General features: G+C 59.0%; 44 protein-coding genes and 6 pseudogenes (1 of these 50 only partly in view). 32 read left to right on the top strand and 18 right to left on the bottom strand.

Annotated elements, in window-relative coordinates; translation table 11 throughout:
- Window positions 1-220, bottom strand: a pseudogene (locus AACY50_RS10165) (IS3 family transposase); the annotation flags it as partial.
- Here AACY50_RS10165 and AACY50_RS10160 point away from each other — a divergent pair.
- Complete coding sequence (locus tag AACY50_RS10160) at window positions 115-708, top strand: MBL fold metallo-hydrolase (protein WP_339482053.1); 594 nt, start codon at window positions 115-117, stop codon at window positions 706-708. The pseudogene AACY50_RS10165 and the gene AACY50_RS10160 sit on opposite strands and share 106 nt — an antisense overlap.
- A gap of 90 nt (window positions 709-798) precedes the next feature.
- Here AACY50_RS10160 and AACY50_RS10155 read toward each other — a convergent pair whose 3' ends face one another.
- The 5 genes from AACY50_RS10155 to AACY50_RS10135 are packed head-to-tail and all read right to left on the bottom strand — an operon-like array spanning window position 799 to window position 5,925.
- Complete coding sequence (locus AACY50_RS10155) at window positions 799-1,572, bottom strand: L-iditol 2-dehydrogenase (protein WP_013692788.1); 774 nt, start codon at window positions 1,570-1,572, stop codon at window positions 799-801.
- Between the two features lie 57 nt (window positions 1,573-1,629).
- On the bottom strand, window positions 1,630-2,727 hold the full coding sequence (locus AACY50_RS10150; protein WP_339538522.1) for an ABC transporter ATP-binding protein: 1,098 nt from the start codon (window positions 2,725-2,727) through the stop codon (window positions 1,630-1,632).
- A gap of 57 nt (window positions 2,728-2,784) precedes the next feature.
- Window positions 2,785-3,618 (bottom strand): carbohydrate ABC transporter permease, encoded by an 834-nt coding sequence (locus AACY50_RS10145; protein WP_339482021.1) that lies wholly within the window; start codon window positions 3,616-3,618, stop codon window positions 2,785-2,787.
- 10 nt (window positions 3,619-3,628) lie between these two features.
- Window positions 3,629-4,555, bottom strand: a complete 927-nt coding sequence (locus AACY50_RS10140; RefSeq protein WP_339482020.1) for a carbohydrate ABC transporter permease — start codon at window positions 4,553-4,555, stop codon at window positions 3,629-3,631.
- A 59-nt stretch (window positions 4,556-4,614) separates the two neighbouring features.
- The gene (locus AACY50_RS10135) at window positions 4,615-5,925 is read right to left on the bottom strand and encodes an ABC transporter substrate-binding protein (protein WP_339538521.1); all 1,311 of its coding nucleotides are present in this window, start codon (window positions 5,923-5,925) and stop codon (window positions 4,615-4,617) included.
- Between the two features lie 291 nt (window positions 5,926-6,216).
- Here AACY50_RS10135 and AACY50_RS10130 point away from each other — a divergent pair, with 291 nt between their 5' ends.
- From AACY50_RS10130 to AACY50_RS10120, 3 genes and pseudogenes are all read left to right on the top strand, one after another.
- Complete coding sequence (locus tag AACY50_RS10130) at window positions 6,217-7,167, top strand: AraC family transcriptional regulator (protein ID WP_339482018.1); 951 nt, start codon at window positions 6,217-6,219, stop codon at window positions 7,165-7,167.
- Window positions 7,168-7,228: 61 nt separating this feature from the next.
- Window positions 7,229-8,143: a carbohydrate kinase family protein gene (locus tag AACY50_RS10125; protein WP_339538520.1), complete on the top strand. Its 915-nt coding sequence runs from the start codon at window positions 7,229-7,231 to the stop codon at window positions 8,141-8,143.
- A gap of 198 nt (window positions 8,144-8,341) precedes the next feature.
- Window positions 8,342-8,530, top strand: a pseudogene (locus AACY50_RS10120) (IS5/IS1182 family transposase); the annotation flags it as partial.
- A gap of 285 nt (window positions 8,531-8,815) precedes the next feature.
- Here AACY50_RS10120 and AACY50_RS10115 read toward each other — a convergent pair.
- From AACY50_RS10115 to AACY50_RS10090, 5 genes and pseudogenes are all read right to left on the bottom strand, one after another.
- Window positions 8,816-9,193 (bottom strand): annotated as a pseudogene (locus tag AACY50_RS10115) (methyl-accepting chemotaxis protein); the annotation flags it as partial.
- Window positions 9,194-10,147: 954 nt separating this feature from the next.
- Window positions 10,148-10,522 (bottom strand): fe2+ zn2+ uptake regulation protein, encoded by a 375-nt coding sequence (locus AACY50_RS10105; RefSeq protein WP_339507729.1) that lies wholly within the window; start codon window positions 10,520-10,522, stop codon window positions 10,148-10,150.
- Window positions 10,523-10,592: 70 nt separating this feature from the next.
- The gene (locus tag AACY50_RS10100; RefSeq protein ID WP_339538519.1) at window positions 10,593-12,809 is read right to left on the bottom strand and encodes a TonB-dependent receptor; all 2,217 of its coding nucleotides are present in this window, start codon (window positions 12,807-12,809) and stop codon (window positions 10,593-10,595) included.
- Window positions 12,810-12,918: 109 nt separating this feature from the next.
- Complete coding sequence (locus AACY50_RS10095; protein WP_220558655.1) at window positions 12,919-13,320, bottom strand: ParB N-terminal domain-containing protein; 402 nt, start codon at window positions 13,318-13,320, stop codon at window positions 12,919-12,921.
- Window positions 13,321-13,345: 25 nt separating this feature from the next.
- Window positions 13,346-14,236, bottom strand: coding sequence for an HpcH/HpaI aldolase/citrate lyase family protein (locus AACY50_RS10090; RefSeq protein WP_339507731.1), 891 nt, complete (start codon window positions 14,234-14,236; stop codon window positions 13,346-13,348).
- A gap of 613 nt (window positions 14,237-14,849) precedes the next feature.
- Between AACY50_RS10090 and AACY50_RS10085 the strand changes: the two genes are divergently transcribed.
- The 14 genes and pseudogenes from AACY50_RS10085 (at window position 14,850) to AACY50_RS10020 (ending at window position 30,616) form a co-directional block, all read left to right on the top strand.
- Entirely contained in the window at window positions 14,850-16,244 is a 1,395-nt protein-coding gene (locus AACY50_RS10085; protein ID WP_339538518.1) for a Y4yA family PLP-dependent enzyme, read from the top strand.
- Window positions 16,245-16,258: 14 nt separating this feature from the next.
- On the top strand, window positions 16,259-17,302 hold the full coding sequence (locus tag AACY50_RS10080; protein ID WP_339507733.1) for a PLP-dependent cysteine synthase family protein: 1,044 nt from the start codon (window positions 16,259-16,261) through the stop codon (window positions 17,300-17,302).
- Between the two features lie 28 nt (window positions 17,303-17,330).
- Window positions 17,331-18,491 (top strand): NAD/NADP-dependent octopine/nopaline dehydrogenase family protein, encoded by a 1,161-nt coding sequence (locus AACY50_RS10075; RefSeq protein ID WP_339538517.1) that lies wholly within the window; start codon window positions 17,331-17,333, stop codon window positions 18,489-18,491.
- A gap of 36 nt (window positions 18,492-18,527) precedes the next feature.
- On the top strand, window positions 18,528-20,378 hold the full coding sequence (locus AACY50_RS10070; protein ID WP_339538516.1) for an IucA/IucC family protein: 1,851 nt from the start codon (window positions 18,528-18,530) through the stop codon (window positions 20,376-20,378).
- Window positions 20,379-20,391: 13 nt separating this feature from the next.
- On the top strand, window positions 20,392-21,633 hold the full coding sequence (locus tag AACY50_RS10065) for an MFS transporter (RefSeq protein WP_339538515.1): 1,242 nt from the start codon (window positions 20,392-20,394) through the stop codon (window positions 21,631-21,633).
- Between the two features lie 15 nt (window positions 21,634-21,648).
- Complete coding sequence (locus AACY50_RS10060; RefSeq protein WP_339538514.1) at window positions 21,649-22,833, top strand: aminotransferase class V-fold PLP-dependent enzyme; 1,185 nt, start codon at window positions 21,649-21,651, stop codon at window positions 22,831-22,833.
- 84 nt (window positions 22,834-22,917) lie between these two features.
- Complete coding sequence (locus AACY50_RS10055; protein WP_339507738.1) at window positions 22,918-23,433, top strand: sigma-70 family RNA polymerase sigma factor; 516 nt, start codon at window positions 22,918-22,920, stop codon at window positions 23,431-23,433.
- Entirely contained in the window at window positions 23,434-24,411 is a 978-nt protein-coding gene (locus AACY50_RS10050; RefSeq protein WP_339507739.1) for a FecR domain-containing protein, read from the top strand. It abuts the gene before it with no gap.
- Window positions 24,412-24,507: 96 nt separating this feature from the next.
- Window positions 24,508-26,922, top strand: coding sequence for a TonB-dependent receptor (locus AACY50_RS10045; protein WP_339538513.1), 2,415 nt, complete (start codon window positions 24,508-24,510; stop codon window positions 26,920-26,922).
- 62 nt (window positions 26,923-26,984) lie between these two features.
- The gene (locus tag AACY50_RS10040) at window positions 26,985-28,166 is read left to right on the top strand and encodes an ABC transporter substrate-binding protein (RefSeq protein WP_339538512.1); all 1,182 of its coding nucleotides are present in this window, start codon (window positions 26,985-26,987) and stop codon (window positions 28,164-28,166) included.
- Window positions 28,163-29,224: a FecCD family ABC transporter permease gene (locus tag AACY50_RS10035; RefSeq protein WP_047597180.1), complete on the top strand. Its 1,062-nt coding sequence runs from the start codon at window positions 28,163-28,165 to the stop codon at window positions 29,222-29,224. Before AACY50_RS10040 ends, AACY50_RS10035 begins: the two co-directional genes overlap by 4 nt.
- Window positions 29,218-29,973, top strand: a complete 756-nt coding sequence (locus AACY50_RS10030; protein WP_339507742.1) for an ABC transporter ATP-binding protein — start codon at window positions 29,218-29,220, stop codon at window positions 29,971-29,973. The genes AACY50_RS10035 and AACY50_RS10030 overlap by 7 nt, the downstream gene beginning before the upstream one ends.
- Window positions 29,974-30,020: 47 nt before the next feature.
- Window positions 30,021-30,257, top strand: coding sequence for a ribbon-helix-helix domain-containing protein (locus tag AACY50_RS10025; protein ID WP_339507743.1), 237 nt, complete (start codon window positions 30,021-30,023; stop codon window positions 30,255-30,257).
- Window positions 30,258-30,259: 2 nt separating this feature from the next.
- A pseudogene (locus tag AACY50_RS10020) lies at window positions 30,260-30,616 on the top strand (type II toxin-antitoxin system RelE/ParE family toxin).
- Window positions 30,617-31,117: 501 nt separating this feature from the next.
- Here AACY50_RS10020 and AACY50_RS28735 read toward each other — a convergent pair.
- Together AACY50_RS28735 and AACY50_RS28730 are read right to left on the bottom strand one after the other, a co-directional pair.
- A pseudogene (locus AACY50_RS28735) lies at window positions 31,118-31,633 on the bottom strand (methyl-accepting chemotaxis protein); the annotation flags it as partial.
- Window positions 31,634-31,978: 345 nt separating this feature from the next.
- A pseudogene (locus AACY50_RS28730) lies at window positions 31,979-32,905 on the bottom strand (HAMP domain-containing protein); the annotation flags it as partial.
- A 539-nt stretch (window positions 32,906-33,444) separates the two neighbouring features.
- Between AACY50_RS28730 and AACY50_RS10010 the strand changes: the two are divergent.
- Window positions 33,445-34,578, top strand: a complete 1,134-nt coding sequence (locus tag AACY50_RS10010; RefSeq protein WP_445261479.1) for a lactonase family protein — start codon at window positions 33,445-33,447, stop codon at window positions 34,576-34,578.
- Window positions 34,579-34,742: 164 nt separating this feature from the next.
- Here AACY50_RS10010 and AACY50_RS10005 read toward each other — a convergent pair whose 3' ends face one another.
- The 3 genes from AACY50_RS10005 to AACY50_RS09995 all read right to left on the bottom strand — a co-directional run bounded on the left by AACY50_RS10005 (window position 34,743) and on the right by AACY50_RS09995 (window position 36,683).
- The gene (locus tag AACY50_RS10005) at window positions 34,743-35,921 is read right to left on the bottom strand and encodes a sugar transporter (RefSeq protein WP_339507746.1); all 1,179 of its coding nucleotides are present in this window, start codon (window positions 35,919-35,921) and stop codon (window positions 34,743-34,745) included.
- Between the two features lie 143 nt (window positions 35,922-36,064).
- Window positions 36,065-36,349 carry a hypothetical protein gene (locus AACY50_RS10000; RefSeq protein ID WP_339464239.1) on the bottom strand — a complete coding sequence of 95 codons (285 nt, stop codon included), beginning with the start codon at window positions 36,347-36,349 and terminating at the stop codon, window positions 36,065-36,067.
- Between the two features lie 67 nt (window positions 36,350-36,416).
- Window positions 36,417-36,683: a hypothetical protein gene (locus AACY50_RS09995; protein WP_339538509.1), complete on the bottom strand. Its 267-nt coding sequence runs from the start codon at window positions 36,681-36,683 to the stop codon at window positions 36,417-36,419.
- A gap of 242 nt (window positions 36,684-36,925) precedes the next feature.
- Here AACY50_RS09995 and AACY50_RS09990 point away from each other — a divergent pair, with 242 nt between their 5' ends.
- Window positions 36,926-37,852, top strand: coding sequence for an HTH-type transcriptional regulator ArgP (locus tag AACY50_RS09990; protein ID WP_339464242.1), 927 nt, complete (start codon window positions 36,926-36,928; stop codon window positions 37,850-37,852).
- An 81-nt stretch (window positions 37,853-37,933) separates the two neighbouring features.
- Here AACY50_RS09990 and AACY50_RS09985 read toward each other — a convergent pair whose 3' ends face one another.
- Both AACY50_RS09985 and AACY50_RS09980 read right to left on the bottom strand, forming a co-directional pair.
- Complete coding sequence (locus AACY50_RS09985; RefSeq protein ID WP_221729844.1) at window positions 37,934-38,524, bottom strand: GNAT family N-acetyltransferase; 591 nt, start codon at window positions 38,522-38,524, stop codon at window positions 37,934-37,936.
- Window positions 38,521-39,078 carry an RNA polymerase sigma factor gene (locus AACY50_RS09980; RefSeq protein ID WP_339464244.1) on the bottom strand — a complete coding sequence of 186 codons (558 nt, stop codon included), beginning with the start codon at window positions 39,076-39,078 and terminating at the stop codon, window positions 38,521-38,523. Before AACY50_RS09980 ends, AACY50_RS09985 begins: the two co-directional genes overlap by 4 nt.
- A gap of 265 nt (window positions 39,079-39,343) precedes the next feature.
- Between AACY50_RS09980 and sctW the strand changes: the two genes are divergently transcribed.
- The 12 genes from sctW to AACY50_RS09920 form a co-directional block, all read left to right on the top strand.
- A complete protein-coding gene (gene sctW, locus AACY50_RS09975; protein ID WP_339464245.1) occupies window positions 39,344-40,453 on the top strand; it encodes a type III secretion system gatekeeper subunit SctW in 1,110 nt (369 codons plus the stop codon).
- Window positions 40,450-42,543 (top strand): type III secretion system export apparatus subunit SctV, encoded by a 2,094-nt coding sequence (sctV, locus tag AACY50_RS09970; RefSeq protein WP_339538507.1) that lies wholly within the window; start codon window positions 40,450-40,452, stop codon window positions 42,541-42,543. The genes sctW and sctV overlap by 4 nt, the downstream gene beginning before the upstream one ends.
- Before the next feature lie 12 nt (window positions 42,544-42,555).
- A complete protein-coding gene (locus AACY50_RS09965; RefSeq protein ID WP_339464247.1) occupies window positions 42,556-43,503 on the top strand; it encodes an FHA domain-containing protein in 948 nt (315 codons plus the stop codon).
- On the top strand, window positions 43,500-44,858 hold the full coding sequence (locus tag AACY50_RS09960) for a FliI/YscN family ATPase (protein ID WP_445261478.1): 1,359 nt from the start codon (window positions 43,500-43,502) through the stop codon (window positions 44,856-44,858). Before AACY50_RS09965 ends, AACY50_RS09960 begins: the two co-directional genes overlap by 4 nt.
- Window positions 44,845-45,309 carry a type III secretion protein gene (locus AACY50_RS09955; RefSeq protein WP_339494505.1) on the top strand — a complete coding sequence of 155 codons (465 nt, stop codon included), beginning with the start codon at window positions 44,845-44,847 and terminating at the stop codon, window positions 45,307-45,309. Before AACY50_RS09960 ends, AACY50_RS09955 begins: the two co-directional genes overlap by 14 nt.
- Window positions 45,306-45,854: a type III secretion system HrpP C-terminal domain-containing protein gene (locus AACY50_RS09950; protein ID WP_339538506.1), complete on the top strand. Its 549-nt coding sequence runs from the start codon at window positions 45,306-45,308 to the stop codon at window positions 45,852-45,854. Before AACY50_RS09955 ends, AACY50_RS09950 begins: the two co-directional genes overlap by 4 nt.
- Window position 45,855: 1 nt before the next feature.
- Window positions 45,856-46,896: a FliM/FliN family flagellar motor switch protein gene (locus tag AACY50_RS09945; RefSeq protein WP_339494507.1), complete on the top strand. Its 1,041-nt coding sequence runs from the start codon at window positions 45,856-45,858 to the stop codon at window positions 46,894-46,896.
- The gene (sctR, locus tag AACY50_RS09940) at window positions 46,893-47,546 is read left to right on the top strand and encodes a type III secretion system export apparatus subunit SctR (RefSeq protein WP_339464251.1); all 654 of its coding nucleotides are present in this window, start codon (window positions 46,893-46,895) and stop codon (window positions 47,544-47,546) included. Before AACY50_RS09945 ends, sctR begins: the two co-directional genes overlap by 4 nt.
- A gap of 7 nt (window positions 47,547-47,553) precedes the next feature.
- Window positions 47,554-47,814, top strand: a complete 261-nt coding sequence (gene sctS, locus AACY50_RS09935) for a type III secretion system export apparatus subunit SctS (RefSeq protein ID WP_221729835.1) — start codon at window positions 47,554-47,556, stop codon at window positions 47,812-47,814.
- 1 nt (window position 47,815) lies between these two features.
- The gene (sctT, locus tag AACY50_RS09930) at window positions 47,816-48,628 is read left to right on the top strand and encodes a type III secretion system export apparatus subunit SctT (protein WP_339464252.1); all 813 of its coding nucleotides are present in this window, start codon (window positions 47,816-47,818) and stop codon (window positions 48,626-48,628) included.
- Window positions 48,625-49,716: a type III secretion system export apparatus subunit SctU gene (gene sctU / locus AACY50_RS09925; RefSeq protein WP_339464253.1), complete on the top strand. Its 1,092-nt coding sequence runs from the start codon at window positions 48,625-48,627 to the stop codon at window positions 49,714-49,716. The genes sctT and sctU overlap by 4 nt, the downstream gene beginning before the upstream one ends.
- A 114-nt stretch (window positions 49,717-49,830) precedes the next feature.
- On the top strand, window positions 49,831-53,122 hold the 5' portion of the coding sequence (locus AACY50_RS09920) for an AvrE-family type 3 secretion system effector (RefSeq protein WP_339494510.1). It continues 1,673 nt past the right edge of the window; only the first 3,292 of its 4,965 coding nucleotides appear in the window; it begins with the start codon at window positions 49,831-49,833; its stop codon lies beyond the right edge, outside the window.

Below are 53,122 nucleotides of genomic sequence, written 5' to 3'. Positions count from 1 at the left end.
CCATGCCGTTGCTCTGCGGGCTGCGTACCGGGGTGGTCACCGGCTGTAAGCCGATCTGTAGAGCAAACAAGCGTGTCTGTCCGGCGGTGTACGCCGATCCGTTGTCGCTTAGCCATTGCACCGGCGTGGCGGGCAGTTGATCACCAAAACGCTTCTCCACGCTTTCCAGCATCAAGTCGCGAATATCATCGCCGCTGTACCCGGTCGGGCTGGCTACCCACCAGCCTCTACACGGCCGATGACATACCCGAGATCGACGCTTTGTTGATCAGCCACGATCATTACGATCACTTGGACTATCCAACCGTTCTGGCGCTTCAGTCCAAAGTCAGAAAGGTTATCGTGGGGTTGGGTGTAGGCGCGCATTTTGAGCGTTGGGGTTACGACATGGGAGCCGTACGCGAAGCCGACTGGAACGAAGTCATCGCGCTGACACCGAACGTCAGAGTCCACGTCACCACAGCTCGACACTACTCTGGACGCACCTTTACCCGCGATCAGTCGCTGTGGGTCGGCTTTGCACTTGTGTCTCCTGAGCAGCGGTTGTTTTTCAGTGGCGACTCGGGTTATGGCCCGCACTTTACCGAGATCGGCCAGCGACTGGGTCCGTTCGACTATGTCGCCATTGATGCCGGTCGGTACGATCCGCGCTGGGCGAACGTCCACATGAATCCGGAACAGGCCGCGCAGGCAGCCAGGCTCTCATGAATCGGGCAGTGTGATCGCGAGGAAGCTGAATCGAACCGCCGGGTGATCGGATATATGCCGCTCTCCTGTCACCCGAACACCCTTCTGTACTCAGCTCATCCAGTTCCCGCCATCAACGTTGTACGTTTGTGCGACGATGTAATCGCTCTCCGAGCCCGCCAGGAAAATAGCCATTCCTACCAGATCCTCTGCCGTCCCCATTCTCCCATATGGAACTTCAAGGCCGACGAGCCGCTTCTTCTCACCTAGAGGTCGGTTCTCGTGTTTGGCGAAGAGCGCGTCGACACCGTCCCAGTGTTCGCCATCGACAACCCCCGGGGCGATCGCATTGACATTGATTTTGTGCTTGATGAGGTTGAGGCCAGCAGACTGCGTAAGGCTGATGACCGCCGCCTTGGTGGCGCAGTAGACGCCTACCAGCGCCTCACCGCGGCGACCCGCCTGGCTGGCCATGTTGATGATCTTCCCGCCATGCCCCTGACTGATCATCTGCTTCGCCGCTGCCTGAAGCGTGAACAGCGTCCCGCTGACGTTGATTGCAAAAAGCTTGTCGTAGCTTTCCCGAGTGATCTCAGTGATCGGTGCAAGATCGAACAACGCCGCGTTGTTCACAAGGATGTCCAGCTTTCCTGCGTGGGCAACGACCTCGGCGATTGCTGCATCAATGGACGCCTGGCGGGTAACGTCCATCTCCACCGCGTAAGCTTGCGGCCCAAGCTCGGAAGCCGTCGCTTGAGCTCTTTCCAAATTGATGTCGGCGATAGCGACCGTAGCGCCTTCACCGATATAGGCCTGGGCAAACGAGCGGCCAATACCGCGTGCGGAACCCGTGATCAAAGCGCTTTTACCTTCGAGACGTTTCATTGAATCTACCTTTGTGGTTCGTGGCGCGCTTCATCGAAAGAGCGCGCCTGATGGAAGTCAGGCCGCGCGTGATGCCGCAGGGCTTACCGAAAGACCGCTCTCATCAAATAGATGGCAATGAGCGACATCGAGGGTGAGATAACGCCGGGCGGCGTACGGCACTTCGCAATCCCCCTGGACACGTACCGTCAGGCTTTCTCCTGAATCGACATTCACGTGGCAGAAGGTATCGCTGCCCAGGCGCTCGGTGACATCCATCGTGACCGGCACTTGGCCTTCAGCGCCCAGGGTCAAATGCTCCGGCCGTATCCCGATCGTCACGGATTGCCCGACCGACAACGCACTGCTGTCGCGTGGAATGAGCAAAGTGGTTCCAGAGGCGAATCTAACCTCAACCCCCGACGCACGCACGGCATACACAGTCGCCTGCAAGAACCCCATTTTTGGTGTCCCAAGGAAGCCGGCAACGAACAGGTTGGCAGGGTGATGGTAGAGCTCGAGCGGCGAACCAATCTGCTCGATCCGCCCTGCGTTAAGCACAACGACCTTGGTGGCGAGCGTCATGGCTTCGACCTGGTCATGGGTCACGTAGATCATGGTCGCCTGCAGCTCCTTATGCAGTCGGGACAGCTCCAAGCGCGTCTGTACACGCAGCGCAGCATCAAGGTTCGACAGTGGCTCATCGAAAAGGAAAATCTTCGGGTTTCGGACAATCGCACGACCAATCGCGACCCGTTGGCGCTGACCACCTGACAACTGCTTAGGCTTGCGGTCGAGCAGAGAACCAAGCTCGAGAATCCTTGCGGCCTCGGCGACCTTCCTTTCCACATCCGGCTTCTTCTCACCGGCCAGATCCAAGGCAAATGACAAATTCTTGCGTACCGTCATGTGCGGATACAGAGCATAGGTTTGGAATACCATGGCCAGGTCTCGCTTGGCGGGAGTCACCTCAGTGATGTCTCGGCCATCGAGCTCGATCGTGCCGCTCGTGACGTCTTCCAAACCTGCAATCAGGCGCAACAGGGTCGACTTGCCACACCCCGACGGCCCTACAAACACCACAAATTCCTTGTCCTTAACCTCGAGATCGATGCCCTTGATGATGGACAGTCCCTCGAAACCTTTCTTGAGATTTTCTATTTTCAAAGTGGCCATGCGTAAAGTCCTGTAAGAAATTGGAGCCTTCGCGAAATCATTGAATGCTCGACGTCGTCATTTGACGGCGCCAAAGGACAGCCCACGAACCAATTGCTTCTGACTGATCCAGCCGAAGATCAAGATAGGTGCGCAGGCCAATGTGGAAACTGCGGAAAGCTTCGCCCAAAACAGACCCTCAGGGCTCGAGTAGGAAGCAATCAGCGCGGTCAGAGGTGCGGCGCTGGAGCTCGTCAGGTTGAGCGACCAGAAGGCCTCGTTCCAGCACAGGATCATCGACAGCAGCATGGTCGACGCCAGTCCACCCTTGCTGATGGGCAGCAGCACGCGCAGCATCTCCTGTCCCAGGGTCGCCCCGTCCAGCCTGGCCGCCTCCAGAATCTCCCGGGGAATGTCTTTGAAGTACGTGTAAATCATCCACACCACGATGGGCAGGTTGATCAGGGTGTAGATCACGATCATCGCGATCCGGGTGTCCAGCAACCCCGCCCCCTTCGCCAGAAGGTAGATAGGCATGAGCACCCCAACTGGAGGAAGCATCTTGGTCGATAGCATCCAAAGCAGCGTCTGCTTGGTGCGCTTGGTCTCATAGAACGCCATCGAGTAGGCCGCCGGCACCGCGATCAGCATGCACAACGCTGTAGCGGAGAAGGAAATCAGCACCGAGTTCCACGCAAAGTGGAAGTAGTCACTGCGCTCCTGGATGTGCAAGTAATTCTCCAGCGTAGGCATGAAGATGAACTGTGGCGGCGTAGCGAAGGCATCGATCTCGGTCTTGAAACTGGTAAGCACCATCCAAAAGATCGGAAAGAACAACAGCAAAGCGGTGACCCAGGCCAAGGTGCCGAGCAGTACGCTTTGTAGAGACCGGGATTGTTTAAGCGTCATCATGGCGTTGTCCTCAGGCTTTGTCGGTCAGGTTCTTGCCAATCATGCGCACCAGCACAATCGCCGCGATGTTAGCGATCACCACCGCAATCAGACCACCGGCCGAGGCCATGCCCACATCGAACTGCACCAGTGCCTGGTTGTAGATCAGATAGGCGAGGTTGGTCGAAGCGAACCCAGGTCCGCCATTTGTCGTGGTGAAGATTTCTGCAAATACCGACAGCAGGAAAATCGTCTCGATCATCACCACCACCGCGATGGGCCTGGCCAAATGTGGCAGGGTCAAATGCCAGAAGATGGCCAGGGCACCCGCCCCATCCAATCGAGCGGCCTCTTTCTGCTCTTGATCGAGCGACTGCATGGCTGTCATCAGCAACAAGATCGCAAAAGGCAGCCACTGCCAGGAAACGATGACGATGATCGAGAAGAGTGGGTAATGAGCTAGCCAATCGATGGGCTGTGCCCCGAAGAACTTCCATACCGCCGCGAGGATCCCGGAGACAGGGTGGAAGATCAGATTCTTGAAGATCAGCGAACCCACTGTAGGCATGATAAAAAAAGGCGAAATGAGCAGCACCCTGACGATGCCGCGTCCAAAGAACTCGCTTGCCTCAAGCAAGGCTGCAATCAAGACACCAAAAATCACGCTGATCAGCAGCACGCTGCCCACCAGTATCAACGTGTTAAGCGCTCCGGGAAGAAAACCCGAATCTGTCACGAAATAGGCAAAGTTCTCCAGGCCAACGAACTCGTTTTCCCCTGGATTGAGCAGGTTGTAACGGATCACCGAAAAATAAACGGTCATGGCCAGCGGCACGATCATCCAGAGCAACAAAAGTGCAACCGATGGCGACACCAGAAACCATCCTGGATTGATCAAACGGCGGGCGCGTGATGGCGCCGAGGCCGCAAGCTGGGCTCGAATAGTGGACGTGTTCATGATTATTTACCTGTGCGGCTGTGACCGCCGGCGCTAAGCCGGCGGAGGTAAGGGGCTATTTATTTTTTGGGATAGCCCGCACGCTTCATCTCGCGCTCGGTTGTGGACTGGGCAGAAGCCAGCGCTTGCTCAACCGACATTTGTCCTGTCAATGCTGCGGAGAAAAGCTTGCCTACAGATGTACCGATCGACTGAAACTCGGGGATCACCACGTATTGAATGCCCACGTACGGAACGGGCTTGGCTGAAGGCTGCGACGGGTCAGCGTGCTTCATCATTTGCAACGTTACCTGAGCAAACGGCGCGGCCTTGAGGTAGGCGTCACTGTAGGTCGAGATGCGTGTTCCGGGTGGCACGTTCGTGATGCCATCCTTATCGGTAACTAGCTGGATGTACTCTTTGGAGGTGGCCCAGGTGACGAAGGATTTGGCGGCCTCTTTGTGCTTGGAGGTGGCAGGAATTGCCAATGACCAGGCATATAACCACGAGGACCCCTTGTCGGTAACCTCGATAGGCGCAGGCGCGAAACCTACGCTGTCTACCACCCGGCTCTGCTCCTTATCGGTGGTGAAAGATCCAGCCACGCTTGCATCAACCCAAATCGCACATTTTCCACTGTTGAAAAGGGCCAGTGTTTCGTTGAACCCGTTACTGGATATTCCCGGAGGACCGTATTTCTTCAGGGTATCAACATAAAACGTCGCTGCTGCCTTCCACTCAGGACCATTGAGTTCAGGCTGCCATTTCTCATCGAACCAGCGCGCCCCGAAGGCGTTGGCCATCGTGGTAAGCAAGGCCATGTTTTCGCCCCAGCCAGCTTTGCCACGCAAGCACATGCCATATTGATCTTTCGAAGGATCATTGAGCTTGGCAGCGAACTCGCCCAGTTGCGACCAGGTCGGCTGTGCCGGCATCGTCAATCCTGCTGCCTTGAACAGATCGGTGCGGTAGTACGTGATGGTGCTTTCGCCGTAGAACGGCAGTGCGTAGAGCGTATCGTTAACGGAAAGGCCCTGGCGTACGGCAGGAAAGATATCGTCGACGTCGTAGCCGGCCGGGAGGTCCTTCATCGGCTCTAGCCAGTTCTTGGCACCCCACATCGGGGTCTCGTAGGTGCCAATGGTCAACACGTCGAACTGACCACCTTGAGTGGCAATGTCAGTGGTCAGGCGCTGACGCAGAACGTTCTCTTCGAGCACGACCCAGTTCAGTTTGATGTCGGGATGCTGCTGCTCGAAGACCTTGGATAGCCGTTGCATTCGGATCATGTCACCGTTGTTGACCGTCGCGATGGTCAGCGTCTCAGCGGCATGGCTGGCAAGGGCGAATGACAGACCAGTAGAAAGAATTAGCGCATTCGTAATCTTCATGGGGCTCTCCACTCCAAGCCAGATGACCGGAGCTATTATTGTTGTTGTTCACCACTGGTGGGCAAATCAAGATCGCATCGCAGTGGTGGGCGAGTTGATTAAATCACCTACCCGACCCGCTCTCAAACGAATCCAGGACGCCGAATTGATACTTTTTTGATCGCTGCACCCTCCCCTAAACGAAATCAAAAAAGTATCACTTAGCTGCAATAGATGAACTACCAGTCCTGAGCGAGATCGGCGTATGGTTAGCGCATTCGATCCATAGAACAACTATAAAAGGGGCACGAGATGCCTGATAACCGCGCTGCTTTGTTCGAGCACCGACCAGCCGACCTTGAGGTCATCCTTCCTGAACCCGATCAGAGCTTTCGATGGTACGAGCACGACTATCCATACTCCCTCGCCCGCTGGAACCACCATCCTGAATATGAAATCCACCTGATTCGGCAAGGAAGTGGCAAGCTCTTGGCCGGGGATTACATCGGCCCCTTCACCGCAGGACATGTCGCACTGATTGGCCCAGGTCTTCCCCATGATTGGATGGGAGATATCGCGCCGGGAGAACAGCTCGTAGGCCGCGACGTGGTTCTGCAGTTTGATGGCGCCGCCCTACTCGACCTCCGAGGCTCATTGCCTGAGCTATCGGAGCTGAAAACGCTGTTTGAGCTGGCACAACGTGGGATCGAGTTTACTGGGGGGACGGCCGTGGAGGCCGCTTTGCTGCTTGAGGGAATCGGCAAGGCGACGGGGCTTCAGCGCCTGATCATATTCCTGCAACTGATACACACCCTCGCAAGGGCGCCAAAGCTCGAAATTCGGGTATTGGCCAGCGCCTGCTACTCACCGTCCTTGAACGAACGCAGCTCGGAGCGAATTAATCAGGCATTCGACTACCTGATCAATGAGCTCACATCTGACGTCCGGCTATCTGTCATCGCCGAGCGAGTAGGGATGAGCGAGGCCGGTTTTTCACGCTTCTTCAAACGAATCACTGGCCACGGATTCATGGACCTGATGCGCAAGCTGCGCATCCAGCGTGCATGTCGGCTACTCGTCCAGACACAGCTCTCGGTCGCCGAAATCTGCTTCGAGGTTGGCTACGAAAACGTCTCCAATTTCAATCGCCACTTCCGTCATGAAATGCATCAGACCCCGAGCGACTACCGGCGTACTACCGCCATGAAGCTCTTCAACCGAGACGGTCTTCACCCATCGCTACCGATCGCGCAGGTGCGGTGAGACAGCGTCTAACGATGTGACGCACGATCGTGTCCCCAGCCCGATACAAGAGAGGATGAATATGCAATTGCCGAGCGTTGTTGTGTTTGGTGAAGCACTGACCGACGTGGTTCAACATTCACCCGGACGGTGGCAAGGCTATCCAGGTGGCGCGCCCTGGAACGTGGCCCGCGCAATGAGTCGCCTGGGCGTGCCCACTGCCTTCGCCGGCTCGATCAGTACCGACTCACTGGGTGATGAGCTCGCACAGCAATCGAAGATTGCCGGTCTGGACATGAGATTCCTCCAGAGAGTTGACGCTGACCCTCTGGTAGCAATCGTGCCCTCCAGCCACCCTCCCCGGTATTTCTTTGCGGGCGAGGCCGATCTACTTTTTGATGTGGACCAACTCCCGGCAGGTTGGTTGGATGCGGCTCGACTCTGTCACTTCAGCTGTATCAGCCTTGCCCGTCAGCCATTGGGGGACAGGCTTGTTGAGGTGGCCAGGAGGGTGAAGGAAGAAGACAAGCTGATTAGCTATGACCCGAACTGGCGCAACCTGATGGACACCCGCTACCGCGAGCTGACTTTCCCGGCCATGGTGGAGCTTGCAGACATCATCAAGCTCTCGGATGAGGATCTTCGCCAGATATACCCTGGATTGAACGAAGAACAGGCGCTTCAAACGTTGCGGACGATGAATGCTAGTGCGCAGATTCTTTTCACCCGTGGAGCGAAAGGTATGGCGTTGTATGCTGCCGACGTGAAGTTTGAACAGCCCGCGATCGCCGTTGAGGTCGCTGATACGGTAGGTGCCGGCGATTCGAGTATGGCCGGATGGCTGGCCTCGACGTTGTTAGGCATCCTAGAGCCCCATGCACGATTGGAGTTTTCCGCTGCTTGTGCGTCAGTGTCTTGCTCGCATGTCGGGGCTTACGCGCCTAGTCGTGAAGAGGTTGAGGATTTGCTATCAAACCGCATGCAACATCAGCGCTGAAATTCGCATTACGTACCGCCATTTTGTCAGGAAGGCGGGACTCAAGAAGCACTGAATTGTTGGCGCTGATGCGATTTAGACCCAGGTTACTGATTTTATCTGACCCATGTGCAGCCTCTGAAATCCCACGCAAGGTCATCGCTTGCTGAGTATTCGAATGGGTCAATGACTTCCGGCGGCGTGGGTCAAAATCGCATCAGCGCCAACATCGAGAGCACCAAGACGATGATCGATCGGGTTGAAGCGCAGTTCGACATCAAGCCGTAACGCCTCATCGGCGATACCGAGTACGGTACAGCGCCGATGTTGGCCTGGATGGTGGAGGAAAAGGACATCGAACCTCACGTGCCGATGCGGGACAAAACAGAGGTCAAACAATCCAACCTAATATGGAGATCCACTGAGAGCCATCCGAATCCAACTGGATCTCTGCCAGAAAATCGCCAGTCGCGATCGCTCGCACACCCGGTTCAAGTGGGGGCAACATTGGGGGCACATTTGAAATTTTTCTGCCTGAAAATGTTATTCTAGAGCCTAGTCAAAATGTTTTTCGGCGACCCTGACAGTCTTTAGACGAACACCAAGTACGTATTGCCGAGAATCGCTTCGACCATTCGATAGACTGGCCGAGTGAAAACGATGAAAGTTCACCGCTTCACTCGGGTAGGGATACTAATATTTGAAGCGACCCACCAGGCCTTTGAGCTGACCAGAAATTTCTGTCAATCGACCCGAGCCAGTCTGTGAGGATTGGGCAAAGCCTTCGACCAGTTGGGCATCGGCATGAATCTGCGCGATGTGCCGATTAATCTCTTCGGCCACCTGGTGCTGCTCTTCGGCGGCTTTAGCGATCTGGGTGTTCTGGTCGCGGATCGAGTCCACCGAGCCACGGATCTTGTCGAAGCTGTCACGCGCCTGCTGGATGCGTTCCACACTGGCGTGGGACACCTGCAGGCTGCCTTGCATCTGCTGCGTGACTTCCAGGGTGCGGCGGGCGAGATTGCCCAGCAAGCTGTCGATCTCGCCGGTGGAGTCGGCTGTCCTGGGGGCAGGCTGTTTAGCTGATCATTTCTGCCTTTCCACAAACCATGGAGCTCCATTCACTTCCAGTCGATTACTACATTGGGGGCACATCTGAGGGCACGCTTTGGATGGTTTGAAAAGGATGCCCCCAGCCTGAAGTCCAACAGCCCTTTTTCGGAAAAGTCATACGCTACTGCTCGCAAACCAGCATCGCACCAACTGTTTTGATCATTAGCAATAGAATGTAGGCTCTACTCCACTACGCTGAAAACGCCTTTTTTATGCGCAACTACGCGAAATCTGAGCCCTGAGCCTTTTGTTCAACGCAAAGATTTCAATCTCAAGCGCGTACTTTTTGACGTGGAAACCAGGTCGGCGATCGACTCGGTGCCGTACTGCCCTCGACCTACGAGCACCCATCAACCGAGTCGATGACGTCTTTTCCTGCGTATGCGGCAACGGAGACGCGCCCATCACATGAAAGTTGGAGTACTTTCAGCCAACGACGACAGGCAGGAACCGGCCGAGGCTGTGCAAACACGATTTGGATTGGCGCATCTGCCTGAATCGTGTGGAAAATCACGTTCCTACGTAAAACTCAGCTCTACTGAGTAGCGGATCTTCACCAGATTTCACCTACTGAATCGTTTTCGCATCTCTTAGTTCATTTCCGCACCCCTGTAGGAACTGGTACCGACAACTGACTGGGCACTCTGTCGCATGGCGAGCTCAGGGTCGGCGAGAGATCGCCATTCGCAGGTGCAGCCCACAGGCTCACCCGTTGGTCTTCGATCCGATTTATCGCAGCCAGAAAACCACCAGTGAGGCTCGTTCCGGGCCAGGTTTGTCCATCGTCGATGGCAATTGCCAATCGTATCGGGTCCCGGATCGTTTTGAGCTTTTCGGATGACATGAACCAGAGCGGACTGTGCGTTTCATTCTGGTTGAAACGGCGACTGACGGCCGAGCTCGCGGTGCTGCTTATCCAAGATGTGGTTTTAGCATGTCCCACGCATCGGTGGTAAATCGGTAACTTCTGTCCGACTGAAAAGCGATCACACCCACCTCGGCAAGACGCTTGAGTACTTCCCGCACACTGACAATCGTCAGTTCGGAAGAAGACGCTTTTATATAAGCATGCACGCCCCGCACACCGATCAAACGTTCCTCCTGCGTAGCCAAGACTAATGCATTGATCACCTTCAAACGAAAGAGACTGGTACGCAGTCCGTAAACACACAGCATCTCGCGGATATGGCGGTTCGTACTGTAATCAAATTCGAGTGCGAGTTGATTGGTCGTGGCCTGAAACGGACGACACCTGTCAGTGGAGGTAAATCCCTGCTTGTCCAGCATGCGAATATTCTCTTTCCGAAATGTTCAGATCGGGTTGCTACGTCTGCCGTAGCAACCCTTCCCGTATTCGTCAGAAGTCGACTGTGGCCGACAGCTGCAAGGTTCGCGGATAACCCGGGGAGAATGTGCCGTACGAAGCAACGCCCGACCAGTACTCACGATCAAACACGTTCTGAACGGTGGCCCGAAACGTCGTCGGCCGGCCTTCAATTTTGGTGGCATAACGCGCGCCGGCATCGAAGCGGGTCCAGGAGCCCAGTTCCTGCGTATTGGCCTGGTTGACGTACTGGCTGTCGGTGTAGATTGCGCCGCCAGTGAGGGTGAAGCCCTCCAGCCATGGCGTATCCCATTCGGCCCATACGTTGGCTTGCACATCCGGTACGCCGACCGGTTTGTTGCCACGGTTGGCCTGAGTCGCCGAATCGGTCAGTTTGCCGTCGAGCACGGTCACGCCGCCCATCAGGCGAGTGCCCGGTACCACTTCGCCGAACATGCTCAACTCGACACCACGGTTGCGCTGCTCGGCCTGCACCGAGAACACGTTGTCGGCACCGACTTCGCCACTGGGTTTCTCGATCTGGAACAACGCCAGCGTGGTCATGAACGTGCCGTGTTCGTATTTGACGCCGACCTCATGTTGCTTCGACTCGTACGGCGCGAAGGTCTCGCCAGCGTTGGCCGCCGTGCCCGGGGCGATGTCACCCTTGCTCAAACCTTCTACGTAATTGTAGTAGAGCGAAACGTCTTCCCAGGGCTTGACCACCACGCCGACCAGCGGGGTCGTGGCGTTGTCCTTATATTTCGAGCTGACCGCACCGGCGGCGTTGTAGTTACGCGATTCGATGTCCTGACGCCGTACCCCAAGGGTCAACTGGAAGCGGTCATCGAGCATCGACATCGTGTCGGTCAATGCCACGCCGGACAGCTCCGATTCGGACACGCGCAACACTTTTGGCGAGTTGATGTACTGCTGCGGCCTGTCGATCGGGTGGTAGATATTCGACAGGATGGCCGTGCCGTTGTTGATGCCGCGTGACAGTTCATCCTGATACCGGGTCGCCATCACCGTGGTGGTGTGAGTGATCGGGCCAGTGGCAAACACACCACGCATACCGACGTCTGCCGTCGAGCGATCAACGTTGAATTTGTAGTAGCCGGGAATGTTGCTGGTATCACCGGCGTCGTTGAGGATTCTCGGCACCTGGTCGGACAGGCGCTTGACGTCGGACTTGCCGCCACCGGCATGGGCGAACACGGTGACGTTGTCGGTCAGGTCATATTCACCGCCGAGCAACGCCGACTGCTCTTTGGTGTCGGACCAGCCCCAGTCTTGCGAGTGATTGGTGCGGCCGTTCGGCGCAGACGGCACATCAACGCCCGGCGCAACGGTGAAGGGCCGCGAAGCGCCCTCCCAGCTTTCTTTCTGGCTGATGTAATCGAGGTTCAAGCGCAAACGCTCGCCGCGATAATCCAGAGCGATGGCGCCGACTCCGAGCTCGCGGTGTTGATCGTCAATCGCCGTATCACCACCCTGCAGGTTGCCGTTGAAACGCACGCCGAACTGGTTTTCCGAACCGAAGCGACGACTCAGGTCCAGATGCCCACCGACTTGAGAATCCGAGGCATAGCTGCCGGTGAACCGGGTCAGGTCTTCATCCAGCGGCCGCTTGGGCACGATGTTGATCACACCGCCGACGCCGCTGTTCGGCGAGATGCCGTACATCAGCGCGCCCGGCCCCTTGAGCACTTCGACGCGCTCGGCGTAGTCGGTGAACACCCGATAATTCGGCGCGACACCGTAGACGCCGTCGAACGCCAGCTCACCAAGGTTGCCTTCGCCAATCGGGAAGCCACGGATGAAAAACGAGTCGACGATACCACCAGTCTGCCCGGTCGAGCGCACCGAAGGATCGCGCTCCAAGGCGTCGGCGACAGTCACGGTTTGCAGATCGGCGAGGGTTTTTGCGGTGTAACTGGTGACGCTGAAAGGCGTGTCCATCACGTCTTTGTTGCCCATCATGCCCAGCCGTGCGCCGCGAGCCACCTGACCACCAGCGAGGGCTTCCGGTAACGCAGTCGCGCCGTTGTAACGGGCGTTGACGTTGGTGGTGTCGAGGGTCAGCGCGTCCGGCGCTGCGTTCGAAGTCGGGTCGGCGGCAACGCCTGGTTGCTCGGGGCTGGCGGCCCAAGCGTTGGCGCTTCCTGCGACCAAAACGAAATTCAGCATGGCGGTACGCACGGCGAGTTTTAACACCCGCTCACCGCAAGGACGACTGACAACAGGCATGACGTGAGGATCCTTTTCATCGAGGGAAAATGGTAATCACTCCTATTGCCAGTCGATCTGCGAAAAAGTATCACCCGCAGTAAAGTTTTTTTCCGTCGCCCGATCAGGGTCAGGCGTAGAGGCGCTCCAGCGGAATCGCGACCAGCGGCAGCGCGGGGTCAAACGCGTGCCGGGTGGTCTTGTACGGAAAAATCTCGCCGCGAGCGATGGTGGTGAAAATCCGCGCCACCTCGAACGCCTGCCCGGTCTGCCAATGCCGCACACAGACGCGCGGATCGGAGTAGTCGAGCTGGATGCACGGCACCCGTCTCAAGCCCAACTGCAACGCAGCGGTGAAACGGTGATTGCCGTCCATCACGATGCCGCGCGAACGCTCGACGATGATCGGTTCCAGCCAATGCCCGGCGCGGACAATCGACTCGCGCAGCAGCGTCACGTTGGCCGGATCGACCTGCTCCGACTGCAACACCTCGCACAGTGGCCGCAGCGCAATCTGATAACCGTGATCCATGGTGATCTCCTGATTCGCCGGGGATTCAGCAGGCATCGGCGCGGGCAACCGGCGCATGCTGACTGGCCACATCGAGCAGGCGCTGGGCGTGTTCGATCAGCGGCAAGTCGACCATCTCGCCGTCCACTTGCACCGCGTGACTGCCCGTGGCCACCGCCCGCATCACCCGATCGGCCCACGCCAATTGACGCGAGTCCGGCAGGAAGGCGGACTGCACCGTCGCCAGTTGCCCGGGATGAATGCACAGCTTGGCGCCGAAGCCCAGCGAACGGGCGTATTGCGAGTCTTGGGCAACCACCGCCAAATCGCTGATTGCCGGCGTCACGCCATCGATCGGTAACGGCAGATCCGCCGTGCGCGACGCCAGCACGATGCGGTTGCGGGCAAACAGAAACGCCTCGGGCACCTGGCTGCAATTGATATCGAGCGAGAAATCCAGCGAGCCAAACGCCAGCCGCGCCACGCCCGCAATCGCAGCGATCGACTCGACCTGCTGCAGGCCTTTGGCGGTCTCGATGATCGCGACGATCGCCAGCGTCGGTTGCCACTCCAGCAAGCGCTCGACCGCCCGCGCCAGCGTCTCGGGACATTCGGCCTTGGGCAGGAAAATCCCGCTGCAACGCTCGGGGTAACGCATGTCGCTGAGCCAGCTCAGGTCCTGGCGAAACAGCGAACTGCTGACGCTGTTGAGGCGAATGTAACGCTCACAAGCAACGCTCGGCGTTTTCTCCTGCCACGCCTGGATGGCGTCACGGGCGGCGGCTTTGCTGTCCGGATGAACGGCATCCTCAAGGTCGAGAATGATCGCGTCCGGCCCTGCTTCGCAGGCTTTGGAAAAACGCTCGGAACGGTTACCCGGCACGAACAGGTAGCTGATCGCGAGTGGCGCTTTGCGGCTGAGTCGATCGGATTGCATGGCGTTGCTCCTTTGACGTGAACCAGTCGTGGTTTGTGAAAATTTTCAGGCCCCTTCAACGGCGGGTTTGCCTGCTGTTACGGGGCTTATCGCAAAAGCCCTTAAGGCTTTATTGCTCAAGGAATTAACGGACTTTTTTATCTCGGGGCGAACGAGTCCTTGAGCGTGTAAATACACGTTCATGGATTCGCCCTGAGCAGGTCGTTATTGAAAAATATTTGAAAACCTTACTTGATAATCGTTCCTGTTCGCAATATTGTTCACGCCACCAAAAGGAACTATTCTCGTTTAAAAGCAAGTCATCTGTATCTGGAAAAGTACCTGTCAGTGATGTCACTTAAACATCAGCTACAGGCTGCTACAGGGCAATGATCTGCAACTAATGGCCATTCAATACATCCGGACAAACCTTATGGAATGGGGTTCTCATGCAATTGTTTTGTGAACCATTTATTACGATCAGAGCTACAGATCCAATAGCGGACCTCACTTGGCATCCGCCTCCCAGTTGTTTAAAGCCTCGACGCTGACGAGCAAAAAAACGACCTGCATCGATAACGATCGGTGATCGAACTATCAATGGCGACGTAACTTTCGACGCCAGGGGTTAACTATGCCTACAACAAATAAATCTGCTGTTGAGCAGCCATATAAAGTTCATCACCCGGCGATGTTAACGCCGCTGATCGACCCAGTTATTTCCACGCTTATCAACAAGTTCCCGAACAAACTGACGGAATTACTGGAACAACAGGGCTCGCCGTTAAATCTGGTCTGGCCCCATGCGTTTGAATTAAACACGCAAGCGCTGCTGAACGTGTTGAAGCAATACCAAGTGCCCCACGCCATTTTCTACGGGGCCAAGGCCAACAAGTCGCAAAGCATGCTCGGCGCTGCAGCGAATTCGGGGATCGGCGTCGATGTGTCGAGCATTCACGAGTTGAATGCTGCCCTGCGCGCAGGTGTGTCGGGCACAAAAATCTGCGCCACAGGACCAGCCAAAACAGCCGTTTTCCATCAAGCGCTGATCAGCGCCGGTTCATTGATTTGTGTGGATTCGCTGGAGGAATTCGACCACATGCATAGTGTGTTCCCAACACAGTCAGGTTCGACAAAAACCAGAGTTTTACTGCGTTACAGACCGCAAAGCAGTCCGAAGAGCCGATTCGGAATGGGCTCGCAAGACCTGCTGCAATGCCTGCAACGGTTGACAGAACAACCTGAGCGTTTTCACTTTGAAGGTTTCCATTTTCACCTCGGCGGCTATGGATTCGAATCCCGCGCGCAGGCCTTTCGCGAGGTCAGCGGTTTTATCGAAGCTGCCAGGGAAATGGGCTTGAATCCGCAGATGATCGACATCGGTGGCGGCTTGCCGATTCGTTATGTCGAACCGCAGGCCTACGCTCAATTCCTGCAGAACGACAATAACGCCAGCCACTATTACAATCAGAACGTTCCCGCCACTTATTATCCTTACGGCAGTGAACTGACCGCTACACAATGGCTGACGTTATTGCTCGAAACCGAGCATTCGCACGGTTTGTCCATTGCCAATTACTTGAAGACTCAGAATATAACCCTCGCACTCGAGCCGGGCCGGAGCCTGGTCGATCAAGCTGCCATTTCAATATTTCGCGTCACGCGCAGCAAACAATTGGCTGACAATAAAACCGTGATCTTCGTTGAGGGCAGCAGTTTCAGCGCTTGCGAAACCTGGTTTGCCTCGGAGTATCTGATGGATCCGATACTTGTCGGTACCAAACAACAGCCGAACATCCCGATTCAAGCTTATATCGCCGGCCATAGTTGCCTGGACGATGACGTCATTACCCACCGCCTGATCAACTTTGCGACGGCACCGCAAACCGGTGACTTATTGATTTATATCAACACCGCCGGTTACCAGATGGATTTGCTGGAAAACGAGTTTCATCGCCATCCCCTTCCCCGGCGGTTGACGGCGACCTGTTGTACGGAAGGTAAATATGCGTTTTCACCTGACTACTAAAGGGAACAATTGCAATGATCTTGAATAAAGTCTCTGACCTTATTGGTAATACACCGATGTTGGGCATCGATGTTCCGGATACCAACGCGCGATTGTTATTGAAGATTGAAAAGAACAATCCCGGCGGCAGTATCAAAGACCGCATGGCGCGCAACATGGTGCTGGCGGCGCTCAAGTCCGGTCGCCTGAAACCCGGCGGTGTCGTTGTCGAATCGTCGTCGGGCAATACCGGGATTGGCCTGGCCATGGCCGCCGTCGAGTTCGGCCTGCATTTCATCGCCGTGGTCGATCACCACGCCGCACAAGACAAGATCGCCGTGATGAAGGCCCTCGGCGCCGACATTCGTTTCGTCAAAGGCACTTATCGCGAAGATGAAGTCGCGGTGGTCGAGCGGCAACAGATGGCCGCCGAGCTGGCCAGCGAAATTCCCGGCGCGGTGTTCATGAACCAGTCCGACAATGCGGCGAATGCCGGCGGTTACAGCGATTTCGTCCGCGAAACCATTGTCCAGGCTGAAGGTCTTGTCGGCGCTTACGTCGGTTGCGTCGGCACCGGCGGTTCGATGACCGGCATCGCACGCGGCTTGAAAGTGCACAACCCGGACACCGTCACCGTCGCGGTGGAACCGGCCGGTTCGATTGTCTTCGGTCACCCCGGCTACCCGTACTACCAATCCGGCACCGGTACGCCGGCCGGCGACACCGTGGGGCTGGTGCTCGACTACAGCTGCATCGATCTGGGCGTGCAAGTCACCGACTCGCAGGCGTTCGAAACCGCGCGCTACATCGCGCGCAACTTCGCCCTGCTGGTAGGCGGCTCGACCGGCGGTGCGATCTTCAAGGCACTGGAGCTGATCCACAAAGGCGTGCTGACCGGCAACGTCGTGGTGCCGATTGCCGACGGCGGCGAGAAATACCTGCACACGGTGTTCGACGACCAATGGCTGCAGGAGCGCGATCTGATCGATCCGAGCATCGCCCCGCAACTGGACGCCTGGCTGGGCAAGACCCACTGGCTGGACTCTGTTTCCGCGCCGCTGCAACTGAGCGTCGCATGACCCACTCTTCACACAGGAACGCCTCTCGATGAATCTATTGAAAGTCGCCATCTGTGGTGGCGGCAGGACCGGCCATCTCAACGCCATCCTGTTCAAGCAGCTGCCGAATGTTCAGGTTTCGATGCACACCCATAATCAGGAGGTTATCGAACACCACGTCCGTCATACGCCGATGCAGGCCTTGTTGCCGGATGGCTCGACGCTGAGCGCCCGACTGGATCGGGTGACCAGCGACACGAAAGCCGCGGTGGAAGATGCCGACATCGTCATCATCACCGTGCCGGCCCACGCCCGTCCGCAAACGTTGAAAGACATTGCGCCGCATCTGACCACCAGCAAACCGGTGTTCATCGGCGCCATCCCCGGTTTTTGCGGTTTCGACTGGCTGGCCGAAGCGACCCTGCCCGACCGGCCGAATGTGGTGATCTGGGGCATGAAGGATGTTCCGCACACGGCGTTCGAATTGACCCCGGGACGTTCGATCAAAATGGGCGGCGGCAAAAGCCAGTTGTACGTGGCAACCCACGCCCGGGAGCCACAAACCGCGCGCCGCCAATTGGAAAAAATACTCACGCGACTGTACGGCCCGTGCGTGACGATGCTTGACCACTTTCTGGAAATCACCCTGACGCCGGGCAACCCGATCATGCACAGCTCGGTGATCTACGGCCTGATCGGCCCCTACGGCCAGTGGCATCGCAAGATTTTCCCGCAGCGCATGTGCTGGTGGACCGAATGCCCGGAACTCGGCGCCTATTTCCTTGAACGCATGGATCAGGAAAGCCAGGAACTGTGTGCGGTAATCAGCCAGCGTCTGGGCATCGACCTGTCCTCGGTGAAATCGCTGAAACAGGAAATCGTTGAGGCATACGGCGAGCAGATCCGCGACCCGAGCAGCATGCTCTCGATCCTGCGCACCAATCAGGCTTACAACGACATCCTCGCACCGATGGTACCGGCCGCGGACAACCGCGCCGGTTACGTGATCGAGCGCGAGAGTCGCGCCTTCAACGAAGACGTCGCCTACGGCCTGGTGCTGCTGGTGGAAATGGCCAAACGCTTCGACCTCAAGGTGCCTTATATCGAAGAAGTCTTGCAGTGGAGCGTGGCCTACATGGAAGGCCTGCGCGACTCGGCACTCGACTATTTCCCGAGCCAATGGCCGCACACGACAAGCGCCGCCGCTTGATCTTCTTTCTCAATTTTCGACGAGCAGACCGCTGATATGGATGACTTCAAGACACTGATCGCCTACTCCCGCAAAAACGCCATGCGCCGTCTGGTGCGTTGCCTGTTTGCGGAAAACATCCTCGACCGAGCGGCCCTGAGCTTTTCCGTCGAGGGCAACCAGGCCACGTATCCGCTCAAGGGCGGCCGCGCCCACCTGGCTTTTTCCGACATTGCCAAAGGCCCGGCCGATACCGTGGTCAACGACGGTGACGTGGTGTTGGTCACCGATGAAGGCGTGCGCCAGGTCATCACCAGCCACCAGGACATGCTTGATGTGCTGCGCGACAGCTTCGACTTCGCGCCGACCGACGAAGGTGTAGCCGGGCTCAAGTCCGACATGGAAAACAGCCTGACCAACGACGCTCACGCCCGTCAGCATCGCCAGCACTGGAACGCCCGATTGGCACAAGCCGCCAAGGACCTGGGGCTGAACAGCTTCACTGATTACTTGCGCCAGCACGCCAAAACCAAGGACGCCGCGATCCTGCTCGACCAGTGGGGTTCGCTAGAGGGCCACCCGTATTACCCGACCTGGAAAGCCCGCCCGGGCCTGACCGATGAAGAGGTCGAGCAACTGTCGCCCGAGTTCAACGCACAGGTGCCGCTGCGCATCGCCGCACTGCGCGCCGACAACGCGAAAAGCGAAAGCATGCCGCACGTGATCGATTACCGCGCCTGGTTCGCCGAGCATTTCCCGACGCAATGGGCGCAATGGAAAGCCTCGCTCAACAGCAAGGGGCTGGACGAACACCAATGGCTGCCCTTGCCGATCCACAGCTGGCATTTGCAGGCCTACGTGCTGGAAACCTTCGCACAAGAAATCGCCGACGGCATTCTGATCACCGACGGTCCGGACCTGCCAACCCTGCCGACCATGTCCTATCGCACGATGATGCCGGCGCTGGACGAATCCGCGCCGCTGATCAAACTGCCTATCGCGGTGTGGATGACCAGCGAACTGCGCAGCCTGCAAGCCAAGTCGATTCACATGGGCCCGCGCATCAGCACGGTAATCAGCAAGATTCTCGAGACGGAAAACGGCTTCGATCAGCGCCTGGAAATCTTCCCGGAAGAAATCGGTGTGCGTTACAAAAACGCGGTGACGCAGGACGATCACCCGGGCCGTCATCTGTCCGTGGTTTATCGCGCCAGCGCACCTGCATTCGAACGCAACGATGAGTGCCTGCCGATAACCGTGGCTTCACTGTTCACCCGTTTGCCCGCCACCGGTCGTCCGCTGTTCACTGATCTGATTGAACGTGACGGCGTGCGCGCCCATGCTGCGCAGGTCGAGAACTGGTTCCGCGAGTACGCGAAAGTGGTGACTCACCCGGTGGTGGCGATCTACTTGATGTACGGCATCGGCCTTGAGGCGCACCAGCAAAACACCATGGTGCTGTTCTCCCCTGACGGCAAAGCACGTAGTCTGCTGATCCGCGATTTCGGCGATGGCCGCACTTACGCGCCGTTGCTCGAGGACCGTGGTTACAGCCTGCAACCGCACGTGCAGCCGGGTATTCTGCCGACGGTGTTCTCCGGTGATATCGAGCCGGTACGTATGTTTGTGCTCGACGCGGCGTTCCTCACGCACCTGCATGAAATGGCCCTGTGGCTGACCAAGGAATACGCTTTCAACAACAAACGGCTATGGCAAATCTTGCGCGAAGAAACCGACCTTGCCTTCGAAGCGGTGCGTGACCGGGTTGCGGCAGACGTGTGGGAAACCGAGCACAAGGCGTTCGTCGAAGAGCCATGGCCAACCCGTTCGCTGTTGCGCATGCACTTGATGCAGTACAGCAACTATCGTTTGCAACACACCCTGACCAACCCGCTCGCTAGCGTTTAACCGAGGCTGACTCATGTCCCAAGCAGGTGCCATCCAGGGTTCGAGAGTAAGAATCCTGATTTATCTTCTATTTGCGATCCAGCTGGTATCGATGGGCGCGATGGAAATGAGCGGGCCGTTCTGGCCTGTCCACCTGCGTGGGCTGACGACGTCAGAGTCGCTTTTCAGCTTCGCCAGCATCGCCGTGTACGTCGGGCCGATGCTGGGCATTATTTTCACCAGTGCATTCTGGGGCCGGATCGGTGATCGCTACGGCCACAAGTTGATGATGATCCGCGCCCTCGCCGGTTTGTCGTTGACCCAGCTTGGGCTGGCCCTCTTCAGTGATATCTGGGTCATTCTGATCCTGCGCTTTCTGCAAGGCGCGTTTGCCGGCTATATCGCGCCGGCACAGGCCTACGGTGTCAGCATTGAAGCGCCGTCGCGGCGCGCACGGCTGTTCGCCATTCTGCAAATCTCGACCAACGTCGGCTCGCTGCTGGGTGCGGTGGTCGGCGGCTTGATCCTCGATTACGCGACGTTCTTCTGGATCAACATCATCGCTTCGGCGCTGTGTGCGGTGTGTACCGTGATCGCCGCCGTGACCTTGCCGGATGTGCCGCCGGTGAAGAAAGCCGTGGTCGTCGACAAGGCTGCGCCGGTTCGTTCCGGCAGCCTCTGGCAAGGCTCGCCATTGCTGTCACTGCTCGGTGTGATGGGCATTCTGTTACTGGCGCGGATGCTGCCGCAGACCTCGTTTTCGCTGTATGTCAGCTCGGTGTTCGAGGTCAGCAATTCGGTGGTCGGTCTCTGCTACGGCTTGCTGGCGCTGGGCTTCATTCTATCGGCCACGGCGTGGTCGCGTTATTTCGAACACCGTGGTCAGCAGGACACCTTGCAGCGCATGACTTACGTCGTCATCGGCTGCATCGTCCTCACTGCGGTGGCAGGCGTCACCCACAACCCGGTGGTGTTTGTCATTGCCTACTTCATTTGGGGTGTGCTGCTGGGTGCAACCACGCCGGTGTTGATGGCGCTGATCTCGAAGACCGCCGACAGCTCGCAACAGGGTCATGTACTGGGCATCGCTCAGGGCACTGCGCAATTCGCTTCGATTGCGGGGATTTCCGCCGGCGGCCTGCTCAGTCAGGTCTACGGTTTGCAGTACACCTATCTGTTTGTTTGCCTGGCTTACGTCGTCGCACTGATCCCGATCGTCGCGTTGCGCTACTGGCCGGCGGCGATGCAAGCAAGCCCTGCCCCGGACGGCGAATGATCAAGGAGCATGTTTTTGAACATTGAACAACTGCGCGCCGACACCCCCGCCGTCGCGCAACTGATCCACTTCAACAATGCCGGCGCGGCGCTGATGCCCGCGCCGGTAATCGAAACCATGACCCGGCATATTCGGCTTGAAGCGACTCTGGGCGGCTACGAAGCCGCCGGACGGCAATCGGCCGGCCTAGAAAACGTGTATGGCGCCATCGGCCGTTTGATCAATGCCCAGCCTGATGAAATTGCGGTGATCGAAAACGCGACCCGCGCCTGGGACATGGCGTTCTATTCGTTACCGCTGCAACCCGGCGATGTAGTGCTGACATCGACCACCGAATACGCCGGCAACTACATTCCTTATCTGCAAATGAAGCAGCGGCGTGGTATCGAGATTCGTGTCATCCCCAATGATGAACATGGCCAGGTTTCCCTGTCGGCACTAACGGCCATGCTCGACGATGATCGGGTCGCGCTGATCTCGCTGCCGGTGATCGCCACCAATGGCGGCCCGGTGCAACCCATCGAGCAGATCGGCGCCCTCGCCCGTTCGGCTGGCGTGCTGTTTCTGCTCGATGCCTGTCAGGGTGTCGGGCAGATGCCGATCGACGTGCAAAAAATCGGCTGTCACATGCTCGCGGCCACCAGTCGCAAATACCTGCGCGGGCCGCGCGGAATGGGCTTCTTGTATGTCGAAAAGTCCCTGTGCCAGAACCTGGAACCGGCATTTCTCGACTTACATGCCGCCTCATTGCAGGACGCCGAGACGTTCGAAATCCGCGCCGATGCCCGACGTTTCGAGAATTGGGAATGCAACGTCGCCGCCAAGCTGGGCCTCGGTGCGGCGGTGGAATACGCGCTGGCGCAAGGCATCGAACCGATGTGGCTGCGGATTCAGCAATTGGCTGATTACCTGCGCCGGCAACTGACAGATATCCCCGGTATCATGCCGCGAGACCTCGGGGTGCAGAAGTCCGGTATCGTCACGTTTACTCATCGCGACAGCGGCGCCGCGCACGTTCAGCAGTGGCTGGCCAGCCAGGAAAAGCGCATCAACGTCAGTACATCGACCTTGCGCTCGACTTTGCTCGACATGCAGCACAGGGACTTGCCGGAAGTCTGCCGTGCCTCGTTGCATGCGTACAACACCGAGGCGGAAATCGACACGATGGTCGCTGCATTGCGCGGTTTGCGGGGCGTCTGAACAGACGCCAATCGGCGCTTGCGTCAAAGAGGGGTTGTAACCTAGTATTGGGAATACTTCTCAATTGCATAAAAATCTGCAGCCATGAGCGAAACCCTTCCCGCGAATAATGACAATCACCTGCGCGCGATCGAAGCCCTGTACAGCGGCCATCATGGCTGGCTGTACGCGACGCTGAGAAAAAAACTGGGAAACGCCATGGATGCGGCGGATCTTGCGCAGGACACCTTCACCCGCATCCTCGCCTCCCAGGTCACCGTCATTGAGCAGCCACGCGCCTATCTGAGCTGCGTGGCCAAGGGCATTCTGGTCAACTGGTATCAGCGAAAGGCACTGGAGCGTGCCTACCTGGACGCCCTCGGCCATGTGCCGGCGCCGGAAGTGCCTTCGCCAGAATTGCGTTTCATGGTGCTGGAAACCCTGCACGAAATCGACGCGATGCTCGATGCCTTGCCGCCGCTGGTCAAACGCGCCTTTCTGTTGTCGCAGATCAGCGGCTTGAAATACGACGACATCGCCGAGCAGCTGGGTGTGTCGCTGATCACCGTCAAACGCTACATGAAGCAAGCCTTCGTGCAGTGCCTGTTGCTGGTGGAGTGAATGCTCAGCCGCCGCCATGAGCCGAATCTCGATCACCAGGCGCTGGAAGAAGCCGCCGACTGGTTGATCCGCATGAGTGATGGCGAACTCACCGACAGCGAGCGCGGCGAATGGGAATACTGGAAAGCCAGCACGCCCGAACGCGGTCGTGCATGGGCCCGCGCGCAGTTACTACAGAGCAAACTCGGCGGCCTGCCACCGTCCTTGGCGATGTCCGCACTCGACCGCCCGAGCAGCCCGGAGCGCCGTGCGGCGTTGGGCAAACTGGCGATGATTCTGGCCATCCTGCCGGCCGGCTGGGGTAGCTGGAAGCTGGCCGAAACCCAACAATGGTCAGCCGACTATCGCACTGCGATTGGCCAGCAACGCGAGCTGACCCTGGCCGACGGTTCGAAAATCACCCTGAACACCGACACCGCCATCAACGTGCTGTTCGACGCCAATCAACGCCTCATCCACCTGCGCGAAGGAGAAATACTGGTGCAGACCGCGCCGGACATTTCACCGCTGGCGCGGCCCTTTCTGGTCAGCACCCGTCAAGGTCGCATGCAGGCACTGGGCACGCGTTTCACCGTGCGCGAACTGCAACCGCGCACGCACCTCGCCGTGCTGGAAGGCGCGGTCAAAGTCGAGCTCGCGGACAATCGCCAGACCACGCCGCTGATCGTCAACGCCGGTCAACGCACCGACTTCTCGTCCCACACCTTTGGCCAGCTCAGCATTGCCGATCGCTATGTCGGCGCCTGGAGTCAAGGCATGCTGATGGCCGACAAGATGCGCCTGGCCGATTTCGTCAACGAGCTGACGCGCTATCGCCGCGGTTTCGTGCGCCTCGATCCGGCAATTGCCGATCTGCGCATCTCCGGCGCCTACCCGATCAGCGACAGTCAACGCACCTTGAACATGCTGGCGCAAACCTACCCGATCCTCGTCAGCGGCCATTTGAATGGCTACTGGATCATGCTCTCCCCGGCCTGAGTGAAAAAAAATTGCCGCTGCGGTGATACTTTTTTCGATCTCGACTGGCTGTTGGAGAGAAGCACCTTTTCGTCCTGTTTATAGGCTCATTCATCCATGCTTGCCGCACGCCACCTTCGCCCGGATCGTCACTTCAAACCAGTTGTTCGCAGTGCGTTGCTAAGCCTTGTCATGATCGGTGTGGTTTGCCCGTTTGCCTTGGCTGGCGAGCCTGTGCAGCTGGACTCTGTTGCTGTGCGTGCCTACAACATTCCTGCCGGGCCGCTGGGTGCGACCTTGTCGAGTTTTGCCGTGGACGCCGGTATCGCGCTGTCATTCGAGCCCGCGCAGGCCGAGGGCCTGAACAGCCCTGCGCTGAACGGCAAATACTCGACCCGAGAAGCGGTCAATCGCTTGCTGGCCGGCAGTGGCCTGGACATGGTGTTGCGCAGCGACGGCAGCTACACATTGGTGCAGCGCCGGGTGACGCTGGATGAAACATCGATCATCGGCACCGAAAAGCGTGCCGACTCCCTGCCAGAAGTGTATGCAGGTGGACAAGTGGCCAACGGCGGGCGCCTGGGCATTCTTGGCAATACGGATGTCATGGACGCCCCCTTCAGCGTCAGCACCTACACCTCGGCGCTGATCAAGGATCAACAGGCCGTCACCGTGGGTGATGTGCTGGAACGTGATTCTTCGGTGCGCTCCACTGGCCAGACCGGCGGGATTGTCGACTCGTTCTTCATCCGAGGCTTTCCCGTCGGCGAAGGCAACCTCGGTGAACTAGCCTTCGATGGCGTGTACGGCGTGGCACCCAATTACCGGGTTTTCACCGAATACGCCGAGCGCATCGAACTGGTCAAAGGCCCCGGCGCCCTGCTCTACGGCATGTCACCCAACAACGCGGTGGGCGGCGTGATCAACGTGGTGCCGAAACGTTCCCTCGATGAAGACCTGACCCGTTTCACCGCGAGTTACGCCATGGATTCTCAGGCCGGTGGCCATCTCGATGTCAGTCGCCGCTTCGGTGAAGAGCGCCGTTTTGGCGTGCGCTTCAACGGCAGTACGCAACTGGGCAACACGGCGATCGACGATCAATCGCGCCGCGTCGACATCGGCGCGATCTCCCTCGACTATCAGGGCGAACGCCTGCGCACGACATTCGACTGGCTCAACCAGAAAGAACGCTTCGACGCGGCTTCGCGGCCGTTCCTGATTGCTCCGGGCGTGGACATTCCTTCCGCCGCCAATGGCCGCAGCAACGTCAGCCAGGATTGGGGCTGGTCGAAAACGCGTGACAAATCGGCGCTACTCAGCGGCGAATATGACCTCAGCGATGCATTGACCGTGTTTGCCCATGGCGGCGGCGGCAAATCGGATGTGGCGCGGATGTCCGACCAGACGCCGACCATTATCAATGCCGCTGGCGACACCTCGTCGATCCCCGGTTACTACAAGTTCGAAGTCGAGCGTTACACCGTTGATGCCGGTGCGCGGCTGCGCTTCGATACCGGGCCTATCAATCACCGTACGACCTTGCAAGTCAGTCGCTATCGCGATGTGTTGTCGCGCGGGATCATTTCCGGCGCACCGATTCTGTCGAACATTTACCACCCGGTGGATCGCCCGCAACCTTACATTCCCAAGCCGGATACGCCGAAGGTCTCGGAGAGCGAACTGACTGGCGTGGCGCTTGCCGACACGCTGTCGATTCTCGATGACCGCGCGCAGGTAACCCTGGGTTTGCGCAAACAGAACATCAAATCCGACAACTACAACGCCGCCGGCATGGTGACCACGTCCTATGACGACGGCCGGACGACCCCGTTATTCGGCGCTGTGATCAAGCCTTGGGATCACGTTTCGTTCTACTACAACTACCTCGAAGGACTGAGCAAGGGCGACATCGCGCCTTCCACCGCGTCCAACGCTGGCGAGATCTTTGCCCCTTATGTTTCCCGCCAGCACGAACTCGGGGTCAAAGCCGACTACGGCACGTTCACCTCCACCATCAGCCTGTTTCAGATCACCAAACCCAGCGGCGAACTGGCCTCCGGGGTGTTCTCGGTGCAGGGCGAACAACGCAATCGCGGGCTGGAGCTGAACGTGTTCGGCGAAGTCACGCCGGGCACTCGCCTGCTCGGCGGCGTGACCCTGCTCAATGCCGAACTGACGAAAACCGGCGTGGCCGCCAACCGAGGCAACAAACCGGTCGGCGTGCCCCAGGTTCAGGCCAACTTCTGGGCCGAATGGGACACCTCATGGGTCGAGGGTCTGACGCTGACCGGAGGCGCAATCCACACCGGCAGCCAGTACGTGAACCAGGCCAACACACAAAAACTCGATGACTGGACCCGCTTCGATGTCGGCGCCCGCTACAGCACGCGCGTCGATGATCGACCGACCACGTTTCGCGCCACCGTGCAGAACGTGTTCGACCACGAGTATTGGTCGGGCGTCGCTTCCTACGGCGCGTTCTCCCAAGGCTCACCGCGCACCTTATTACTGTCGGCGACTGTCGATTTCTGAAACGTTCAGCCGGACAGCGGTGTGAGCCGTTGGCCGAACTGACCTTTGCAAAGGCTTTGACCATGGTGATTTTCGATCGACGCAGCCTCGCGTTGGCTGCGCTGTTACTGGCAGGACTGCTGAGCCTGTCTGCGCTGGCGCCGCGCAATGCAAACGCCACCGAAGCGGATACGGTGCGCACCGAAGTGACCGATCTGCTCGGGCGCAAGGTCAAGGTGCATCTGCCGGTCAGACGGGTCATCCTCGGTGAAGGCCGACAGTTGTATCTGGTCGCCGCGCTGGACACACAGAACCCGATCGAACGCATCGTCGGCTGGCGCAAGGACCTGATCCAGTCGGACCCGGACACCTACAACGCCTACCTGCGCAAATTCCCCGGCATTGCCAGGATCCCCACCTTCGGCGGATTTGAAGACGGCACCTTTGATATCGAACAAGCGATCTCGCAGCGCCCGGACGTGATCATCCTCAATATCGAAGCGCAGCACGCCACCGAAGATGCGCGCTACATCGAGAAGCTCGACGCTTTGGGCATCCCGGTGGTGTACGTCGACTTTCGCAACAACCCGATGCAGAACACCGAACCGACCATGCGTCTGTTCGGCAAACTGTTCGGTAAAGAACAACGCGCCGAGGCCTTCATTGATTTTCGCAACCAGCAGATTCACCGCGTCACCGACGTCATCGGGAAACAGCACCCACCGCGTCCAAGCGTGTTCATTGAGCGCATTGGCGGCTACACCGACGATTGCTGCCTGAGTTTCGGCAACGAGAACTTTGGCCTGTTTGTTGATATGGCCGGCGGCAACAACATCGCCCGGCAGATCATTCCAACCACGTTCGGCCAGTTGAATCCCGAGCAGGTCATCGTCGCCAATCCGGCACACGTGGTGGTTACCACGGCCAACTGGGAAGCCTTTGCACCCGGCGGCCATTGGGTCGGTGTCGGGCCCGGCGCCGATATGAACGAGGCACGGAAAAAACTCGCGTGGTACACCCAGCGTCCGGCCTACGCGGGGATCAAGGCTCAGGAGACACAAGCCTTCCATGCCATCTGGCATCAGTTCTACAACAGCCCCTACCAGTTCGTGGCCATTCAGCAATTGGCCAAATGGTTTCACCCGGAGCTGTTTGCCGATCTCGACCCGGACGCCTCATTCCGAGAACTGCACGAGCGTTTTCTGCCCGTGCCGTATGAACCGGGCTACTTCGTCAGCCTGCGCAATCCTGAGGTCAAACCATGAGTTCGTTGACCGACACCGTCGAGGTGCAGCGCGAAACCTATCGGCGACTGGTGCTGCGTAAACGCCTGATCCTCGCCGGGCTGGTGGTTCTCTTGCTGTGCAGTGTGCTGCTCGATCTGGCACTGGGCCCAGCGAGTTACAGTTTCAGCGAAGTGCTCGGCGCCCTGTTTTCGCCGGACAGTGCTTCGCCACAAGTGCGCGTGGTGATGTGGGACATTCGTCTGCCAGTGGCGTTGATGGCAGTGGCCGTGGGCGCGGCGCTGTCGCTGGCCGGCGCGCAGATGCAGACCATCCTCAACAACCCGCTGGCCAGTCCGTTCACCTTGGGTATTTCCGCCGCCGCCAGTTTCGGCGCGGCACTGGGCCTGGCGTTCGGTGTGGCGTTGTTCCCGCTGGCCTCGCAGTTCATGGTACCGCTCAACGCCTTCATCATGGCCATGCTCTCGGCGCTGTTGATTCACTTCCTGAGCATGCGCCGTGGCGTCACTGCCGAAACCATCGTGCTGCTCGGCATCGCATTGGTATTCACTTTCAATGCGCTGCTGGCGCTGGTGCAGTTCTTCGCCACCGAGCAAGCCGTCGCCGCCGTAGTGTTCTGGACCATGGGCAGCCTGACCAAAGCCACCTGGCCGAAACTCGGGGTGATCTGCCTGGTGATCCTGATCACCCTGCCGATTTTCGCCAAACGCGCCTGGGCCTTGACCGCCCTGCGCTTGGGCGACGACAAGGCTGCCAGTTTCGGCATCAACGTGCGCAGCCTGCGCTTTCAGACGCTGATCATGGTCAGCCTGCTCGCCTCGTTTCCTGTAGCGTTTGTCGGCACCATCGGCTTTATCGGACTGGTCGGGCCGCACATCGCGCGCATGCTGATCGGTGAAGATCAGCGCTTCTTTTTGCCGGCCTCCTTGCTCACCGGTTCGTTGATTCTCTCGGCCAGTTCGGTGGTCAGCAAGACCCTGATCCCCGGTGCGATTTTCCCTATCGGCGTGGTCACCTCGCTGATCGGCGTACCGTTCTTCATTTCACTGATTCTCGGCGGGAAGAAAAACTCATGGTGACGCTGCAACTGGAAAATCTCGGCGCGCGCTATGGTCAGCGCGAAATCATTCGTGGTGTCTCGACGGCAACGTTTTCTGGCGGTCAGGTGGTTGCCGTGGTCGGGCCCAATGCGGCCGGCAAATCGACGTTGTTCAAACGTATGGCCGGGCTGATCGAAGGGCCGGGTCAAGTCATCCTGAAAGAATCGAAAAAAGGCCCGACGGGCATCAGCTACATGCCGCAAGGCCTGAATGCCAGTGCGCGTTTGACGGTGTACGAATCCGTGCTGCTGGCGCGCAAGCAACTGACCCCGGGCTGGGTGGTCCACGATGATGAGCTGAAACTGGTCGACGAGATTCTCGCCGCGCTGGGAATCACCGGGCTGTCTTTCCGTAACCTTGGCGAACTCAGCGGCGGTCAGCAGCAGTTGGTCTCCATCGCCCAGACGCTGGTGCGCGAGCCGGAAATCCTGCTGATGGACGAACCGACCAGCGCCCTCGACATGCATCGGCAGGTACAAGTGCTGAACTTCATGCGCAGCCTCGCGCGCAAACGCGAAGTGATTGTGTTCATTGCCATCCATGATCTTAATCAGGCGTTGCGATTCGCCGATCAGGTGCTGGTGATTGCTGATGGCACCAGTCAGGGCAGCGGCCCGAGCAATGAGGTGATCACCGAGCAGATGTTGCGCAATGTCTACAAGGTCGAAGCACGAATCGAGCAATGCAGTCGCGGGCTGTCTCACATACTCATAGACGATATCGTTTAAGGTCCGCCTTGGAACGGCTCAAGGGCCGCGGACACGGGACACTCTCAATGGTGCTGTCCGGCCGTTATCAGAATGCCAGCGAAGTGATGCGAGAAGGTTTGCGGCTATTGGAACAACGCGTCGCCGAAGACACCGCCAAAATTGAGGCACTGCGTCAGGCGACCTCGATCGGCATCATGGATCTTGAGCACGGATACGTTACTCAGGTGAACGAAGGGGATCTGGAGCACTACCTCGAGGGCTTGAGCCTGGAGGCAACCCTCCCCGCGAGAGACAAACACTGAGCATGCCGAAGTATTGGCTTTCCAACCCGACGCGCGCCGACATTGTCGACATCCTCAGGCTCTCCCAGACGTAGTTCGGCGATCAAGCACGCCAGCGCTACTAGGCGCTGATCCTAGCGGCGCTGCAAGCGCTTGCCGACACGCCTTATCGCATTGGCAGCCACGACCGCGATGAGCTTGCACCGGGCCTTCGCAGCTATCACCTCATCTATTCACGCCAACAGGCCAAACAAACCCATGGAACGGTCAAAAGCCCACGCCATATCGTGTTCTATCGTGTGGCAAGCGACGACGTGATCGAGGTCGTCAGACTCCTTCATGACGCCATGGAAGTGCAGTTGCACTTGCCGAACGACTGATCAGCGACCTGACCCAACGGCGTAACAGGCCAGGAATAGCGAAGGTAAGGCGCCGCCTCCACATTGCAATCCGAGCGTCCTCGCTGCCGGCCACTCGGCCGTCAATTGAAGTGGTGGGTTCTGGGTCTGACCGGACTATCCGCTTGGATATCGACTCATTACCCATACCCTCTTCCGAACAACCAAGGATTTGCCAGATACGGGTTGCTCATCCAGTATACGGAGGCGCACTGAATGCCAGCCATTGCCATACTGGAGCCCGTCGGAGATCACCATTCGCGATCACTCGCACACTCGGTGCGAATGGGGGCAAAAATGGGGGCAAACAAAAGCGTTATCGACCTGAAAACACTATTCTAGAGCCCTGTCAAAATGTTTTTTGGCGACCCTGACAGTCTTTAGACGAACACCTAGTACGTATTGCCGAGAATCGCTTCGACCATTCGATAGACCGGCCGAGTGAAAACAATGAGAGTTCACCGCTTCACTCGGGTAGGGATACTAATATTTGAAGCGACCCACCAGGCCTTTGAGCTGACCAGAAATTTCTGTCAATCGACCCGAGCCAGTCTGTGAGGATTGGGCAAAGCCTTCGACCAGTTGGGCATCGGCATGAATCTGCGCGATGTGCCGATTAATCTCTTCGGCCACCTGGTGCTGCTCTTCGGCGGCTGTGGCGATCTGGGTGTTCTGGTCGCGGATCGAGTCCACCGAGCCACGGATCTTGTCGAAGCTGTCACGCGCCTGCTGGATGCGTTCCACACTGGCGTGGGACACCTGCAGGCTGCCTTGCATCTGCTGCGTGACTTCCAGGGTGCGGCGGGCGAGATTGCCCAGCAAGCTGTCGATCTCGCCGGTGGAGTCGGCTGTCCGACGCGCCAGGGCGCGGACTTCGTCGGCGACCACGGCGAAGCCTCGGCCTTGGTCTCCGGCGCGTGCCGCTTCAATCGCTGCGTTGAGCGCCAGCAGGTTGGTCTGCTCGGCAATCGAGCGGATGGTGTCGAGAATGGTGTTGATGTTCTGGCTGTCCTGCTCCAGCAACTGCATGGTCTGGGTGGACTTTTGCAGGTCTTCGCTGAGTTTGAGCACGCTGCCGGTGGCTTCGCCTATGTGCTGCTGGCCGTCATGTACATCGCGGTAGCCTTCGTCGGCACTCGACGCGGCGGCGCTGCACGAACGCGCAACTTCGTTGGCAGTCGCGACCATTTCGTTGAACGCCGTGCTCACCAGTTCCACGGCTTCACGCTGGCGACCTGCAGCCTGGTTCATGTTGTTGGCCACTTCGCTGGAGTCGGCGGCGGCGGCCTGCAGGTCAGATGAGGCATTGCCGATGCGCTGCACCAATTGTGCAATCATGCCCAGGAACTGGTTGAACCAGCCCGCCAGACCGGCGGTTTCGTCCTTGCCCTGCACCTTGAGTTGGCGCGTCAGGTCGCCTTCTCCTTCGGCGATTTCTTGCAGGCCGTCGGCCACGCCGCGAATCGGACGCACGATGACGCTGGCAAAGCTGGCGCCTACAATCGCAAACACCAACGCCAATGCCGCTGCAATGGCCGCGATCAACCAAGTCAGGCGGGTGGCGTCAGCCATCACTTCATCACGCTTGATCAGACCGATAAAGCGCCAGCCCAGGTCCTTGGAACTGACCACGTTGGCCATGTAGGGCACGCCATCGATCTCGATCTGGGTCACGCCGTCGCCTCGCTTGGCGAGTTCGGCGTAGTTGGGGCCCAGGTCGGCCAGGGGTTTGAAGTTGTGCTTGGCGTCGGTGGGATCCACCAACACATTGCCGTTGGCTTCCACCAGCATCAGGTAGCCGCTGTCGCCCAGTTTGATGTTGCGCACCAGTTCGGTGAGCTGTTTGAGCGACACGTCCAGGCCAACCACGCCCAGGATATTCCCGGCGGCGTCGGCGACTGTGTGCACGGTGCCGATCAGCGTCACATCGTCCGGGGCCCAATAGTAGGCACCAGTGCGCACGGTGGCACCTGGCGCGGCGATGGCCGCTTTGTACCAGGGACGTACGCGCGGGTCGTAGCTGTTCAGTTTGGTGTCGTCTGGCCAACTGGCGTAGCCGCCGTCGCTCAGACCCAAGGACAGGTAAGCGGTACTCGGATGGCTTTTGGCAAACTGGTCGAATATCGCCAGCAGCTCTTTGTTGGTCTGAGTGAGGGGGATTTGCGCTGCATCGGCGCCAGCGTAGTTCTTGAGATCTTTGGCCGCGATAACGCGTGGATCCTTGGCTACGTAGTCGACGTTTTGGCTGATGCCGTCAAAAAACTGCTTCATGCCATTGTCGATCTGGCGGATCTCGCGACCGCTGCTATCGAGGAAATTGGCCTGGGCCCCCTCTCGCAGATTCAGCACTACCAAAACGGCGACCAAAATGACCGGGACGCACGCGATAGCCGCGAACGCCCAGGTCAGCTTCTGCTTGATATTCATGACTTCACCTGCGGGTATTTATAGTTTTGGCAAGGAGAAACGCTAGCGCTGAACGTTGCATGTGTTGTTATAAGGAGATAGAGCCCATGCATAATTGAGTTATCGACCGCGACGGTGCGCACTTTAGGGCGATACCGATACCTGCCTTAAAGCAATAAAGATACGACGTCTTAGAACACCTCTCGAATCCGTGTGTTTAGAAATGTTTTAAGGTCGCGGGTTATTGTCGTGCTCCTTGAACGTCATCGAATCACGCCAATTTCAGGTAAAAAAACCGCTTTTCAACCAAGAGGTAACTTTCCAGCCTGAGAAAATAGCGATTGATGTCATCCAAGGACAGTCATAGGATGACTGACCACAATCATAAAAATAAGGGATCATCTGTGAGAACGCCCCTCCTCTTGACCGCTGCGGTTGTCTACGGTCTCAGCCTGCAAGCCAATGCCGACACCTTTGCCTATATCGCGAGCCCGGGAGACGGGCTGATTTCCCAGTACAGCCTTGACCAGAACAACGGCGCGCTGCGCCTGATTGACCAGGTCAATGCCGGTGATCAGGTCAACCCCATGGCCATCACCCCTGACGGCAAAGTGTTGTTTGCGGCCTTGCGAGTCAAACCGTTTCAGGTGCTGGGCTACAGCATCGATCCCAAGAGCGGACATTTGACTCCACTGTCCAAAGCGCCGCTGGCAGAAAGCATGGCTTACCTGTCTACCGATAGAAAAGGACACTATCTGCTTGCTGCGTCCTACGGTGCCGACACCATCACCGTTCAGCCCATCGACAAGACCTATCAGCCTTCTGCCAGCATCCTGAGCTACAAGACAGGCCCGCATGCGCATTCGATTCGTACCGACCCGAGCAACCGTTTTGCCTACGCGGGCAATCTTGGTGCGGACAAGGTCCTGCAATATCGCCTCGATGCCACCACCGGCGCGCTCACCCCTATCGGCAGCGGTTACATCCGTGTCGCGGACAATACCGGGCCTCGGCACCTGGCCTTTTCCCCGAATGGCAAATACCTGTATGTGGTCGGTGAAATGAGCGGCACGGTCACAGCGTTTTCAATCAATGACAGCACCGGCGCATTGACTCAGATTGCCGTTGCCAATGGCATTCCCGAGCGTTTGAAACTGGCTCACGGCGAAGTGCGTGATGCACGTAACAACGACTTGAAGGACGACCCGACACCACGCATATGGGCGGCGGACCTGCGGATCTCGCCCGATGGCTCGCTATTGTTGATGACCGAGCGCACCAGCAGTTCGGTTTCGGCATTCGCAGTTGACCCTTCAACAGGCGGCTTGAGCTTCATCGATAATTACCCGGTGCAAGAGAAGCAGCCACGCAATATCGCTTTTTCACCCAATGGGCGCTGGTTGCTGGTGACAGGCGAGAAAAGCGAAAAAGTCGGCACTTACGCAATCAGCAACAACGGCGCGCTGAAACGTGTCGGTGAAGCGGCGTCGGGCAAAGGCGCAGTATGGATTGAAGTGTTGAAAACATCGGCGAAGTAATTAAGGCTCGGTGCATGGAGGTCGGGTGTTGGCTCATTCCGTCCTCCCTGTCGATGATGATCTTTCTTTGGCTAAGAGCACATCTTGCGCCGATGGGCGACTGCACCCGCCTCTTCGGTTCGAACTGGAATTAAAACTCAATCAAAAGGCCCGTGAGCTCAATTTCAAGCTCCGGGCCAAGTGATTCGAGAAACTGACAAGCAGTACAACGCCAGTGCCAGCGCCGCCAACGTACCGCCCACCACGCCAGTGAACGCAAAACCTAACTGGCCGCCGACCCAACTGCCCAGCAGTGCCCCGCCGCCAATGCCGACGTTATAGATCCCGGAAAACAGCGCCATCGCCACATCGGTCGCGTCCGCAGCCAACACCAGGACTCTGGACTGCAACGCCAGCCCAAACCCCATGATTGCCATCCCCCAGAACAGGCTCAGCGCGCCCAGGTACGAGACCTTCCCACTCAACGGCCACAGCAATGCCAGGCACAAGGCAAGCAACGACACGCAGATGATCAGAAAGCGCTGCGGGTTATAGCGGTGCAGCCAACTGAACAGCAACGAACCGAAAATGCCCGCACCGCCGAATAGCAGCAAAATAAGGGTCACCACATCGCCACTCAGGCCCGCCACCTGCTGGATGAAAGGCTCGATGTAGCTATAGGCAGTGAAATGGGCCGTCACTACGACGGCCGTCAGGAGATAGAGCGCTACCAGCGCAGGTCGCTTCAACAACAGGGGCAGACTTCTGAGCGAGCCTGAGTTCTGGCTGGGCAACAACGGCAAGGCCTTGGCCAGCCAGAACACCAGCACAGTGGCCAGCACCGCGATAACGATGAAGGTGGTACGCCATCCCATGGCCTCGCCCAATAGCCGGCCTAGAGGAATTCCCAGCACCATCGCCAGGGAAGTACCGGTGGCCAGCAAACCAAGGGCCTGGACCTGCTTGCCCGCTGGCGCGAGGCGCACCGCCAGAGAGGCCGTGATCGACCAGAACAACGCATGCGACAACGCCACGCCGACCCGGCTCACCAGCAGGACACCGAAACTGTTCGCCAGACTCGACAGGATGTGACTGACGATGAATATCCCAAACAGCACGAGCAACAACTTGCGCCGCTCGACGTTGCGGGTCATCAGCATGATGGGCAGCGACGCCAGGGACACAACCCACGCATAAATCGTCAACATCAAACCGACCTGAGCGGTGGACATGTCGAAGCTGCTGCCAATCGAACTCAACAGACCGACAGGTACAAACTCGGTGGTGTTGAACACAAACGCAGCCAGGGCCAGTGCAATGACCGGATACCAACTGCCCTCGGTTGTCGCCGTAGAAGTGTTCATTGAAAGCCACATTATTCTGTCGATGTTTTGTACACCCATTGCCTGGAACATCCGGCGACAGGTGTTTCGGCGGCGACTGTACTATAAACAAACGGCGACTTGTCCAACGGGTTCGAAGCGCACTGGCCAGTGGCAACAGGGGCTCATTGACCAACGTAACCTTTGAGGCGCATGCAATCATTTGTCAGGTCGATCTGTTTTTCCGCAATAACGATGCCATCCCCCACGGCACTGCCCATGCCGTGGGTCTTGTCGTTCGCCGCCGGCGTTGAATGGTAGCTGGCAGTTGCTGCTTTGGCCTGGTACTGGCATTGAGCTTTGTCGTGCTGGATGTCAGCAGCACTTGCGCCTGACCTGGCCCAATCGTGAACAGAGGTCACACACGCGCTCAACAGCGTAGCGAGCACCGCAACAATAATTAACTTCATGGTTTGTACCGCCTATAGATTGAAGGTTTCAAGGTTCCTGGACTGATTCGGATTGCGGTGAGGGAGATCACATGCAAACGAACGTCACGTTGGCCACTTCATGCTCCTGATCCGCCGGCATGCCCGATTGCACATCAAACTCACCGACTTGCTTTCCCAGCGATGCACACTTGTTGTTGGCGCGGTTCAAGGCCAACTGACGCGCGCCTGGGTGAGTGCCTTGCGACAGTAGACTATTCGCCGAGGCCTGGTACTCATAGGGTCCCAGTTTCAAGTCGTGGGATTGCCAGACATAGTTACAGACCAATGCAACAGCACTCACAGCAATAATCATGTTGAGTTTCATGGCAAGTATCGGACGCTGGACATTTGTTTCTCCATAACGCTCACCCTACGGGGTCAATAACGCTTCAACGCTGTCATCCGGAATTTCGATGACGCCTTGGGCGACGCGTTGCGCGGGGCAAAGCTGCTCTATGTCGCCGTGGCGCAATGATTGAGCAGTTCGCTATCGAGATGAAGAAAAACGAAGTATCTTTCAGTGACCATTAGAAATACTTAACGAGCGTAGCGGCCATGCAACTTGATGCAAAACAGATGCAGGCGTTCCTGGCCGTGGTCGACAGCGGTAGTTTCGAGAAGGCGGCAGAACGTCTTAACGTAACGCCGTCGGCGGTATCGCAACGCATACATGCTCTGGAAGTTCGTCTGGGCAGTTCAGTGATCGTGCGCGCAAGGCCGTGCGAGCCCACCCAGACGGGACGAAAACTGATGCTCTATCTTCGCCGTGCGACAGTGCTTGAAGAAGAACTCCTCAATGATCTGACCGGCGACGAACAAGATCATCTGCGTGTGGTCATCGCGGTCAATGGCGACACCCTGGCGACATGGTTCTTTCCTGCACTGGCCGAGATATTCGTCAACGAAAACATTCTGCTCGACGTTGTGGTCGACGATCAGGATCACACCTACGCATTGCTCGAAAGTGGTCAGGTGATCGGCTGCATCGGCACACGCTCAGAGCCTATGCGAGGTTGTTTTACAGAGCCGCTGGGGTCAATGCGTTACCAGTTGGTGGCATCGCCAGCGTTTCAGGAGCGATGGTTTGCGAAGGGCTTGACCCGCTCTGCTGCGCGCAAGGCACCTGTATTTGCCTATTCGCGCAAGGACACCTTGCAGTCTGATTTCATGCAGTCACGTTTCGGCCTGCACGCAGACGCCTACCCCACGCACTACTTGTCACTTCCAGAAGCACGCCTCAAAGCCATACGCCGTGGTCTCGGCTACGGGATGGTGCCGTATATGCAGGTGAGCGATTTGCTCAAAAGTCGGGATCTGGTGGACGTCGCGCCGGAACACTTCACCGATGTAGCGCTTTACTGGCACGCCTGGGCGTTGCAATCACCGCGCATGGAAGCGCTTTCGGAGCGAGCGGTCCATGCCGCACGGCGCATCTTGAGCAGCAAGGGGCCGGTAAAACGCTCCACCATGCCCAAGCAGTAAGCCGCGCCACTGTGCGTCGGGAATACACTCGGCAGCGGCGACTTGAGTCGCCGCTGCACAGCAGTGGATGAAAATGGGCCTTTAGCGTAAAGGCCCCTGCTCAGCATCAAGCGGCCGAGCCATTGCCAGGCCCTCCTCGCACAGCGGCAACCCGAACAACAACACGTCTGCCCGCTCCTCGCCAAAACGGGCGATACGGGGCAAGCGCGCCCAAAGCACCGCACCGATCGACTGCACGATGTGCTGACTGGGGACGTTGGCCGCCATGATCCAGGCCACGAGGGTTTCCAGGCCAAACTGGCGGCCGAGTATCACCGTGGCATGGCCCAGGCGTACGCCGATGCCGCTGCCGTGACGATCGGCGCGCACATAAATCGCCGTTTCACCGGTATTGCGGCACGCCTGAGTCCCCCAACTGAAGCGATTGATCGACAGCCAGCCAACCACTTCGCCGCCGCGCTCCAGTACATACACCGGCAAGCCGTCGCGTTTATAAAGGTTGATGTAGAACGTCACTTCTTCGAGCGTCATGGGCCGGGTCACCGGCGAATTGGCGCCGGTTCCCGCCGTTTCGTTGAAGATGTCCATCATTGCCGGCAAATCGGCGTCACAGGATTCACGTACGCCCCTAGGCAGGACAGTCGGCTGAGGCCGGCGGACAAATACGTTCATGCGCTGGCCCTCTCGTTATAGACGCTGCTCTTCAACTGGCCCCGTGCCCGCGCCAGGCGAGAACGCACAGTGCCGATAGGCACGCCCAGTTGCTGCGCAGCGTCCTGATAGCTGATGTCTGAGTCCACGACCAGGTCAATCACGGCGCGCATGTCAACCGACAAGTCGTCGATGGCTTGCAGGGTGCGGCTGAGCAAGCGCTGGTGCTCACTGACCTGGCTCGGATCATGACCATATTCCAGGCTTTCGATTCCTGAATCTTCCAACACGGTGTTCTGCGGCCGGCGATAGAAGTTTTTGAAGTGATTGCTGACCAGATTAGTGGCAATGCCGAACAACCAGGTTTCCGGTTTCGATGCCCCGGTGAACTTGTGCTGGTTACGCCAGGCTTCCAGATAAGTCATCTGCATCAGATCGTCGACATCGGCTGGATTGAATACCCGTTTGGTAATGAAACCGCGCAACTTTTTCTCGCTGCTGTGTGCCAGACCGCCCAAATCCAGTTTGATGGCGGCAATGACTTTCGCTTCCGTTTGAACACGACTCGATTCCACGCTTGATCCCTCATCTCTCACGCTATGCCGACATTGGCGGGAGGGATAGAGAGCAGCGAGCGTACCAACCTTGGTACTTTTTCAACCGACTGTTTTTAAACAGTTTTTAAACCTGAAAAGCGTGATTTTTGCCATTTGTTGCACTTTTGACAAAAACCCCGTGCCAGTTCTTGCACAGTTTTTTGAACCTGACGACAACGAGGGAACCCGACGCCGCCAAACGCCACTCACTGCCCACCTGTATAGCGGTGGAACGTGCGCCTCCATGAAAGTATCCAACTACAACGATGCCCTGCCCCTGGATTTGCTGCCGCGTCCTTTGCCCGGCACGGAAACGTCGTCGACCGTGGCCAAAAATCCTCTGATTGATTCCATGGAAGAAGTGGCGCTGAAGTTCAGCGAGAGCATCGAACGCCACAGCAAAAGCCTGGACGAACGCCATATCAGCGACGCGACCCGAGGACAGCGGGTCGAGCGCATCGAAAAGCTCGTTGAGCTTTACCGCCTGCTTGATCACACCGACCAGCCGAGCCTCGAACAACAGGCCCGCCGCATGCAGCAGCAGTTGCAGCAACAGCCGTCGCTGCAGACGGCCCTGAACCTGGCGGACAACGATCCGGCGCGCGCCGATATTCTGCTGCAGCAGGCGATGCACCTGGCTCTCGGTGAAGGTCATGAGGCCCAAGCGCAGAGCACCCGAGACCTGATCGATGAGTTACGGTTGGTGCACGGCGATAAAATCCGTGCCGGGTTCAACACGGCCAGTGCCATCGCCCTGTTCAGCCGTGATCCACAGCAACGCGCGGCCATGCGTCAGCTGTATTACAAGGCGATTATTGGTCAACAACCCTTGGCCAGTCTGCTTGAAGCCCTGCTCGAACACTTCAGCGAGGAACAGTTCTCCCGGGGGTTGCGTACCCTGCAGCGCGCGCTGGCCGACGATATCGCCGCCCTTTCGCCGTCCCTGCCCGGCGCAGTACTGGGCTCGATGCTGCGTGGATTGGGCTCCTGCGGGCAGCTCAACAACATGATCAAGGCGTGTCACGACCTGTTGCAACGCTTGAGCCAGCAACAGCGGCGCGACAGCATGACGCCCCTGACCATGAGCAAACGCCTGCTGCGCTTTTGCGCCAACGGCTTTTTCGCCCGCGACCTGACCCTGCTCAGCGATGACACCCTGAGCAATGCAGCGCACTTGCAGCCGCTGTACTTCAATGGCTTGTATCCACTGCTGCAAAACCTGCCACTGGTGCTGTGGAAGGATCTAAAGACTCGGCAAAACGGCCTGCGCCTGCTGCATAACCTGATGGATCAACTCGCCCGGCAAGAACGTCAGGCCCTGGGGCTGGCCGAACCAGGGCGGGGCCTGCAATGAATCGCCTGATTCACAGCCTCAACCGCCTGGCACTCGCGGTGATGCGCCGTACCGAGATCGTCGGCGCGGTCATGGTCATGGCCATCGTGTTCATGATGATCCTGCCGCTGCCCACGGCGTTGGTGGATGTGCTGATTGCCCTGAACATCTGCATCTCGTCGTTGCTGATCGTTCTGGCCATGTACCTGCCGCGGCCGCTGGCGTTCTCGACATTTCCTGCGGTGCTGCTGCTGACCACCATGTTCCGGTTGGCGCTGTCGATCGCCACGACCCGTTTGATCCTGCTGCAACAGGATGCCGGGCACATCGTCGAGGCGTTTGGCAGCTTTGTGGTGGGCGGCAATCTGGCAGTGGGTCTGGTGATTTTCCTGATCCTGACGATCGTCAACTTTCTGGTGATCACCAAGGGCTCCGAACGCGTGGCCGAAGTCGCGGCACGTTTCACGCTGGACGCCATGCCCGGTAAACAGATGTCCATCGACAGCGATCTGCGCGCCAACCTGATCAACGTCCGCGAGGCTCGCCAGCGTCGCGAGCAGTTGTCCAAGGAGAGCCAGTTATTCGGCGCCATGGACGGTGCGATGAAGTTCGTCAAAGGCGATGCCATCGCCGGCCTGGTGATCGTCTTCATCAACTTGATTGGCGGTTTCTCCATCGGTGTCCTGCAAAACGACATGCAGCCCGCGCAAGCCATGCACCTGTATTCGGTGCTGACCATCGGCGACGGCCTGATCGCTCAAATTCCGGCGCTGCTGATTTCTCTCACCGCCGGCATGATCATCACCCGCGTAGCCCCGGACAGTCAGGCCGGTGACGCCAACATCGGTCATGAAATCGCCGAACAGTTGACCAGCCAACCCAAGGCCTGGGTGTTTTCCTCGATCGGCATGCTCGGCTTTGCGGCGATCCCCGGCATGCCCAGCGTGGTGTTCATCAGTATCAGCATGATCTGTCTGTTCAGCGGTTTGATCCAGTTGTGGCGCATCCGCCAGAAACAGATCCTCCAGGACCACGACGGCGCCGCGCGCAACGGCGCACCAGAGCTCAATGGCCGCGAAGACATCCGGCGTTTCAACCCGTCCCGGGCCTATCTGTTGCAGTTTCATCCCAGCCACAAAGACAGCGTGGCGCTGGAGCGACTGCTGCACGGCATTCGCCAGCGACGCAACACGCTGGTGCACCGTTTCGGGCTGACACTGCCCTCCTTCGACCTGGAGTTTTGCGAGGACTGTGGCGAAGACGAATTGCGTTTTTGCGTCTACGAAGTGCCGCTGATCCGCGCCACCTGGAGCGATAGCCGAATGGCTGTGCACCTGCGCCAATGCGGCGAACTGCATGACGGTGAGCCGGGACTGGCAGAGCGTGATGAAACCGAGTGGGTGTGGTTCGCGCCCGACCACGCCTTGCTGCGCATGAGCAGCGTGGAGCCGGTCAGTGCCGAGGACCTGATTCTGGAACGCATGGACCGCGCCTTCCAGGCGACTGGTCCGCAATTCATCGGTTTGCAGGAAAGCAAAGCGATCCTCAGTTGGCTCGAAAGCGAACAGCCGGAGCTTGCCCAGGAACTGCAACGCACCCTGCCGCTGGCGCGTTTTGCCGCGGTGTTGCAGCGCCTGTCCGCCGAACTGGTATCGCTGCGCTCGGTGCGCCCCATTGCCGAGACACTGATCGAACAGGGCCAGCATGAGCGGGACCTGAACGTCCTCACCGATTACGTGCGCATCGCCCTCAAGGCGCAAATCTGCCACCAACACACCGAGCATGGCGCCCTCAACGCTTGGTTGGTCACGCCGGAAACCGAAGTCTTGCTGCGCGACGCCCTGCGCCAAGGCCAGAGCGAAGCCTGGTTTGCCCTTGAGCCGGAGGTGGGTAATGCCTTGCTCCAACAATTGAGCGCGGCGTTCCCGCTGCGCGCCAGCCCGGCACCGGTGCTGCTGGTGGCCCAGGACCTGCGCAGCCCGCTGCATGGGCTGCTCAGAGAACAATTCAACCATGTTCCAGTGCTGTCCTTCGCCGAGTTGCTGTCCTCGGTGCAAGTGCAGGTGCTGGGACGCGTTGATCTGCAAGAAGCCCATGACCTGCTGGCCTGACGGAGTTGTGCGATGAAACCGGACATGATGTATGAACTGCGCGTGCTCACCGGCCTGCACCGTGGGGCGGCGCTGCCATTGAACGGTGGCGAATGGTCGATCGGCTCTGCAGTGGGCGCCGATCTGGCGTTGTACGACCCTGGCATCAAAGATCGCCACTGCCTGCTGCGGCTGGTCGACGACACCTGGTCACTGGCGCGCAAAGATGGCCCGGTGACCGACAGCGAGGGGCACAAGGTTGACGCCATCGCCACGTTGCAACCGGGAACACCGTTCGCCCTCAACGGCGTATGGCTGTCGGTGGTCAGCGCCAACACCGAGTGGCCGCAAGATCAGGACGACGACGCGCACGGTCCACACGCCGAACCCGTTGAAACAACGTTGCCGCCAATGAATGCCGAGCGCGACGAAGCAATGCCCGCAACGCCAGCGCCATCACGCTCACTGTTGGGCCCGGCATTGGTTGCAGGATCTGTGCTGCTGTTTCTCGTGGCGTTGTTCTGGGGCGTGAATTCCGGGGTTTCAAATTCGACACCTGTCCCGGTGCCCGTGCCCACCCGCACGCCGCTCAAGGACGCCGCCCAGGTGCGTGAGGTCTTGGAGCGCATGCTCACCGAACGCGAGTTGCAGGGCCGCATCCGCCTGGTCGAGCAACCGGGCAAAATCCTCCTCAAGGGACGCTTTGACGAGGACGATCTACTGCAATTGACCGAACGCATGTTGTTGCGTTTCGAGCAACAGTACCGCAGCCCGATACCGGTGCTCAGCGACTTGCCCGAAGCCACACCTCTGCTGCCGTTCAGCATTGTCCAGATCAGCCTGGCGCGGTTGCCCAACGTGCTCACCAGCGATGGTCGCCGCGTGTTCCTCGGCGACGAAGTGGCCGGCGTGCGACTGGTGGGCATCAGCGAACATCAGGTGGTGTTCGAAGGCGATCAGCGCATCGAGGTGAGCTGGTGATCCAGGCAGCCATCGCGCAATTACAGGATTGGTGCGGCGGGCACCAGCAACGCCTGGCGAACTGCGCGCCGGTGTCCATCCATGGGCGCATCGCCGGGGTGAACGGCATTCTTCTGCACAGTCGCATGCCCCGCGCGCGAATCGGTGACCTGTGCCAGATCCAGCGCGCCGACGGCAATCAGGTGATGGCCGAAATCGTCGGCTTCGACCGTGAACACACCTTATTGGCAGCCCTTGGAGCACTCGACGGCATCGCCATCGGCGCGCGGGTCACGCCGTTGTTCCAGCCGCACAGCCTGTTGGTGGGCGAGCACCTGCTGGGCTGCGTACTCGACGGTTTTGGCCGCGCCCTCAACGGCGAAGGCCCCGAAGCCTTCGCGGCGGCCGGATCGGTGGGGGCTTTGCCGGTGATCCGCGATGCACCAGCGGCCAGCGAACGCCCGCGAATCGAAGCACCGCTGGCCACTGGGCTGCGCGCAATCGACGGTTTGCTGACCCTGGGCGAAGGCCAGCGCGTGGGGATCTTCGCCGGCGCCGGGTGTGGCAAAACCACCTTGCTCGCCGAACTGGCCCGCAACACCCCGTGCCAGGCCATTGTGTTTGGTCTGATCGGCGAACGGGGTCGGGAACTGCGCGAGTTTCTTGACCATGAACTGGACGAAGAACTGCGCAGCCGCACCGTACTGGTCTGCGCCACGTCCGATCGCAGCAGCATGGAACGCGCCCGAGCCGCGTTCACGGCCACGGCGATTGCCGAAGGTTTTCGCCAGCAGGGCAAATCGACGTTGCTGATCATCGACTCGCTGACCCGGTTCGCCCGTGCCCAGCGAGAAATCGGCCTGGCCAGCGGCGAGCCGGCCGGTCGTGGCGGCCTGCCGCCTTCGGTCTACAGCCTGCTGCCACGTTTGGTGGAACGCGCAGGACGCACCCAAAGCGGTGTCATCACGGCCCTGTATTCGGTGCTGATTGAGCAGGACTCGATGAATGACCCGGTGGCCGATGAAGTGCGCTCGCTGCTTGACGGCCACATCGTGTTGTCGCGACGCCTGGCTGAGCGTGGCCATTACCCGGCGGTGGACATCCTCGCCAGCCTGAGCCGGACCATGAGTCAGGTGGTGGGAACCGAACAGCAACAAGGGGCCACACAGTTACGCCGGCTGATGGCGGCCTATCAGCAAGTGGAAATGCTCATCAAGTTGGGCGAGTACCAGCCTGGCAATGACCCGCTGACCGATTGCGCCGTGGACGCTCGCGCACGGATCGAAGCCTTTCTGCAGCAATCGCTGCGCGATCCGGTGCCGCTCGATGAAACCCTGGACCACCTTCTACAGGTAACCGCTCATGCCCCAGTCTGATACCGATTCCCCGTCACCGGCCAATGATTCGATGGCCAACAACCTGACGGCGACGCTCGATGTGCTGACGCCGATCCGCCGCCATCGGCTGACCATGGCCGAACAGGCCTGGCAGCGTCAACGCTCGGTGCTCAAGGCCCTGCACACAAGCCTGGAACAACTGACGAAGGAGCTTGAACAACGGCGCGAACAGCATGGCCTGGCGCGCCTGGAACAGCGCGATGCCCACATCAATCGTCGTCTGCCGCTCAACGAGATGAACCAATGGCTAACCGGCGAGCAGCAAGCCCTGCGCCAAATCGAGCGCTTGGAGCAGCGCTACAAAGCGTTGCAGGAAGAATGCCGGCAACAGCAGCAATGGACTGAGGACAGCGAACGGCAACTGCATCGCCGCCAACGTGACGTGGAAAAACTCGACTACTTGCGCGACCTCGCCCAGGAGGCTTCATGAACCCGCGTCACGCCACGCTCAAGGCGCCACCGCGCCCGCCGGAAGCACCCCGACCGCGTCAGGAGACGGTCTCGGCGTGGCCAGTCAGATCCGAGCGCCGTCACGACCTGCGCGGTGAAACCCGTGACGAGAGTGAGCAGTTCGAGCAACTGCTGCAAACGTTCGACAACCTGGACCCGTCACTGATGGCCGACGTCGGCGGGAGCGGGTTTCAGGATCCGCAGCAACACCCTGATTCGTCTTCACAAGGCGCCGCTGTGACACCGGAACCAAGCACCCTCGCGTTATGGGAGACCTTGCTGGCCCGACTGGAACAGCACTTGGATGAGCTGCAGCCCGGCGTCCTTGAAGCGCACCTGGAACTGCCGAACCTTGGCACGGTAAAGGTCAATGTGACACCTCGGGGGACGACGCTGGAAATCGCGGTGCATATGGCCCGCGAGGCGTGGCGCCAAGTCGAGCCTCAGCAGCAAGCCAGCGCCGCATGGCTGGCACAGCAATTGGGCCGCACGGTGCGCTTGAGCCTGCACCGCGAGGACGATTGAAGTGAATGCTCAAGCATTGCGCCTGCGCAGCCTGTCACAGGCCGAGGCCTCGGTGCGCGAACGTGTGGGCGCGGGTCTGAGCTTGCACCTGTCGCAGCCATCGCCCGCCACCCTGACCCTGCGCCTGGCGCCACGGCCCTTTCACACACCGCCCGCCACGGCCTTCGAATCAGCCTGCGGTCTGCTCTGGCTCGATGCCGCCGGGCCGCTGCTGAGCGAGCTTTCCTCATGCCCGGCAATCCTCGCCGATCCGATGACGGCCACTACGGACTGCCCTTGGTATTGGCCGCTGTACAACCAATATCTGGCGCCCGAACTGCAAGTCGCATTGAGCCCGCTGCATGCCGTGGCAACGGCGCCCGCGCCAGGGCTGGACTGTTTGCTGGAACTGCACCGCACCGCAGCGGGCGCGCACATCAGTCGCTTGCGAATCGCCGCCGACACCCTGCTGCGCTGGCTCGACCATGGCCCGTGGCGAGCCTCCCGGGCCAGCACCGGCGATCGGGACTGGCCGGTGTCCTTGCCGTTGCTGCTGGGCCATTGCGCTTTGAGCCGAGGCGAACTGCTCACCCTGCGAGCGGGGGACGTTTTGCTCATTCCCCAACCGCTGTTTACCGCCCAAGGGCTGGGCAGCCTGCAAGTCGGCGCCTGCCGCCTGCACCTGCGCCAGCAAGCGGCAACTGCCCTGCACTTCACACTCACCGAACTGGAAGATTTGCCGATGAATGCCTCCCTCGATCACTTTGCCCTTGGCGATCATGAGCCGCTCAACGAGGTCGACGCGTCGACGCTAGCGGTTGATGACACGGCCAGCGAACGTTTCGACGATCTGCCGGTGGCGCTGACCCTGCGAGCCGGCAGCCTCAACCTGAGCCTCGGCCAGCTACGCAGCCTCAGCGTCGGCTCGGTCTTGCGCTTTAGCGGTTGCACGCCGGGTCAGGCCATGTTGTGCCAGGGCGAACTCGTTTTGGCTCAAGGTGAACTGGTGGACATCGAAGGTCGGCTGGGCTTGCAAATTACCCGCCTGGAGCTGCGCCCGTGAATGTGCAGGACGTTGATCCGCTGACGCTGGCCCTCTTTCTGGGCGCACTGTCGCTGGTGCCTTTATTGATGATGATCTGCACCGCGTTCCTGAAGATTTCCATGGTGCTGCTGATTACCCGCAACGCCATCGGCGTGCAGCAGGCGCCGCCGAACATGGCGCTGTACGGCATCGCGTTGGCGGCAACGCTGTTCATCATGGCGCCCGTGTTCAACGACATGGGTCAGCGCTTTCGCGAAATGCCGCAGCGTCTGGACAATTTCACCGCCATGCAAACCGCCGGCACGCAAGTGCTGGAACCCCTTCGCCACTTCATGGCACGCAATGTCGACCCGGACATCCAGACCCATCTTCTGGAGAACACTCAACGAATGTGGCCGGCGGCAATGGCAGCCAAGGCCAGCCGCGACGACTTGCTGCTGATTGTCCCGGCGTTTGTGCTGTCGGAATTGCAGGCCGGTTTCCAGATCGGCTTTCTGATCTACGTGCCCTTTATCGTGATCGACCTGATCGTCTCCAACATTCTGTTGGCGCTGGGTATGCAGATGGTGGCGCCGATGACCATTTCCCTGCCCCTGAAAATCCTCCTGTTCGTCCTCGTCGATGGCTGGACACGGCTGCTCGACGGCCTCTTCTATAGCTACCTGTGAGGGCAACATGGACACATTGACGCTGTTCAAACAAGCCATGTTGCTCGTGGTGGTCCTGTCGGCGCCGCCACTGATCGTCGCGGTGATCGTCGGCGTGCTGACGTCTTTGCTGCAAGCGGTGATGCAGTTGCAGGACCAGACCCTGCCCTTTGCCATCAAGCTGGTGGCGGTGGGCATTGCACTGGCCCTGACCGGACGCTGGATTGGCGTCGAGTTGATGCAACTGGCCAACCTGGCTTTCGGCATGATCGCGCAGACGAGGGCTTGAGATGTTCGGGCCGGCGTTCAACGAAGTGTCCCAATCCATTCTCGCCCTGACCTTGGGCATGGCTCGTCTTTATCCGTGCCTGTTCCTGGTGCCGGCGTTCGCCTTTCGCGAGATCAAAGGCATGCTGCGCCACGCCATCGTGCTCGCGCTGGCACTGGTGCCGATGCCGGGGATTCGCGCCAGCCTGGCGGGGCATGATCTGGGTTGGATCGATCTTGGCGGGCTGATACTCAAAGAGAGCGTGATCGGCCTGTTGCTTGGGCTGCTGCTGGCGATGCCGTTCTGGATGTTCGAGTCCATTGGTTGCCTGTTCGACAACCAGCGCGGCGCGCTGATCGGCGGCCAGATCAACCCGGCGCTGGGGGACAACACTTCCGAACTGGGGCACATGTTCAAACAACTGCTGATCCTGTTGTTGATCCTCGGTGGCGGTTATGCCGCCCTGACGCAGGTGATCTGGGACAGCTACGCCGTGTGGCCCGCCAACCACTGGTTGCCGATGCCCGCCACAGACGGGTGGGAACTTTATCTGAAGCTGCTCGCGAGCACCTTTCGCTGCATGGTTCTATACGCCGCACCGTTGGTGGGCCTGTTGCTGCTGATCGAGTTCGGCATGGCGATCCTCAGCCTGTACAGCCCGCAGTTGCAGGTCTCGACTTTGGCGATGCCGGCCAAGAGCCTGGTCGGCCTGGGCTTTCTGGTGCTCTATCTGCCGATGCTGTGTTGGCTTGGCCAGGGTCAATTGGCGCAACTGGCTGACTTCAAGCACCTGCTGCCGTTGTTGCTCAAGGCAACCCCTGGAGCCCTCCCATGAGCGAAAAAACCGAGCAGCCCACGCACAAGAAACTCGCCGACGCACGCAAAAAAGGTCAGGTCGGACAAAGTCAGGATGTGCCCAAACTGCTGATTTTCGGCGCGCTGCTGGAATTGATTCTGGGCCTGGCCGAGGGCGGTATCGAGCGACTCAAGGCGCTGATGAACCTGCCCTTGCAGCAGATGGACCGGCCCTTCGGCGCGGGCGTCGGCGAAGTGCTGACCAAGGCTGGCTGGGAGCTGTTGCTGTTCATGTTGCCCGTGCTGGGCATTGCCGTGGCCATGCGCCTGATGGGCGGCTGGGTGCAATTCGGGCCGCTGTTTGCGCCCGAGGCGCTGAAGCTGGATTTCGAGCGGCTCAACCCGCTCAATCAATTCAAGCAAATGTTCTCCTCGCGTCAGTTGTTCAACCTGCTCAACAGTCTGTGCAAGGCTGTGCTGATCGGCGTGGTTCTGTATCTGGTGCTGCCGCCGGCGCTGGGCGATCTGATCGGCCTGGCCAACAGTGACCTGAACACCTATTGGCACGCGATGATCGCTCTGTTCCACCGACTCTCGCGGATCTGCCTGGGGTTGTTGCTGGTGTTGGCGATCGTCGATTTCGCCTTGCAGAAATACTTCTTCATCAAGGGCCAGCGCATGAGCCACGAAGATGTGCGCAAGGAGTTCAAGCAGATGGAGGGCGACCCACACATGAAGTCGCACCGCAAGTCGCTGGCCCGAGAGATGCTCCAGCAACCGGCCGGCGCCACGCCTGCCAAAACGCCGGTGGAAGACGCCGATCTGCTGCTGGTGAATCCCACCCACTACGCCGTCGCCTTGTTCTATCGCCCCCAGCAGACACCGCTGCCGCGCATTATTGACAAGGGCCACGATGCCCACGCGCGGGAACTGATTGAGCGTGCGCGCAAGGCCGGCGTGCCCGTGATCCGCTATGTATGGCTGGCGCGCACGTTATACCGCAGCGAGGTCGGCCAATTCATCCCGCGCGAAACCCTGCAAGCGGTGGCGCAGGTCTATCGCCTGCTGCGCGAACTCGACGACCACGTTCAGTCGCAAACCATCGAAATGCCCGGCACGCCCTACTGAGACACGAAGGAACCAGGTGCAAGCGACGACCACTCAGGGCAAAGGAAATTTTCCTGAACGCCCAAGGCGGACCTAACGACCCCGCCGTGTCAGTTTCTGACCTGGAGTCCTGCTATGGAGTCATCGATTCAACGGGCCGCGTCGACGCCGCTGCCAATCATTTCCCAGACGACAAACAATGCTCAGGGGCTAGAGCAACAATCTCAGGCACCGACCCAGCGCAGCGGTCACTCCTTGCGCGATCTAGGCAGACGTTTCATGCATCTGGTCGGCCGTGTTCGCCAGGATACGCAGGCGACACCGCGGCAGTCCGCCGCCTCTTCGAGCAGCCGGCGCAATGTGGCGTCCCAGGCCAGCGCAGGGGCTAGCGAGCCCGCCGCCTCTTCCTCCACCGCCAGCAATGCGCCGCCGTCGCCAAGGCTGAGCCGCAGTCATGCCGCCCGTTTCAGTGCTCCGGGCGAGCGCGCTCAATCGAACGTGCCGGCCGAGAACAGTTCGGCGCATGTACGTCTGGATGACAAGGGGCAGCCGGACTTCGTCAATTTCACATCCACCGCTGTCGCGGACCTGCTGCGCAATGCCCTGACCCGATCCGGTCAGCACTTTCAGGCGGCGACGAGTAATGACAGTGGCGAGGATCATCTGCTGCTGGAGCCCCAAGGTCATTTGCTGCATGTAAAGCAGTCACCCTCGGCGGTCGTGGCGCTGCGCAGCAGCCAACCCGCAGGCCCGGTAGAAAACAACAGTGCGCCATCCTCCCTGGCCCTGCATGACCAGCAAGCCCGCGTGAGTAATGGCGGCGTTCTGGACACCATCGGGCGCAGCCATCTCGGGCACCTGACCGGTATCCATCAGGACAGCGACGGCCAGCCGTTACGGCTACACGACGAAAAACTCTACGAATTCGACCAAGCCAATGGCACCTGGCATACACCACCGGATCACGAACAGATCAAGTTCAGCCAGTTGTCGAGTCAAGGTAACGGCAAACTTTATGGGCAAACCGGCGACCACCTGGTGGATCTTTCCAGTGAAGGCGTACTGCCTATCGAGGTGCCGGGCCTGAAAGCGTTTTCCGTCAGCGCCGATCAGCACGTCGCCACCTTGAGTGGCGATCAGCGCCAGACGCTGCAGTTGTTCGACCTCAATCAAGGCGCGTCGACGTCCAGCCACACCAAAACCCTTGAACTGAACGGCGGCACTGCCGAGCCCAAACACATCGGCATGAGCCCTGAGCGCTTGTTCATCAGCGATACCGAGGGCCGTTTGTACAGCATCAAGCGTGCCGATCTCGCCCCCGATTCGCCAACCCTGCGATTGATGCCCGAGGAACACTTCCACCCTGAGGGCGAACGTCTGGGTGGTAAACATCAGGTCAGCGGTTTCCTCCATGGCGATCAGGGTGATTTGCAGGTTTTGCTCAGCGATCGCACCGGCCAGACCCACTCCCATCAAATCGACGAGCCGGAGTTACGGCTCAACAATGGCTGGAATCTCAGCGACGCACTGGTGCTGGACAACAAGCGCGGCATTCCCGGCAGCACGCCGCCGACGCCGGCCCAGACGTTTGACCTCGACCGTTTGGGCCGTGTCGGCCTTAGCGATCAACGCATCCAGCGCTGGGACTCGACCAGCCAGGACTGGAAAGACACGGGCATCAAGGATGTCACGCATCTGCAACGCGGCATCGACAGCAAGGCCTACCTGCTGCAAGACGGGCAACTGAAAAAGCTCGACGTCAGCCCGAACTACAACCCGGTAACCGTGGGCAGCAGCCACACCCTGAATCAGCCGCCACGCTCGACCAAAGTGGCCCTCGGTGAACCTGTGCCCGGTCTCGAAGACCGGCAAGTCACCGCGTTCGCGATGCTCAACGACAAACAGTTCGTGGCCCTCGATACCAACGAGCGCCTGTCCGTTCACCACCCCGACGGCACCGCCAGCGATTTGAGCCAAATCGACCTGGAAGGCAGCGTGGCCTCCCTGGCGCTGGACGAAAACCACAACCTGCATGCCCTGACCACTGACGGCAAACTGTTCACGATGGCCAAAGACGATTGGCAGGCGCGCCCTGACCAACCGCGCCCCGAGGCAGCGTGGAAACCTCTGCCACTGCCTGCCGGACACCAGGTCCACAGCATCCGCACCGGCGATGACAACCGCCTGAACGTGACGCTCAAGAACGACGACAATCACTCGCAGATGCAGCTCAAGGGCAAGACTTGGGAGCCATTGACGCCACGTCCGGCCGACCACAACGCCCTGAGTGAGTTGTTCTCGCGGGTCAGCGGTGGCGAGAAAACCGCGCGCATTCCAGGCACCGGGCTGACCGCACGCTTTACCGCCACCTTCATGGGCCGGGGCTCCATGGAAAACACCAACAGGCCCAGTACGGGCGAGTTCATCCGCGCCCACATCTTCAAGCCGACCATGGAACCTCCGCGGTTCATGAAGAACATCGGCAATCACATCCAGCATCACCATCATGGTCGCGAAGGATTGCGCCCGCTGTACGACTCCGAAGGCGATCTGTTCAAGGCGCTGGAGCTTCTCAACCATGACCAGGCACCCGCCGCCCCCGGCCGGGATCTCAAGTCACGGATCAGCCAGCTTGATCTCGGGCCACAAGGTGGCCAACTGTTGCAGGATCTCGAATCCCTGCGCAGTGAACTGGAAGACAACAGCCTGCGCGCCACACGACATTTGGGCCAGGAGCACGGCAAGTCGAAACTGCTGCACCAGAAAGAAGGCCTGCTGAACATCCACGGCGAACCGAACCCGCCGTCCAAACGCACGAAACTGCGCATGAAGCTGAGCAACCTGGGGGAAAAACTCAACATCGCCAGTGCCGGCCATGACCTGCTCAAGGAGGTGCAAGGCGCGCTCAGGCACGTCGCACCTTCGCAGCACAATCCTACCGGCACCCTGCTCAAGACCCTGCAAGACAAAGGCATGAAACTCTCTCACCAGAAGGCCGACATTCCCTTGGGCCAGCGCCGTGATGTCAGCGACGGCCAAGGGTTGACCAAGGCCCGGCTGGCCCTCGACGTGGTCACCATGAAGAATCTTGGTTTGCTGCTGGACAAGGCTGAAATGGTCAGTGCGCAGGGCGACAACAGCCGACAGTTGGCGCAATTGAAAACTGATCTGAGCCTCCTGCGCGACAAGACCTATGGCGAGCACCCGGTGAAGCAGATCACCGACATGGGCTTCACCGATCACGCCAACCTGGAAGCCTCCTACGATGGCATCAAGGCCTTCCTCAACGGTTTCAAGAAAGAAGACCACGCTACCAGCGTCAACCTGCGCGCAGCCACCGGCAGCAAAACCCAGGCGGAACTGGCGGACAAGCTCAAGTCGGCGCTCAAACAATTGGAGCATCCTGACGATGAAATCGCGCTGCAAC

The organism is Pseudomonas sp. RA_15y_Pfl2_54, assembly GCF_963971015.1.
Lineage (GTDB): Bacteria > Pseudomonadota > Gammaproteobacteria > Pseudomonadales > Pseudomonadaceae > Aquipseudomonas > Aquipseudomonas baetica_A.
Note: the sequence above shows the minus strand (reverse complement) of the source record. Positions and strands in the feature narration are given on the sequence as shown.

What these genes read in the sequence shown, in the direction of transcription:
- AACY50_RS10130 (WP_339482018.1), top strand. Translation starts at nt 6,217, where the DNA reads ATGCCTGATAACCGCGCTGCTTTGTTCGAGCACCGACCAGCCGACCTT.
- AACY50_RS10035 (WP_047597180.1), top strand. Translation starts at nt 28,163, where the DNA reads ATGAGTTCGTTGACCGACACCGTCGAGGTGCAGCGCGAAACCTATCGG.
- AACY50_RS09985 (WP_221729844.1), bottom strand. Translation starts at nt 38,524, where the DNA reads ATGAACGTATTTGTCCGCCGGCCTCAGCCGACTGTCCTGCCTAGGGGC.
- AACY50_RS10140 (WP_339482020.1), bottom strand. Translation starts at nt 4,555, where the DNA reads ATGAACACGTCCACTATTCGAGCCCAGCTTGCGGCCTCGGCGCCATCA.
- sctT (WP_339464252.1), top strand. Translation starts at nt 47,816, where the DNA reads ATGTTCGGGCCGGCGTTCAACGAAGTGTCCCAATCCATTCTCGCCCTG.
- AACY50_RS10075 (WP_339538517.1), top strand. Translation starts at nt 17,331, where the DNA reads ATGAATCTATTGAAAGTCGCCATCTGTGGTGGCGGCAGGACCGGCCAT.
- AACY50_RS10105 (WP_339507729.1), bottom strand. Translation starts at nt 10,522, where the DNA reads ATGCTGGACAAGCAGGGATTTACCTCCACTGACAGGTGTCGTCCGTTT.
- AACY50_RS10100 (WP_339538519.1), bottom strand. Translation starts at nt 12,809, where the DNA reads ATGCCTGTTGTCAGTCGTCCTTGCGGTGAGCGGGTGTTAAAACTCGCC.
- AACY50_RS10090 (WP_339507731.1), bottom strand. Translation starts at nt 14,236, where the DNA reads ATGCAATCCGATCGACTCAGCCGCAAAGCGCCACTCGCGATCAGCTAC.
- AACY50_RS10045 (WP_339538513.1), top strand. Translation starts at nt 24,508, where the DNA reads ATGCTTGCCGCACGCCACCTTCGCCCGGATCGTCACTTCAAACCAGTT.
- sctS (WP_221729835.1), top strand. Translation starts at nt 47,554, where the DNA reads ATGGACACATTGACGCTGTTCAAACAAGCCATGTTGCTCGTGGTGGTC.
- AACY50_RS10135 (WP_339538521.1), bottom strand. Translation starts at nt 5,925, where the DNA reads ATGAAGATTACGAATGCGCTAATTCTTTCTACTGGTCTGTCATTCGCC.
- AACY50_RS10080 (WP_339507733.1), top strand. Translation starts at nt 16,259, where the DNA reads ATGATCTTGAATAAAGTCTCTGACCTTATTGGTAATACACCGATGTTG.
- sctU (WP_339464253.1), top strand. Translation starts at nt 48,625, where the DNA reads ATGAGCGAAAAAACCGAGCAGCCCACGCACAAGAAACTCGCCGACGCA.
- AACY50_RS10025 (WP_339507743.1), top strand. Translation starts at nt 30,021, where the DNA reads ATGGTGCTGTCCGGCCGTTATCAGAATGCCAGCGAAGTGATGCGAGAA.
- AACY50_RS10070 (WP_339538516.1), top strand. Translation starts at nt 18,528, where the DNA reads ATGGATGACTTCAAGACACTGATCGCCTACTCCCGCAAAAACGCCATG.
- AACY50_RS10095 (WP_220558655.1), bottom strand. Translation starts at nt 13,320, where the DNA reads ATGGATCACGGTTATCAGATTGCGCTGCGGCCACTGTGCGAGGTGTTG.
- AACY50_RS10150 (WP_339538522.1), bottom strand. Translation starts at nt 2,727, where the DNA reads ATGGCCACTTTGAAAATAGAAAATCTCAAGAAAGGTTTCGAGGGACTG.
- AACY50_RS10085 (WP_339538518.1), top strand. Translation starts at nt 14,850, where the DNA reads ATGCCTACAACAAATAAATCTGCTGTTGAGCAGCCATATAAAGTTCAT.
- AACY50_RS10000 (WP_339464239.1), bottom strand. Translation starts at nt 36,349, where the DNA reads ATGAAGTTAATTATTGTTGCGGTGCTCGCTACGCTGTTGAGCGCGTGT.
- AACY50_RS10050 (WP_339507739.1), top strand. Translation starts at nt 23,434, where the DNA reads ATGCTCAGCCGCCGCCATGAGCCGAATCTCGATCACCAGGCGCTGGAA.
- AACY50_RS09955 (WP_339494505.1), top strand. Translation starts at nt 44,845, where the DNA reads ATGCCCCAGTCTGATACCGATTCCCCGTCACCGGCCAATGATTCGATG.
- AACY50_RS09995 (WP_339538509.1), bottom strand. Translation starts at nt 36,683, where the DNA reads ATGATTATTGCTGTGAGTGCTGTTGCATTGGTCTGTAACTATGTCTGG.
- sctV (WP_339538507.1), top strand. Translation starts at nt 40,450, where the DNA reads ATGAATCGCCTGATTCACAGCCTCAACCGCCTGGCACTCGCGGTGATG.
- AACY50_RS10055 (WP_339507738.1), top strand. Translation starts at nt 22,918, where the DNA reads ATGAGCGAAACCCTTCCCGCGAATAATGACAATCACCTGCGCGCGATC.
- AACY50_RS09950 (WP_339538506.1), top strand. Translation starts at nt 45,306, where the DNA reads ATGAACCCGCGTCACGCCACGCTCAAGGCGCCACCGCGCCCGCCGGAA.
- AACY50_RS09990 (WP_339464242.1), top strand. Translation starts at nt 36,926, where the DNA reads ATGCAACTTGATGCAAAACAGATGCAGGCGTTCCTGGCCGTGGTCGAC.
- sctW (WP_339464245.1), top strand. Translation starts at nt 39,344, where the DNA reads ATGAAAGTATCCAACTACAACGATGCCCTGCCCCTGGATTTGCTGCCG.
- AACY50_RS10005 (WP_339507746.1), bottom strand. Translation starts at nt 35,921, where the DNA reads ATGAACACTTCTACGGCGACAACCGAGGGCAGTTGGTATCCGGTCATT.
- AACY50_RS10145 (WP_339482021.1), bottom strand. Translation starts at nt 3,618, where the DNA reads ATGATGACGCTTAAACAATCCCGGTCTCTACAAAGCGTACTGCTCGGC.
- AACY50_RS10030 (WP_339507742.1), top strand. Translation starts at nt 29,218, where the DNA reads ATGGTGACGCTGCAACTGGAAAATCTCGGCGCGCGCTATGGTCAGCGC.
- AACY50_RS10155 (WP_013692788.1), bottom strand. Translation starts at nt 1,572, where the DNA reads ATGAAACGTCTCGAAGGTAAAAGCGCTTTGATCACGGGTTCCGCACGC.
- AACY50_RS10040 (WP_339538512.1), top strand. Translation starts at nt 26,985, where the DNA reads ATGGTGATTTTCGATCGACGCAGCCTCGCGTTGGCTGCGCTGTTACTG.
- AACY50_RS10065 (WP_339538515.1), top strand. Translation starts at nt 20,392, where the DNA reads ATGTCCCAAGCAGGTGCCATCCAGGGTTCGAGAGTAAGAATCCTGATT.
- AACY50_RS09965 (WP_339464247.1), top strand. Translation starts at nt 42,556, where the DNA reads ATGAAACCGGACATGATGTATGAACTGCGCGTGCTCACCGGCCTGCAC.
- AACY50_RS10125 (WP_339538520.1), top strand. Translation starts at nt 7,229, where the DNA reads ATGCAATTGCCGAGCGTTGTTGTGTTTGGTGAAGCACTGACCGACGTG.